This is a genomic window from Brucella tritici, assembly GCF_008932285.1.
In the GTDB taxonomy this organism is placed as follows: domain Bacteria; phylum Pseudomonadota; class Alphaproteobacteria; order Rhizobiales; family Rhizobiaceae; genus Brucella; species Brucella tritici.
Genome location: NZ_WBVY01000001.1, coordinates 627,557 through 683,301, shown reverse-complemented (window position 1 = coordinate 683,301; position 55,745 = coordinate 627,557). Strand labels below are relative to the sequence as shown.

Sequence of the window (55,745 nt, the reverse complement as noted above, 5' to 3'; positions counted from 1 at the left end):
GCTCGCTTTCTCTGGACATCGCGCTGGGTGTCGGCGGCTTGCCCAAGGGACGTATTGTTGAGATTTACGGACCGGAAAGTTCCGGTAAGACGACACTCGCGCTGCATACAATCGCGGAAGCACAGAAGAAGGGTGGTATCTGTGCGTTCGTCGATGCGGAACATGCGCTTGATCCTGTCTATGCACGCAAGCTGGGTGTAGATCTGGAAAATCTGCTGATTTCGCAGCCGGATACGGGCGAACAGGCACTTGAAATCACTGACACGCTTGTGCGTTCGGGCGCTATCGACGTTCTCGTCGTTGACTCCGTCGCCGCCTTGACGCCGCGTGCAGAAATCGAAGGCGAAATGGGTGACTCCTTGCCAGGCCTTCAGGCTCGTCTCATGAGCCAGGCGCTGCGCAAGCTGACCGCATCTATCTCGCGTTCGAATTGCATGGTGATCTTCATCAACCAGATTCGTATGAAGATCGGCGTGATGTTCGGTTCGCCGGAAACAACGACCGGCGGTAACGCCCTCAAGTTCTATGCTTCGGTTCGTCTCGATATTCGCCGTATCGGTTCTATCAAGGAACGTGACGAGGTTGTTGGCAACCAGACCCGCGTGAAGGTCGTCAAGAATAAGCTTGCGCCTCCGTTCAAGCAGGTCGAATTCGACATCATGTATGGTGCTGGCGTTTCCAAGACCGGTGAGTTGGTTGATCTTGGCGTGAAAGCCGGTGTCGTCGAGAAGTCCGGTGCATGGTTCTCGTATAATTCCCAGCGACTGGGGCAGGGCCGTGAAAACGCCAAGCAATATCTCAAGGACAATCCTGAAGTGGCCCGTGAGATCGAGACGACGCTTCGTCAGAATGCCGGTCTGATTGCCGAACAGTTCCTCGAAGATGGCGGACCGGAAGATGACGCAGGCGACGCTGCCGAAATGTAAGATAGACAGCATCGAATGAATTAACAAAGCCCTGTGCAATTGCACGGGGCTTTTGTTTTTGCGACGAGATGTTTTTGCGGACGGGCAGAGCTGATTTTCTGCCTGCATTTATCGTCATTCGGCAGAAATTGCTTTTATGGCGCAGCGTACTTATCTGGACAGAAAAGCAAGGCACCGTTAAAAGCGGTCAACCGAAAACTCCACTTCACGTCCTAGCAGTGCGGGAGAGCCTCGGGCTTTCGACGACGGTTGGCGGCTGTGGGAGTTTGAACAGGATAATTGATGCAGCTTTCTGCAAAGCTGTATCCGTGCAGGGCAAAAAGCCCAAGGGTGACTTATGGCTGGCGTCAACGAGATTAGGTCCACATTCCTCGATTATTTCCGCAAGAACGGGCATGAGGTCGTTTCATCGAGCCCGCTCGTTCCGCGTAACGATCCGACGCTGATGTTCACCAATGCGGGCATGGTGCAGTTCAAGAATGTTTTTACAGGTCTTGAGCATCGTTCCTATAATCGTGCGACCACCTCGCAGAAATGCGTTCGCGCCGGTGGCAAGCACAACGATCTGGACAATGTCGGCTATACCGCCCGTCACCACACTTTCTTTGAAATGCTCGGCAATTTCTCGTTTGGCGACTATTTCAAGGAAGATGCCATCAGCTTCGCCTGGAACCTGATCACGAAGGAATTCGGCCTGCCGAAGGACAAGCTGCTCGTCACCGTTTATCATACGGACGATGATGCCGCGAATTACTGGAAGAAGATCGCCGGTCTTTCCGATGACCGCATTATCCGCATCGCTACCAGCGATAATTTCTGGGCTATGGGCGATACCGGCCCCTGCGGTCCGTGCTCTGAAATCTTCTTCGACCACGGCGATCATATCTGGGGCGGACCTCCCGGATCGGCTGACGAAGATGGTGACCGTTTTATCGAAATCTGGAACCTCGTTTTCATGCAGTTCGAGCAGATCACGCCTGAACAGCGCATTGACCTGCCTCGTCCATCCATCGACACGGGCATGGGGCTGGAGCGCGTGGCAGCGGTCCTGCAGGGCGTGCATGACAATTACGATATCGATCTCTTCAAGGCACTGATCCGCGCTTCCGAAGAAGCAACCGGCGTGAAGGCTGAAGGTGGGTTCCGCGCCAGCCACCGCGTCATTGCTGACCATCTGCGCGCATCGAGCTTCCTGATCGCCGACGGTGTCCTGCCGTCCAACGAAGGCCGCGGCTATGTGCTGCGTCGCATCATGCGCCGTGCAATGCGTCATGCCCAGCTTTTGGGTGCGAAAGAGCCATTGATGTGGCGTCTGTTGCCAGCTCTGATCCGCGAAATGGGACAGGCTTATCCGGAACTGATCCGCGCTGATGCGCTGATCTCCGAAACGCTCAAGCTCGAGGAAACCCGTTTCCGCAAGACGCTGGATCGCGGTCTTGGTCTTCTGTCGGATGCGACGGAAAACCTTGTTGAAGGTGATCGTCTCGACGGCGAAACCGCTTTCAAGCTTTACGACACCTATGGCTTCCCGCTCGATTTGACACAGGATGCTCTTCGTCAGCGCGGCATTGCCGTCGATACGGATGGCTTCAGTGCCGCCATGGAGCGCCAGAAGGCCGAGGCCCGTGCCAATTGGGCTGGTTCCGGCGAAGCTGCAACCGAAACGATCTGGTTCGGTATCAAGGATAAGGTCGGAGCGACTGAATTCCTTGGATACGAGACCGAGACTGCCGAAGGCGTTATCACCGCTTTGGTGCGCGACGGTGCGGAAGTGCAGTCGGCTTCCGAAGGCGAGACCGTGGCGGTCGTCGTCAACCAGACCCCGTTCTATGGAGAATCCGGTGGCCAGCAGGGCGACACCGGCACGATCTCTGGTGAAGGTTTTGCTATTGCAGTCAAGGATACGCAGAAGAAAGGCGAGGGCGTCTTCGTTCACATCGGCGAAGTCACCAAGGGGACGGCGAAGACCAGCGATGCTGTCGAACTGAAAGTGGATTCGGTGCGCCGCACGCGCATCCGTTCCAACCATTCGGCGACACACCTTCTGCATGAGGCACTGCGTGAAACGCTTGGTAGCCATGTCGCACAGAAGGGCTCGCTCGTTGCACCGGATCGTCTGCGTTTCGACTTTTCGCATCCGAAGCCAATTTCGGCTGAAGAACTGACGCAGGTGGAAAGCCTCGCCAATGAAATCATTCTGCAGAATGCTCCCGTCAGCACCCGTCTGATGGCTGTTGACGATGCGATTGCCGAGGGTGCCATGGCGCTGTTCGGTGAAAAATATGGCGATGAAGTGCGCGTCGTTTCCATGGGCACCGCCAAGCATGGTTCGAAGGAAGGCAAGGCCTATTCAGTCGAGCTTTGCGGCGGCACGCATGTGCGCCAGACCGGAGACATCGGCCTCGTCCGCATCGTTTCGGAAGGCGCGGTTGCCGCTGGCGTTCGGCGTATGGAAGCGCTGACGGGTGAGGCGGCACGTCTTTACCTCGAAGAGCAGGACGAACGCGTAAAGGCCATTGCCGGTGCCCTGAAGACGACACCGTCCGAAGCGCTGGAACGTGTCAACGCACTGCTTGATGAACGCAAGAAGCTGGAACGCGAACTTGCTGATGCCCGCAAGAAGCTTGCGCTTGGCGGCGGCTCGGCAGACGGCGGCAGTGCCGTTGAAGCCGTGAATGGCGTCAACTTCCTCGGCAAGATCGTGACTGGCGTTTCTCCACGTGATCTCAAGCCGCTTGCCGACGAAGGCAAGAAGCAGGTCGGTTCCGGTGTGGTGCTGTTCATTGGCGTCGGCGAAGATAGCAAGGCCAGCGCGGTGGCTGCGGTGACAGAAGATATGGTCGGCCGCTTCAGCGCGGTCGATCTGGTTCGTGCTGCTTCTGCGGCCCTTGGTGGCGCAGGTGGCGGCGGCCGCCCGGACATGGCACAGGCTGGCGGGCCGGATGGCGATAAGGCTGATGCTGCGATTGCAGCGGTCAAGGCACTTATCATCTAATGCGATAAAAGGCCGGGTTATCCCGGCCTTTTTTGTTGACGGAATTAGGTCGCATGAACCGTGCGGCTATCGTCCGGCGCCTCGCTTCGCTCATCCAGGCCGTAGTCGCGCATGACGCTGGCTACACGCAAACGGTAGTTTTCAAAAACGCCATTGCGTCCCTTTCCCTGTGCTACCCGATGAGACGGCAGGTTGCGCCATTCGCGTACAGCATCTTCGTCGCGCCAAAACGAGAGCGAAAGCAATTTGTCGGGATCGGCCAGGCTCTGAAAACGCTCGATCGACAGGAAGCCGTCAATCCTGGAAAGATCTTCGCGCAGGCCTGCAGCAATATCGAGATACTGTTCGCGTCTGTCGCCATCGGCAGGCCAGACTTCGAATATGACGGCAATCATGGCTTGATGAACTCCCCATGCGGTGCGGATTGGAGTTTAAGGAAGATGCGGTCCTCGGATCGAATGAATTGTTCTCGGCGTGCAAATTCATAATTCTCGCGTCCCAGCGGATCGGCGGCAAGCCGTGCGCGATATGCTTCATACGCCGCAAGGCTTTCGATTGAATAGACGCCGTAGGCCGTGGTTGAAGAACCTTCATGCGGCCCGAAATAGCCGATGAGATCAACGCCGCAGCGCGGGATGGCCTTTCCCCAATTGCGCGCATATTCTGCAAAGGCATCCGCTTTGAACGGGTCGATCTGATAGCGGATGAAACAGGTAATCATGCGTGTCTCCTTCAAATGCATGTCTTCGATGCTGACAATGTAGCAATTGAAATGCCTTCATAGTTCGGTTAGCATCGAAGTATGAAAGATGGCCCGATCATAGCTTCCGTTGCAGCACTCCTCGGTGATCCGGCTCGTGCAAACATGCTCACGGCACTGATGGATGGACGCGCGCTGACTGTCAGTGAACTTGCATCAGCCGCAGGTGTGACGCTGCAAACCGCCAGCGGACATCTTGCAAAGCTCGATGCGGCCAATTTGCTGGTTGCGGAAAAGCAGGGGCGGCACCGCTATTTTCGGCTTTCTGGAACAGATGTGGCGCAGGTCCTCGAGGGGCTTATGGGCCTCGCGCAACGCACTGGCGCTGTGCGGGTGCGGACCGGCCCGAAAGATCAGGCGCTGCGCAAGGCACGCATCTGCTATGACCATCTGGCCGGTGAGCGCGGCGTGGAAATGCTCGATGCCTCGCATCGGCTTGGGCTGATTGTTGATGACAACGAGCCGGTGCTGACAGAAAAGGGCAAGTCGTTTTTCAGTTGCCTTGGCGTTGATGTGACCACTCTGGAGCAGGGCAAGCGCCCGGTCTGTCGTCACTGCCTCGACTGGAGTGAACGTCGCAACCATCTGGGCGGAGCGCTCGGTGCAGCGCTGTTGAATCATTTCATTTCAAAGGGCTGGGCACGCCGCGAAGCGGGGCGTGTCATCGCGTTCTCGCCAAAAGGTGCGCAGGCATTCTCACGCACGTTTGAGCTGGCTGGCCAGATTACGTGACCTGAACAGCCAGCATTATGTTGTTAATGCTGTATGGCTGCGGCCGCTGCTTCGTCCAGTTCAGTGGCGCGCTTCATGGCGGGGCGATCTTTTAGTCGGTCCCAATAGGCGACGAACGCTCCTCGGGCCGGCAATGTGCCGAAGCGTAGGCCCCAGCCGATGTGCGAGCCGACATAAACGTCAGCCGCTGTGAAGCGATCGCCGGTGATGTATGGATGGTGCGAAACCGCTTTCTCCAATGTGTTGACCACCGTGTCGTAATTGCCGTAGCCGACCATTCCCTGCTTGTCTGCGGGGATTTCAAAGCCGAGTGCATGGTTGGACAAGGCGGCTTCCACAGGACCTGACGTAAAGAACAGCCAGCGGAAGAAATCCGCGCGCTCATTGGGGTGAGGCGCCAGGCCCGCTTCCGGAAACGTCATTGCCAGATAAGCGCAGATTGCAGCCACTTCCGTCACCACCGCATCGCCGTGGCGGAGGGCTGGAACTTTGCCCATCGGATTGATTGTGCAGTAGTCAGGCCCCTTCATCGGCGGGCCGAAATCCAGAATTTCCACATCATAGGGTTTGCCGATCTCTTCCAGCATCCAGCGCGCAATACGTCCGCGCGACATCGGGTTGGTATAGAGCTTCAACTCAGCCATTTCATCCTCCCTGTAAGCGGTGGCAGGATGCGCTTTTTCCTTTGAAAAGGAAATGAAAAAACCCGGCAGCGGTGCTGCCGGGTTTTCCATGTCGACAATAAAAGTCGAAGATTTTATCAGGCGGCCATGGCCTTCTGGAGGTTCTCGTCGATCTTGTCGAGGAACCCGGTGGTCGAAAGCCAAGGCTGATCCGGACCGATGAGCAGGGCCAGATCCTTGGTCATGAAGCCGCTTTCGACGGTGTCCACGCAGACCTTTTCCAGCGTATCGGCAAAACGCTTCAGTTCGGCATTGTCGTCGAGCTTTGCGCGATGCGCCAGACCGCGGGTCCATGCGAAGATCGAAGCGATCGAGTTGGTCGAGGTTTCCTCGCCCTTCTGATGCTGGCGGTAGTGACGGGTCACGGTGCCGTGTGCGGCTTCAGCTTCAACCGTCTTGCCATCCGGCGTCATCAGAACCGAGGTCATCAGGCCGAGAGAGCCGAAGCCCTGAGCCACGATGTCCGACTGCACGTCGCCGTCGTAGTTCTTGCAAGCCCAAACATAGCCGCCGGACCACTTGAGAGCCGAAGCCACCATGTCGTCGATGAGGCGGTGTTCGTACCAGATCTTTGCAGCCTTGAACTTGTCTGCGAATTCGGTCTGGTAGACTTCTTCGAAGATGTCCTTGAAGCGACCGTCATAGGCTTTCAGGATGGTGTTCTTGGTCGAGAGATAGACCGGGTAGTTGCGCTGCAAGCCGTAATTCAGCGAAGCGCGTGCAAATTCGCGGATCGATTCGTCGAGATTGTACATGGCCATTGCCACGCCAGCCGCCGGAGCCTGATAGACTTCGTGTTCGATGGTCTCGCCATCTTCACCGACGAACTTGATCGAAAGCGTGCCCTTGCCGGGGAACTTGAAATCGGTCGCGCGGTACTGGTCGCCGAAAGCATGACGGCCAACGATGATCGGCTGGGTCCAGCCCGGCACGAGACGCGGAACGTTCTTGCAGATGATCGGCTCGCGGAAGATCACGCCGCCGAGAATGTTGCGGATGGTGCCGTTAGGCGACTTCCACATCTTCTTGAGCTTGAACTCTTCAACGCGCGCTTCGTCAGGGGTGATGGTCGCGCACTTTACGCCGACGCCATATTCCTTGATGGCGTTGGCTGCATCGATGGTGACCTGGTCATTGGTCGCATCGCGGTTTTCAACCGACAGATCGTAATATTTCAGATCGACGTCGAGATAGGGATGGATCAGCTTGTCCTTGATGAACTGCCAGATAATGCGGGTCATCTCGTCGCCGTCGAGTTCAACGACTGGGTTCGCAACCTTGATTTTTGCCATGGATGAAGCCTCTTTTTCAATACGTCGCGCCCGTATAGCACTCGCGGCGAATAAGGCAAAGCGTAAGAGGCTTATTCTTTGGCCTATAAAGCGTTTAGGTGGTCAAAATTTCGGGAGAGATTTGCGAAAGGTGTGGAACGGCTTTCAGATGACGCAGATCATGCGGCGTGGTTGTTAATGTGAGATTTTTCCCATGACGATTGCCGCTCGCGATAGTTTTCCTGTTCCCTGACCAAAATTGTTTCCGCATCCAGTGTGGAGATGGCGGTTGACTTGTCGGTGGGAACAAGGCCGTTCAACTGTAGCGAAAGATAGCGTCCGCAGCAAACCCGCAGGAATGACGCAAAATTATCGAGGTCGTGCCCTTCATTGCGTGATTCATCGTAAAGTTTGCCGATCAGGCGGCTGACCGTGAGATCATCGCGTGCCGCGATGTCTTCCAGAGCCCACCAGAAAAAATTCTCAAGCCGGACGCTCGTTACGACGCCGTCGATACGCAACGAACGTGTCACGCTCAACCAGAGCTCAGGATCGGCACCGATGAACAGCCTGCACATGATTTCCTCCGGATCATTCTCCCAACCTTACTGTCGCGCAGTTTCGCCCCACCTGCAACCTTGTTGGGAAACAGGCAGGGCGGCGTTGCGATCAGCTATGGGTGATCCTGGTGCCGAGCACAGTAAGGAACTGTGACAGCCATGCCGGATGGGCGGGCCATGCGGGCGACGTGACAAGATTGCCATCCGTGACAGCCTGATCGACTGGAATGTCGGCATAGGTGCCACCGGCCAGCTCGACTTCCGGGCGGCAGGCTGGATAGGCAGAGCAGGTGCGACCTTCCAGAACGCGCGCTGCAGCCAGCAATTGCGCGCCGTGGCAGACTGCCGCAACAGGCTTGTTTGCTTCGAAGAAGTGCTTCACCACAGCGATAACCTTGTCATCGAGGCGCAGATATTCCGGTGCCCGGCCTCCGGGAATGACCAGTGCGTCATAGCTCTCCGGTTTCACCTCGGCGAAGGTCGCGTTCAGCGTGAAGTTATGACCCGGCTTTTCCGTATAGGTCTGATGGCCCTCAAAGTCGTGAATGGCTGTCGCGATATGATCGCCAGCCTTCTTGCCGGGGCAGACCGCATGAACCGTGTGGCCAACCGTCAAAAGTGTCTGGAACGGGACCATGGTTTCATAGTCCTCACCAAAGTCGCCGCAAAGCATGAGTATCTTCTTACTGGACATGGTTTCCTCCCTTGAACGTGTATCTGATGGCAGCAGTCTGGCACGAGTGGGCAGCAAATAGGTGTTATCGGGCTACTACACAGGCTTTTCCGTAAAACCCGTAAGGGGAATCTTTGCGATTCTGCGTCAATTATGTAAGGGAAACGCCACGATACGATAGCAAATGCGGAAGAGATCATGGCAGGAACAGATAAACAGCGCCCCTTTATCGCGGAAGGACCGGCAATTGTGCTGGTGGAGCCGCAATTGCCGGAAAATATCGGCATGGTGGCGCGCGCCATGGCGAATTTTGGTCTGGCTGAACTGCGTCTCGTTAATCCGCGCGAGGAGTTTCCAAGCGAAAAGGCGAGGGCAGCAGCCAGCAAGGCCGATCATGTGATCGACAATGCGGTGGTCTATGACGACCTGCCGTCGGCTATTGCCGATCTCAATTTCGTCTATGCGACGACGGCACGCGAGCGCGATGGCTTCAAACAGGTTCGCAGCGCCGTGGAAGCAGGTGGCGAATTGCGCCGTCGTTTCAGGACTGGCGAGAAGACCGGCATCCTGTTTGGTCGCGAACGCTTCGGTCTCAGTAATGAGGAAGTCGGGCTGGCGGACGAGCTGGTGACGTTTCCGGTCAATCCTGCCTTTGCATCGCTGAATATCGCCCAGGCCGTTTTGCTGATGTCCTATGAATGGATGAAGTCGGGTCTTGAGACGGAAACGGAAACCGTGTTCCGTGGACCAGAGCTTGAGATGGCGCCGAAGCAGGAGTTGCAGGGACTCTTCAATCATCTCGAAGAAGCCCTTGATGTCAGAGGGTATTTCCGCCCGGAAGCCCGCAAGGAAATCATGGTCAACAATCTGCGTGCAGTGCTGACGCGCGCCGGCTTCGCATCCGCAGAACTCAAATTGCTGCGCGGTGTTATCACGTCTCTTGACGTGTTCACACCGAAGAAGCCGCGTGGCTCGGGTGCCCCGGAAGGACGTGCGCGCAAGCCTGCGAGCGAAGCTCCGGCAATGAAGGACAAGGACGAATGAAAAACGCACCCGCAGTGAGCTTTTCCGCCATGCCTTCCGCCGACGCCGAAAGACCCATTCTGGTTTTCGACAGCGGTATCGGAGGGCTGACGGTTTTGCGCGAAGCGCGGGTGCTTATGCCGGATCGTCGCTTCGTCTACGTTGCCGACGATGCCGGGTTTCCCTATGGCGGATGGGAAGAGGATGCGTTGAGGGAGCGGATTGTCGAATTGTTCGGCAAGCTCATCGCCGCCTATGATCCCGAAATCGCGGTCATTGCCTGCAATACGGCCTCCACGCTGGTGCTGGATGACTTACGGCAAGCCTATCCTTCGGTGCCGTTTGTCGGCACGGTGCCGGCAATCAAGCCCGCCGCCGAAAGAACATCGTCCGGGCTTGTTTCCGTGCTGGCGACCCCCGGTACTGTCAGGCGTGCTTATACGCGTGATCTCATTCAATCTTTCGCGTCCCAGTGCCATGTTCGTCTCGTCGGTGCCGATCAGCTTGCGGCGGTAGCGGAAGCGCATATTCGTGGCGAGAAGATTGATGAGGCGCTGGTCGTGGACCAGATCGCCCCGTGCTTCATTGAGCAAGATGACAGCCGGACCGACATTGTCGTTCTGGCCTGCACGCACTATCCGTTCCTTGCGAATGTATTTCGCCGTCTGGCGCCATGGCCGGTTGACTGGCTTGACCCTGCGGAAGCGATCGCCCGGCGTACTGTCTCTCTGCTGAAACCACGCCGTCCCGATGAAGAACTGCATCATCACAACGATCTGGCGGTCGTCACATCCCAGAATCCGGACTATGCAATCCGCAGGCTTATGCAGGGCTTCGGTCTGCATTTTGCTTGAGCCCACGTTCTTAAAGCCTTGAATTTTCCAGCTATGTAGCGAACATGTCGATGATCGTTTCATAGGGGAAGATGCAATGACCGGAACCATACCACAAATCACCCTGCCTTCGGGCCAGACGGTTCCAGCGCTCGGGCAAGGCACCTGGTATATGGGTGAGGACAACACACAACGCCGCTATGAAATCGAAGCACTGAGAAGCGGTATCGATCTCGGGATGGCGCTGATCGATACCGCAGAAATGTACGCTGATGGTGAGGCGGAAGATGTTGTCGGCGAAGCCATCACGGGCCGTCGTGACGACGTGTTTATCGTCAGCAAGGTATTGCCGTTCAATGCGTCGCGGAAGGGAACAATCGAGGCCTGCGAGAGAAGTCTGGAGCGCCTTCGCACTGATCGTATAGATCTGTATCTGCTGCACTGGCGTGGGCGATACCCGATTGAAGAGACTATCGCGGCATTTGAAGAACTGCAGCATGCCGGAAAAATCGGCGGCTGGGGCGTCAGCAATTTCGATACGGATGATATGAAAGAACTGATCGGTATAACGGGCGGCAAGGCCGTTGCCACGAACCAGATACTTTATAATCTGACGCGACGCGGCCCGGAATTCGACCTGATGCCATGGTGTGCCGAGCGCAAAATTCCGCTGATGGCTTATTCGCCTATTGAGCAAGGTCGATTGCTGGGCAGTCCCGTACTGGCAGAAATTGCAAGCGAGACGGGAGGAACGGCGGCCTCTGTCGCGCTCGCCTGGACGATGCGGGACGGCAATGTCATCGCAATTCCAAAATCATCCAACCTGCATCATGTGCGAGACAATAGAAAAGCCGCAGAGTTGCGGCTTTCCGAGGACCAATTGGAACGTCTCGATCAAGCTTTCGCACCGCCGTCCCGAAAGACGGCGTTGGAAATGCTGTAATCATTCTTTTCCACGCATGTCTTGCTCCCAAAACCGGTTTTTCTTTTGGGAGACACGCTCAACCCGCTTCCTTCTGACGAGTATCCTTCTTTGCCTGAGCGACGCTGGCGGCCTTCCGGAGCCGTCCACGTTCTGCCGGACGGACAAGGCTGTCATATTTTTCGTTCGGGATGTTGCGCATGCCGTTCAGCGCATGGCGCGTGTTGAAATCCTTGCCCTTCTTTTCGTTGGCTTCTTTGGTCGCAAGCGCTTTTCGGGCATTGGCGATCAGTTCGGCGCTTGCCGACATGCGGCGTCTGCGTTCAACTTCGGTGTTGATGCGACGCACCGCCATAGCCAGAACGGAAACTTTCAGATGCGAACCTTCGTCCGCCTTGGACGGAGACGCGCCGCGAGCGGCTCCCTTTCCGCGCATTTCGCGTCTGCGCTGGTGAGCCTGATCTTTCGCCTTCTTGCGGCGTTCGCGGATCAGTTTCGCCAGATGGGAAAGCTCCTCGTCGGGAACGTTCTGCAAAAAGGGGTGGTGTGATTTTTCCACCAGCTCTTTTTCGTCGGCATTGAGAGCGCGGGCTTCCTGCTTCTTGGTGACGGCCATGGGACATCCTTTCTGCTAACGATGAAATTTCTCCCGTAGAGATATAGGCCTGAGCAGCAATCCGGGAAGATGGCCTTCTTACTCTGGATTGTTGGTCGAGGCTTTTTCGCTTTGTGCTTCAAGGTGCTTCAAAATCGCCTTCAGTTTGTCGAGCGGCAGATGTTCCGCACCAATCGTCTCGCTGCTGGTTGTTGAGACGATGTTCAGAATTTCATCGAGTTTTGCCTGTGTCGCGCTCGCTTCACGATTCTGTGCGTTCTGGATCAGAAACACCATCAGGAAGGTGACGATGGTAGTCGATGTATTCACCACTAACTGCCACGTGTCGGAGAAACTGAATAAAGGCCCGCTGATACCCCATATGAGGATGAACAAGGTTGCCAGTACGAATGCCAGATAATGGCCTGCAAGTTCGGCAGCCTTTTCGCTGAGCTTTGTGAAAAACTGTGACATCGCAACCTCCCAACGACAGGCGGGAAACGTTTGATGGGGGCGTGGGGTTCCGTAATTGCATAGACATGCGGAACTTTCAGGCGCTGGTCGACGTTTGATCTGCATAGAAAACGCGGAGGTTAAGCGATGGAAATTGTCGAAACCCGCATCAGTTCTGTCGGGGGATTCAAGCTCTACACGGTGGAGTTCGTCACCGAGGGTGACGAAAAGATCACCGTCAAGGTTGAGAACGAGACGGAAGCGGAACTGACGCGCGATGAAGTGTTACGCCGCGCTGCGATCAAACTCGGCGAAGCGCTGGGCGTTGCTTGTATGGAATGCGGCATTCAGCCTGAAAGCCTGCTGGCGCGCCCAAGTGCACGCCGTGCCGGCGATCGGGCAGAACTTGAACGCCAGCTTGACGAAGGGTTGGAGGATACGTTTCCAGCCAGTGATCCAGTATCCGTTACAGGCTCGACGATTGCCGGCTTCGCCGGGCCGAAAAACTGAACGACGGTTTTGAGCAAGAAGCCGGGCTATTCACCCGGCTTCTGAAGTTGTTCAGAAAATGAGTCCTGTAAAGGATATATCCATCTGATAATACTACAGATTACGACGCTTGCCTTCCATCAGGTCCAACACGGCGCGGGCACAGTCGAGCACATTCGAACCTGGTCCGAAGACCGCTGCCACACCGTGGTCGAACAGATACTGATAATCCTGACGAGGGACGACGCCACCGCAGACCACGATGATGTTCTCGGCGCCCTTCTTGCGGAGCGTGTCCACAAGCTGGGGCAATAGTGTCTTGTGACCGGCTGCCAGCGACGAGACCCCGAGGACGTGTACCTTGGACTTGATCGCCATATCGGCGGCTTCATACGGCGTCTGGAACAGCGGTCCAGCCAATACGTCGAAGCCAATATCGCCAAATGCTGAAGCAATGATCTTGGCTCCGCGATCATGGCCGTCCTGGCCAAGCTTTGCCACCATCACTTTCGGCGTTTCACCGATCTGTTTCTTGAAATCACCGAGCCGGTCAACCAGCGTCTGATATTCCGGCTCGTCCTTGTAGGCTGCGCCGTAAACCTTCTTGACGACCTTCGGAACAGCAGCATGATCGCCGAATGCGCGGCGCATGGCGTCGGAAATTTCACCGACGCTGGCGCGGGCGCGGGAGGCTTCAACGGCGGCGGCGAGAAGGTTGCCTTCACCGGTCCTGGCGATCTTTTCCAATTCCGCTAGTGCCGCTTCGACTTTTGCCTTGTTGCGCGTTTCCTTGATGCGGTTGAGACGTGCAATCTGTGACTGGCGAACGGCACTATTGTCGATTTCGAGAATGTCGATTTCGTCTTCCTGTTCGAGGCGGAACTTGTTGACACCGACAATGACTTCTTCGCCCTTGTCGACTGCTGCCTGCCGTTTGGTGGCTGCTTCTTCGATGAGCCGCTTCGGAAGGCCGCTTTCGACAGCCTTTGTCATGCCGCCGAGTTTCTCGACTTCCTCGATCAACGCCCATGCCTTTTCGGCTAGCTCGTTGGTGAGGTTTTCGATGTAATAGGACCCCGCCAGTGGATCGACCACTTTGGTAACGCCGGTTTCGTTCTGGAGGATGAGCTGTGTATTGCGGGCGATGCGAGCCGAAAATTCCGTTGGCAAAGCAATGGCTTCATCGAAGGAATTGGTGTGCAGCGATTGCGTGCCGCCAAGAGCCGCGGACATGGCTTCAAATGCGGTGCGGACGATATTGTTGTAAGGGTCCTGCTCTTGCAAAGAGACGCCTGAGGTCTGGCAATGCGTACGTAGCATCAGCGAGCCGGGCTTCTTGGGATCGAATTCCTTCATGATGCGTGACCAGAGCAGCCGCGCAGCGCGCAGCTTGGCGATCTCCATGAAGAAATTCATGCCGATGGCGAAGAAGAACGACAGGCGCCCCGCAAATTCATCGACATTCAGGCCCTTGTTCAAGGCAGCGCGTACATATTCGCGCCCATCCGCAAGAGTGAAGGCCAGTTCCTGAACCAGCGTCGCGCCCGCTTCCTGCATATGGTAGCCGGAAATCGAAATCGAGTTGAACTTCGGCATTTCAGCTGCGGTATAGGCGATGATATCCGCAATGATCCGCATGGAGGGTTCCGGCGGATAGATATAGGTATTGCGGACCATGAACTCCTTGAGGATGTCGTTCTGGATCGTGCCGGAAAGCTGCGCGCGCGGTACGCCCTGTTCCTCGCCCGCCACGATGAAATTGGCGAGGATCGGGATCACCGCGCCGTTCATGGTCATGGAAACGGAGATTTTTTCAAGCGGGATGCCGTCGAAAAGGATCTTCATATCCTCGACAGAATCGATGGCAACGCCAGCCTTGCCCACGTCGCCTTCAACACGTGGATGGTCGCTATCATAACCGCGATGCGTGGGAAGATCGAAAGCAACCGAAACACCCTGCTGACCGGCGGCGAGAGCCTTGCGGTAGAAGGCATTCGATTCTTCGGCCGTCGAAAATCCCGCATATTGCCGGATCGTCCATGGACGACCCGCATACATGGTCGCACGAGGGCCGCGCAGAAAGGGCTCGAAACCGGGCAGGGTGCCAAGATGGCCAATGCCCTGCAGGTCGTCTTCCGTGTAGAGCGGCTTGACGTCAATGCCTTCCGGCGTATGCCAGGTGAGGCTGTCGACTGGCCGTTTCAGTTCCTTCTCGGCCAAGGTTTCCCAGTCTGCTCGGGTGGTGGGGCGCTCGCTCATATCGACCTCACTCAAATTCCATAATCAGTTCATCCACGGTGAGACTTGCACCTGCTTCCGCCGTAATGCGCTTTACGGTAGCACGGCGTTCCGCTCGCAGCACGTTTTCCATCTTCATGGCTTCCACGGTGGCCAGAGGCTGACCAGCCTCGACAGTTTCACCATCCTTGACAAGGATCAATGTGATGACGCCCGGCATCGGGCAGAGCAGCATCTTCGATGTATCTGGAGGCAGCTTTACCGGCATAAGTTGCGCGAGTTCTGCGATACGCGGCTTGCGCACATGGGCGACCACATCCATCCCCCGCCAGCGCAAACGCCAGCCAGTGCCCGAGCGCGAAACCTTGATAGCGATGGGCGTGCCGCCAACAGTAAACGAGCCCAGTTGGCTGCCCGGATGCCAGTCACTCGCAACCGGCAGGCTGCCGCCATCCACGAAATTGATCGACGTTCCACCTTCGCCTTCCGCAATACGAACTGGCAAAGTGAACCCGCCAAGTGTCGCTACCCAGTCGGTTGCCACAGATTGCTGTTCGCTGGAAATCCGCCCGGTAATCAGCATGTTGCGCTGTTCGATTGCCAGATTGATCTGGGCTGCAACTGCTGCAAGCACCCGCGCATCATCTTCGGAAACCGATACTCCGGCAAAGCCGTCCGGATATTCCTCGGCGATGAATGCGGTGGTGAGAGCACCCTCGCGGAAACGCGAATGATCCATCACAGCCGACAGGAAGGGCAGGTTATGGCCGATGCCTTCAACCTCGAATGCGTCCAGAGCATCTCCCATCGCGTCGATGGCGCTGGCGCGGTCAGGCCCCCAGGTACAGAGCTTTGCGATCATCGGATCGTAATACATCGAAATTTCGCCGCCTTCGAACACACCAGTGTCGTTGCGCACGATTGTACCATCAGAATTGCGACCTTCGGCTGGCGGACGATAACGGGTCAGCCTGCCGATAGAAGGCAGGAAGTTACGATACGGGTCTTCCGCGTAGAGGCGGCTTTCCATTGCCCAACCGTTCAGCTTCACGTCGCTCTGGCCGAAACGGAGCTTTTCACCGGATGCAACGCGGATCATTTCTTCCACAAGGTCGATGCCGGTGATGAGCTCCGTCACTGGATGCTCGACCTGCAAACGCGTATTCATTTCAAGGAAGTAGAATTGACGCGCGCCATCAACGATGAATTCCACCGTGCCGGCTGAAAAATAGCCGACGGCCTTTGCAAGAGCTACAGCCTGCTCGCCCATGGCCTTGCGGGTCGCTTCATCAAGGAATGGCGAAGGTGCTTCTTCGATGACCTTCTGGTTACGGCGCTGGATCGAGCATTCGCGTTCGCCAAGATAGACAACGTTGCCGTGCTGGTCGCCCAGGACCTGAATTTCGATATGGCGCGGCTGTGTGACGAATTTTTCGATGAAGATGCGGTCGTCGCCGAAAGAGGACTTTGCCTCGTTGCGCGATAGCTGGAAACCTTCGCGAGCTTCGTCGTCGTTCCATGCGATGCGCATGCCTTTACCGCCGCCGCCAGCAGAAGCCTTGATCATCACAGGATAGCCGATGGATGTGGAAATGCGAACTGCTTCGTCGGCGTCCTCGATCAAGCCCATATGACCGGGCACAGTGGAAACACCGGCTTCGGAGGCAAGCTTCTTTGAGGTAATCTTGTCGCCCATGGCGTCAATTGCGTTCACCGGCGGCCCGATGAAGGTGACGTTGGCGGCCTTCAGTGCTTCAGCGAAACGCGGATTTTCCGACAGAAAGCCATAGCCCGGATGCACGGCATCCGCGCCGGTTTCCTTGATCGCCGCGAGAATCTTGTCGATGACGATATAGGACTGATTGGAGGGCGCTGGTCCGATGTGGACCGCTTCGTCGGCCATTTTGACATGCAGGGCATTGCGGTCGACATCGGAATAGACCGCTACCGTTGCGATGCCCATTTTCTTCGCCGTCTTGATAACCCGGCATGCGATTTCGCCGCGATTGGCAATGAGAATTTTCTTGATCATGTGCTTTTACTCAAATGAACCGGATCATTGCCACGGCATGATCCCGAAAAGTGGGAACCGGTTTTCTGATAAGATCATGCGAAACTAAAGCGGAATGGTGTCGTGCTTCTTCCACGGCGTGCTTTGCTGCTTATTGCGCAGGCTGGCAAAAGCGCGGGCAATGCGGCGACGCGAGGAATGCGGCATGATGACCTCGTCGATGAAACCGCGTTCAGCGGCCACGAACGGATTGGCAAAACGCTCCTCATATTCCTTCGTGCGCGCGGCGATTTTTTCGACATCGCCCAGTTCGGAACGATAGAGGATTTCCGTTGCACCCTTGGCGCCCATGACCGCGATTTCCGCCGTCGGCCAAGCATAGTTGATGTCAGCACCGATATGTTTCGAGGCCATCACGTCATAGGCACCGCCATAGGCCTTGCGCGTGATGAGCGTGACCATGGGGACGGTGGCTTGCGAATAGGCGAAGAGCAGCTTTGCGCCGTGCTTGATGACGCCGCCATATTCCTGTGCTGTGCCCGGCAGGAAGCCCGGAACGTCTACAAGAGTGAGGATCGGGATATTGAAGGCATCGCAAAAGCGAACGAACCGGGCTGCCTTGCGCGATGAATCGATATCAAGACAACCGGCAAGCACCATGGGCTGGTTTGCGACGACACCGATGGTTTGACCGTCCATGCGAATGAAGCCGGTAATGATGTTCTTTGCAAAAGATTCCTGAATTTCGAAGAAATCGCTTTCGTCGGCCAGCGCGTGGATAAGCTCCTTCATGTCGTAGGGCTTGGTGGCGCTATCCGGAATCAATGTGTCGAGCCGCATTTCGAGCCGTGCCGGATCGTCGAATACCGAACGTACGGGCGGCTTCTCGCGATTGTTGAGCGGCAGGAAGTCGAACAGAATGCGGACCTGTTCCAGCGCTTCGATATCGTTTTCATAAGCGCCGTCGGCGACGGATGACTTTCTGGTGTGGGTTGAGGCACCGCCCAGTTCCTCCGCCGTGACAATTTCGTTGGTCACGGTTTTCACCACGTCGGGGCCTGTCACGAACATATAGGAACTGTCACGTACCATGAAGATGAAGTCGGTCATGGCAGGCGAATAGACCGCGCCGCCAGCGCAAGGGCCCATGATGACGGAGATCTGCGGCACCACACCGGATGCATCCACATTGCGCTTGAACACGTCGGCATAACCCGCGAGCGACGCAACGCCTTCCTGAATGCGGGCGCCACCGGAATCGTTGAGCCCGATGACCGGCGCGCCGTTCTTCATGGCCATATCCATGATTTTGCAGATTTTCTGCGCATGGGTTTCGGACAATGAGCCGCCCAGAACTGTAAAATCCTGGCTGAACACATAGACCTGCCGACCGTTGATCGTGCCCCAGCCTGTCACTACGCCGTCGCCGGCAACCTTCTGCTTTTCCATGCCGAAGTCGGTGCAGCGATGGGTGACATACATGTCGAACTCCTCAAACGATCCTTCGTCGAGAAGTACTTCGATCCTTTCGCGGGCCGTGAGCTTGCCTTTGCCATGCTGGGCATCGATGCGGCGCTGACCGCCGCCAAGGCGAGCTTCGGCGCGACGGGATTCGAGCTGTTCCAGAAGTTCCTGCATAAAGTCCCCACTTTTGGGCGGCCTTGGAAAGGCGAGTTATGAAGCTGAAAAGATAGTCTTTTTCTCCTTCATGCTTAAAATCTGAAGGTGCTCTGGAAAAGCTTGAAAAGGTGCGATTGTGTAAGATATAAATTTGCAAATAGCGAAATGCGAATTTGCAAAAATGGCACCGAGAAAACTTTATATCGGCAGAAAGATACGAGAAATACGCGAGCAACATAAGGCAACCCAATCGGGCTTTGCCGAACGGCTCGGTATTTCAACGAGTTACCTCAACCAGATCGAGAATAATCAGCGGCCTGTTTCCGCTGCGGTCCTTCTGGCGCTAGCTGAAAACTACCAGATCGATATAGGTGCGATTTCACTGGGTGATGACGACCGATTGCTTTCGGCGGTTTCCGAAGCGCTGGCCGATCCCGTTTTCGATAACTACAAGCCGAACTTACAGGAACTGAAGCTTATTACGCAAAATGCGCCGGGGCTGGCGCATGCGCTGATTGCTTGCCATCAAGCCTATCGTCGTAACAGCGAGCAACTCGCAAGTCTGGATAATCAGCTTGGTCGCGCTCCTTCCACTGCCGAGCCTGCGCCTTATGAGGAAGTTCGCGACTTTTTCCACTTTATCGACAATTACGTACATGAGATTGATATTGCGGCAGAAAAGCTTGCTACAGAGCTAAATATTCCGGGCCGGGACATTGGCGTGGCCTTGCCGCAATATATGGAGGAGCGCCACCGGGTGCATATTGCGCGGGCCGGGCCGGAAGAAGCGGTGCTGCGTCGGTTCGATCCTGCAGCACGGGTGCTTTATCTCAATCCCTATTCTCCCGCCTCAACCCGCAATTTCCAGATCGCGTTCCAGATCGCCGAACTGGAAATGGAAGAACTGGTGAGCACGATTGCCAGACGAGCGGATTTTCGCTCTGCCGAGGCTGTTGAAATTTGCAAGATCGGCTTGCGCAACTATTTTGCCGGGGCGCTGATGCTGCCCTATCAGATATTCCTCTCGGCAGCGAAAGAGCTGCGCCATGACCTGGAACTGTTGGCGTCGCGTTTTGGGGCAAGTCTGGAGCAGGTCGCACATCGGCTCAGCACCTTGCAGCGTTCCGGCCATCGGGGCGTGCCGGTGTTCTTTGCGCGTATAGACCGGGCCGGAAATATCACGAAACGACACAGTGCCGCCAAGTTGCAGTTTGCACGCTATGGTGCTGCGTGCCCGCTGTGGAATGTGCATCAGGCGTTTGAGACACCGGGGCGGATCATCCGCCAACTGGCCGAAACACCGGATGGCGCGCGTTATCTTTGCATTGCGACAGAACTGACCAAGAGCGAGGGCGGCTTCAACGCACCCCAGCGGCGTTACGCTATCGCCCTTGGCTGCGAGGTGGCCTATGCGCAGGATTTCGTTTATGCGGACGGGCTCGATATCGCTGTCCGCTCTGCCTTCGATCCGATTGGTGTTTCCTGCCGTATTTGCGAGCGTGCTGAATGCGTGCAGCGGGCCGTTCCACCGCTAAAAAGCAGATTGGCGGTCGATCACGACCGCCGAGGAATATTGCCTTATCGTTTGCTCTGAATGTCAGAAGCCGGCATGTTCCTTGAGGAACTCGGCTTCCTCATGGGTTGTATCGCGGCCAAGCACCTTGTTGCGATGGGGAAAGCGTCCAAAGCGTTCGATGATATCGTGATGCTGACGGGCAAAGCCGAGCGAGAACTCGTCGCCGAGCCGTTCGTAGAGATCGACGCAACGCTTCTGATCGCTCAGATGTTCGCTATGCATGAACGGCAGATAGAAGAACTGGCGTTGTTCTGGTGACAGTTTCCGGTCAAAATCATGATCGAGCGCCTGTGCCGCCACATCACGGGCTAATCCGTCGCTCTCGAAAGAGCGGGGTGAACCACGGAACATGTTGCGCGGAAACTGGTCGAACAGAATGGTAAGCGCAAGTGCGCTTTCCGGCTGCTGTTTCCAGTGTTCCAGCTTGTCGGCGCGCGCATCTCCGTAAGCCGTCAGAAATTTCTCACGAATTTCTGTGTCGATCTCGTCACTTTTGCTGAACCAGTTTTCCCGCATCTTGGGTGAAAACCAGAAATCGAGAACGTCCTTGTGTTCGATAGCCACGACGGGCCTCCTCTCAAGTTTTATTGTGCCTTCTGGTTTGTGCTGTCAGGTTGCGGGCAGGGTGGTTCGCCCTTGAAATTGCGCGACATGCAGGCGAATCGGTCAAAGCTCTTGCCTGTGTCCATGGCGGCCTTGCCTGCTCCTCCACATCCTGCAAGAACAGCCAGAGAAATCAGAATGGCGAAGTTTTTCATGGGGGTCCTTTCAGGGGCCATGTGGTCTGTTCGTATAATAGGGATCGCAATCTTCAGCCGCAACTGCGGCACCGATCAACTAGCCTCTTCCACGATAGTTGGGCACGCCTTGTTCCGGTATCCAGACGTTCTGCGGAGCCTCTCCGGTTTGGAAGAAGACGTCGATGGGAATACCACCACGTGGATACCAATAGCCGCCGATCCTGAGCCATTCCGGCTCCAGAAGTTCCACGAGGCGCTTACCGATGGTCACGGTGCAATCTTCGTGGAACGCGCCGTGATTGCGGAAGGAGAAAAGAAACAGTTTCAGGGATTTGCTTTCCACCAGCCATTGCCCCGGAACATAGTCGATCACCAGATGTGCGAAATCAGGCTGGCCTGTCATTGGGCAGAGCGAGGTGAACTCAGGCGCGGTGAAGCGAACACAATAAGGTGTACCAGCTTGCGGATTTGCCACCCGTTCCAGGATGGCTTCCTCTGGAGATTGCGGTATCGAAGCGTTTGAGCCGAGCTGCTTTAGATCGGAATATATTGTCTTTTCAGACATTTGCGTGCCTTTGTTTCAAGCCACGTCGCAGTCTTGTCGCGCATGATTGCGCTTGTCCTTGTTTTGACCGGGTAGGCTGCGACCGGTGGCAAATTGCCAATGACGGGGGAGCTAGCAGACCACAACGATCCCGTAAAGAGCGCAAACAAAAGCCCGCGCATGGAGCGCGGGCTAAACATCAGACTGTTCTTGCTGTTCAGCGGCGATCGGAAATGGCACATCCAATGGCAACGCCGATGAGAATGCCGATAATTCCGGCAGTTCCGAAAAGTGTCGTGGCTGTGCCCGGATTTTCTCGAACCGTCTCGGCAACCACTTGTCCGCGTTCACGCACGGCTTGCGCGGCATGACGGAAACGACCGGACGCATCATCCATGGCGTCTTCCGCGCGTTCTCTCAGCTCGCCAGAATGTGACGCCAGTGACTTTGAAAGGCGCTTCAGTTCATTGCGCATATCGGCGATTTGCTTTTCGAGAGCCTGCTGGATGTCGTTCGTGATCTTTTCGTCGGCCATTTGAAGTCTCCGTTGAATTGATGACGATAAAACGAGTGAAAACGCGTTCGGTTCCATGCTGCGGCAATGCGGTTAACAAACATGGTAAACCGCTCGTAAACCATTTTAATTTAATCTTTTCGAATACAAGAACGATCTGGAGCGGGGCCAGAATGTATATCGAAAAAGATGCGCTTGTTGGCAGTTGCGAGCCGGTAGCTGCGCGTGTTGTCCGTGCTGCTCGTTTGGCCCGACAGTGTGTTGACCAGCTTCAGCCAGACCATGTTCGTGCCCAGGCTGAAGCGGCTTTGACGCTTCTGCTTGATGATCCTTCGCCGAAAGTGCGCATGGCTATGGCAGATGTACTTTCGACCAGTGTGCACTCGCCCCTGCATATTGTGACGGCGCTTGCCGCCGACCAGCCCGAGGTTGCGGGTTACATCCTAGCACGCTCGACACTCCTCAGCGACGCAGATCTGATTGATCGTGTGGCCTATGGTGCGCCCTCAATGCAGGTTTTGGTTGCTGCGCGCCCGCATGTTTCATTTGCAGTCGCGGCGGCAATCGCCGAAGTTGGAAACAACGAGGCAGTTGCTGAAATGCTGTTTAACAGCTGTGCCCGTATCGCTCCGGTTTCATTCCGGCGCATAAGCGAACGCTGTGGTCATGATGCCCTCGTGCGCGAGGCTTTGCTGGCCCATCCGCGTCTTCCTGCGGAATGCCGTCATCTTCTGGCTGTGAAAGTCGGGGAGGTTTTGCAATCTCTTCCGCTGGTGAAATTGCTTCTGGGTGAACGCCGCGCCGATAAGGTTGTGGGTGATGCAACGGCTCGCGCATCCATGCAACTGGCGGAAACTTGTTCGCAGGAAGAACTTCCCGCGCTGGTCGAGCATCTGCGTCTGCGCGGTGAAATCACGACAAGTTTTGTTATCCGTGCCGTTGCCGGAGGCCGTATAGATTTCTTCGCGAGCTTGCTGGCCGCTCTTTCCGATCTCGATGACGCACGGATTTGTGCGATTATTTCCGGCGGTCGTCCGGCGGCACTTGCCGCACTACTTCGCTCTGCGGGGTTGAGCGATGCGACGCATGCGCCCCTGATTGTCGCAATCGAAGCCTGGCGGGCGGTTGCTGCCGGACGGATGCGGATGGGCGCCGCTGAAATATCGGCTTTGATGTGCGAGGCCGCAGGGGGCAGCCGGTTTGCTGCCGCCAATGACGATCTGGCTGCATTGCTGCGCTCGATCCATCTGGAGTTCATGCGTGAATCGGCGCGGGACAGGCTGCAGGCTATTCCAGCAGCCTGATCAGCTTTCCTGTCGAAAAGGCCGGATAAGGCTGAGGCCGTAACCGACCGCAATGCCGACTATGGCTCCGGCGGCTTTGAACACAAAGTCGATGAACTCGCCATGACGTCCGGGCGCGAGGCGCTGCATCAGTTCAAAAAGTGCAGCGCAGCCGACGGTCAGCAAAAGAACGCCCATCCAGTGGCGAGGGTAGGCGAGGGCAAATAAGGCGCCGACCAGAAAGAAAGCCGCAAACCGTTCAAGGTCTACGGGCTCACCTGTTACGGGGCGGAATTTTATTGGGCTGATTGTCACTGCGAGGATGGCCAGAAGTATCATCCAGGCGCCAATGCGCAAAAATCGCTTCATAAGGAGCGCCTTTATTCATCTGTATGATCGCCGGGTGGCTCATCCTGCTTCGGGTCGCCACAACGTTGGTACATTCGATCGGTTATTGATTTTTTCAATGCGTTACCGAATGGTAACTCATAATGGGAAATGACATCGACGCCCATACACCATTTAACGTCATGAGGCGACAGGCCATAATTGGTTTCGAGAAAACCAAGCGCATAATTCATGCCTTCGTCGCATTGCTCTGTCTGGCAGAAGTTGCCGTCTCTGGCGAGCTGACGAATCGAGCCCTCGCCAATCTTCACCACGATTGGTTCGACGGCAAAAGGAGCCGCGCCGATCACCGCGATGACGACAAGTCCGATCAAAGTAAATTTTATAGAGCGCCGCATGAATCGCCGTTTGTAACTGGTTTTCGCAAGTTCATAACGCATGAGCGGCAATATGATGGCAAGTCGCAATCAACTGGAAATCAAAGGAATCGCGGCATTTTCCAGACGATGCGCCTCATGAACGCGTTGAACGTTCACGTTGATACGTTGAATTGATCATTCCGATTTCAGACCAAATTGTAGCTAGCGGTATTTTAGTTTGCATCGGTTTAATGTTGACTTTTACGTAAATGCAGGAGCACAACTTACGCTCTAAATCCGATTTGGTTTAGAGCCTGGTCCGCTTGATATAAGGCAGGAATGTTGTGGTGCGCGAATATTATACGATCACGGAGTTGACGCGCGAGTTCGGTATTTCAACCCGTACTTTGCGCTTCTATGAAGATGAAGGCTTGATTGCTCCCGTGAGGCGCGGTCGCACGCGACTGTTTCGTCCCGCTGATCGTCATCTCCTGAAGCAGATTTTGCGTGGCAAGCGGCTCGGCTTTTCCATTGCCGAAATTCACGAGATCATTCAGATGTATCGCGAGCCGCCCGGCGAAACCGGGCAGCTGAAGCTGCTTATGAAGCGCGTCGAGGAAAAACGTGCTGATCTTCGGCAGAAGCGTCGTGATATTGAGGAAACGCTGGGCGAACTCGACCAGATTGAGGAATCCTGCATCGAGCGTCTTGCCGAGCTGGGGGTCAATACCTGATCAGTTTTATTGGGTGTCGGGCACCGGAGAGCACATTTGTGCGATATCCTGAACCGCGCTGTTGTTTTCTTGATCGATCTTGCCGCTGAAGACATCATCGAACAGTTTCGCCTTGTCCAGTTCCGTCACAACGCAGCCGCAGAACTGCTGGCATAGCTGTTCGCTACCGTTTTGCAGGCATGCAGCCACGCAGGATTGCGTGAAGGCTTCACGCGGTGTCGACTGCGCGGGAGGCATCAGTTGCGAGAATACATAAACCAGTCCAATCAGTACCGGCTGATGAATGAGATAAAACGCCAGGCTATGCCTGCCGATGAATGTTAGTGGCTTTTCAAGAAACTGAGGTTTGATCCCGCCAGCCAATAGCTGGAGCCAGCCGAAACGTTGAAACATGCGAGCGGCAGCTATACCGAGGAGAACCGCTCCGAACCACGGAAACAGCGGTACGTAGTCATTAGAGCGCGGCGTCACGGTCGAAAGTCCGACCCAACTCAGTGCAGGATTATTGAAAATATCGGCGCGTGCATAAAGCGGGGCGCTGATGACCAACGCGGCAAATATCAATGTTGCAATGGCAGGCAAACGCAGGAACAGAAGGCCGAGCACACTTGCCAGAGCGATCTGGTGAAGGATGCCGAAGAAGATAAAACTGTCCGGCGACATGTACCATGTGACGGCTGAAATCGCGGCTGCGGCAACAGCGATCTGCACCAGGCGTTTCGCCATAGGCTTCCAGCGAATTCCATTGCCATGTGCCAGAACAAGGCTGAAGCCGACCAGAAACAAAAAGCTCGATGCAATACAGCGGGCGAAAAGCTTCCATCCGCCGTGAGCGGTCGTGGCAGGGGCCATATAGCCAAAAAACTCAAGATCCCAGCCAAAGTGATAGATCGCCATGGCGATCAGCGCGATCCCGCGTGCAATATCGATGCGCCCGAGGCGAATACGGGACGAAGTTACGGTATCTTGAAGCGCTATGTTAGACATGGTTCCTTCCGACTGGATAGCAATGTCTAGAGCGGTCCAGTTAAAACAGGGTCGTTGGAGCCGCTCTAAATATTAGTTTTATCGCATTATCCTACGCAAAACCGCTTCGCACTTCTGGCACGAAAATGCTCAGTTGTTTTTCGATTCCCGGCAAATCTCTAACACAGCCTTTTGCAACACTATAGTATGCGGGCGCACACGGATTCGTGCTGGCATTGGCGCACGCAAAGGGCCTGATATTGGAGGGTTTGGTTGTTTTATAGTCTTTCGAAGATTTTCTGGCTGTTCTTTCAACCTGTTACGATAATCCTCGTTCTTGTTCTGATTGCCTTTCTGGCCATGTGGCGCGGCTTCCGGCGGTTCGGGTTGGGCGCGCTGGGGCTGTCGATTGTCATTTTATTTCTTGCCGCTTTCACGACACTGGGTTCCGTTCTGCTTGCCCCACTGGAAGATCGTTTTGCGAAGCCCGATGACATGCCACAACACGTGGAGGGGATCGTCGTCCTTGGCGGCTATATGAACGGCGACATTAATGCCGGGCGCAAAGGTTTCGAGTTGAATAGTGCGGCTGATCGCATTTTCGAGGCAATGCGGTTGGCGAGACTATATCCAGACGCCAAGGTCATTGTTTCCGGAGGAGACGGCGCCTTTTTCGAAGAATCTGCAAAAGAGGCGGATAGCACCCGACAGATGCTGATAGATCTCGGCTTTTCCGGTGAACGCTACATCTATGAAAACAAGTCCCGGAACACGGTTGAGAATGCGATTTTCTCAAAGGAACTGGCCCAGCCCAAGCCCGGCAAAACGTGGCTTCTGGTGACTTCCGCATATCATATGCCGCGATCCGTTGGTTGTTTTCGCAAGGCGGATTTCGACGTTGTCGCCTGGCCGGTAGACTACAAGACGCGCGCCAGCGAGCGCTTCGCACTCTATCTCGAATCCCCGAATGAAGCGCTTTCGCGCTTCAGCGTGGCCATGCGCGAGTGGGTAGGGCTTGCCGCTTACTGGATGGCGGGCAAGACAGATATGCTTCTGCCTCAACCCTGATGCCGCAATTCTGTCGCCACTTTAAAGCTTTTGTTAAGGTTATCTGTTGGTAACTGATTGATACAAAAAGAATTTTTGAATCGCATATGCGGTGCTGGAAACCTGCTGCCGTAATTCAGCCGTTTTTCGTCGTTGCGTTCCGTTGATCACGAAGCTATATGATTGGTAACAGCGTTGTGAAGGACGCTGTGTAAAAGTGTTGCACAACAAGGTTGCCAAAATCTCCATGGACGAAACCGTTCAAAAATCCTGCTGGGGCGTCACGCTCTGGGCAGTCATTGGTCTCGCTGCTGTCATTCTCATGGCCTACCTGTTCTCCGTCTAGAAGTCAGGCGGCGTTACGTATTCCGGAAATTTGATGCCGCATTTCGGCATTCCGTTTGCGTTGATCCTTTCCTACACTATCTGATAGAGTTACGCGGTTTTCGCGTTAGCGACTTTTTGCCGGTTTTTGTCTAAAATGGACGATCAGGTAAATCGCAAGCGACGCTGCGATCAGGAATCAATCAGCCACATGATGGCTGTAGAAGGTGTGGAATGTTTCTGTCGGTTTTCGATCTTTACAAGATTGGCATTGGGCCTTCCAGTTCGCATACGATGGGCCCAATGACGGCTGCGCGCATGTTTCTCAACGAGGTAATCGGCGGAAACTGGCCACGGCCTGCGCATTCGAAAATCCACCGGTTGAAAGCGAGTCTGCACGGCTCTTTGGCCTATACAGGCGTCGGGCACGCAACGGATCGAGCCGTCATTCTGGGGCTTTGCGGTTATTTGCCGGATACGATTGATCCCGACATTATGGACGTAGAGGTTGAGAAGGTGTTCGCCGAGAAGAAGGTGAAACCCGAAGGGCATCCGGCCTATCATTTTGATCCAAAGGTCGATCTCGTTCTGGATCGGAAGACACCTCTGCCGGGACATGCCAATGGCATGGCTTTCTCTGCATACGACGCTGATGACAATCTCCTGTTACGTCGCGCTTATTTTTCCATCGGTGGCGGCTTTGTCGTGACGGAAGAAGAACTGAGCCGTGTGCAGCGCAGTGGTGCGAAGCAGGACGACAAGGCTGATGTGCCGTTTCCGTTCCGTAGCGCCGCTGAGATGCTTGAGATGGCCCATGACAGCGGGCTGTCGATTGCTGAAATGAAACGAGCCAATGAAGAAAAGCATATGGCTCGTGGTGATCTGGATAATGGTCTCGACCGTATTTGGGGAGCCATGCGCGGCTGTATCGAGCGCGGACTGAGCCGGGACGGTGTCATGCCTGGCGGTTTGAATGTCCGCCGGCGTGCGCGACAGCTTCACGACAAACTGCAGGACGACTGGCGCAATAACCGCAGCAATCCGCTTCTGGCAAATGACTGGCTGTCGGTTTACGCGATGGCGGTCAATGAGGAAAACGCGTCCGGCGGTCGGGTAGTGACTGCACCGACAAATGGCGCCGCAGGCGTCGTACCAGCAGTTCTGCGCTATTACCTGCATTTTCATGACGATGCTGATGAGAAAGGCATCCGCGATTTTCTCCTGACGTCTGCCGCAATTGGCGGTGTCATCAAGCACAACGCATCGATTTCTGGCGCGGAAGTTGGTTGTCAGGGCGAAGTAGGATCAGCATCGGCAATGGCGGCAGCGGGTCTTGCCGCTGTGCTTGGCGGATCGCCTGAGCAAATTGAAAATGCTGCTGAAATTGCGCTCGAACACCATCTTGGCATGACCTGCGACCCGGTTGCCGGGCTTGTGCAGGTACCGTGCATAGAACGCAACGCGCTTGGTGCGGTGAAGGCCGTGACCGCAGCCTCCCTTGCTGTAAAGGGCGACGGCAAGCATTTTGTGCCGCTCGACGCCTGTATCGAGACGATGCGCCAGACCGGTCACGATATGAGCGAACGTTACAAGGAAACCAGTCAGGGCGGCCTTGCCGTGAATGTGGTCGCCTGTTGATTCGCAATTCTCGATAGAATGCGACGCTTCAGGCTTGAAGCGCGCATTCGTCTTGGCTAAATCACCTCTATGGCTCTCAATCTCGTCAAACTTTGCGTCGGCTGCGACAGTATCGAAGATCTCGCGGCTTGGATCGATTTCCGTCTTGCGGAACAGCGCGCTGCCGGTTTGGTGCCGGAACAGTTTCATACGACCAGAATGGTACCCAAGCGGATCGACGAACTGCTGGAAGGTGGTTCGCTCTACTGGGTTATCAAGGGCAATGTCCAATGTCGCCAGCGATTGCTTGACGTGCGTCCGTTCACGGACGAGCAGGGCATTAATCGTTGCCACCTTGTTCTCGAACCCAAGGTCATCCCGACCGAGTGGCAGCCGCGCCGCGCCTTTCAGGGATGGCGCTATCTGGCAGAAAATGAAGTCCCGCGCGATGAAGCCGCCGGTAAAGCGGGCAGGGCTGCCTTGCCCGCAGAGCTGCGGCAGGAGTTGGCGGCTCTGGGATTGCTCTAAAGCCAACCTATTCATGAAAAAGGACCTGCCGGTTTATCGACAGGTCCTTTTTCATTCCATCTGTGATTAATCAGTTTTCTATCGTCAGGCGGACTGAAACCCGGTCGAAATTCACCGGCAAGGTCATCCGCATGGACGCCCGTGGTTGAACTAGTCGCTTGTTACGTGCCGCATGGCAGACAAGCAGCCCGACCAGATCTTTGGTCTGAAAGCCGGTACCGCGACGGACATCGGCAATTCGCAGTGCAGCCTGCTTGAGACCTTGCACCGAGAACAGTGCGCCCAACGCTGAAGTCTTACCTTCATCCTGTGTCCAGTCGGCTGTTTTGAACGGCGGCTGGCCGAAAGTTTCTCTCATATTTGACATCTCGAAACCCTCTACGCACTACAAATTCGGGTTTGAAGCTGGCAACGAGGGGGCAAGACCCCTCGCAATCGATTAGTTCGCGACTGCATAGCAGCCGAAGTTTTTCTTCTTCAGCGAGGCGCATGCATCCCACGCGGCCTGCTTGGAGGAGAAGCCGACGAAACGTGCGCGGTAGAAAGTTGCACTACCCTTGCTGAAGGTCTCGGTATAGGGCGATGCGGCGCGCAATGTACCGCCTGCCGTCGCCGAAGCCTTTGCCAGCATGTCACGCGCCTGGCCTTCGCTCGGCAGGGAGCCAATCTGGATAGCCCACCCACCGGCAGCGGGGGCCGAGGCGGTGGTAACCGGATCGACATCCTGCGGCTGTGCAGATGGGACTGCGGCCTTCGGCATTGGACGAACAGCCGCTTGAGCCGCCAGTGCTGCCGGACGCGCAGTTGGAGCTGCAAGTGCCAGAACTTGTGGCTGGTCGCTGTCGCCTTCGCCGCTTTCATTGTTGATGACATCTTCCACGGCAGCGGCCTGACGCGTTACTGGAACAGGGGCATTCCGGGCCTTGGGAAGATCGACTGAAGCAACCACCTGCGGTGCATCGTTGCGCATTGCGACGAGCGGCGCAGCGTTGCGGCTACGCGTTGCCATAGGAAGATATTTGCGAATGAGCTGAGCCATGTGGGCGTCACGGCTTGCACCGGTATTTCCACCCATCACGACAGCTACCAGTCTACGACCATCCAGGCTGACCGAGGAGGCCAGATTGTAGCCCGATGCATTGGTGTAGCCGGTCTTGATGCCATCCACGCCTTCAACGCGGCCGAGCAAACGGTTGTGGCCATTGATGGTCTGGCCGCGGAAAACGAAGCTGCGACGCGAGAAATAGGAAAATTCATTCGGGAAGTGCTGACGGAGCGCGATGCTGAGAATCGCCATGTCGCGTGCGGTCGTATGCTGCGCCATGTTCGGCAGACCCGATGCGTTACGGAAGGTTGTGTTACGCATGCCAAGACGACGCGCTTTCGCGGTCATCATCTGGGCAAATCGTTCTTCAGAGCCTCCGAGATATTCGCCGACAGCAGTTGCTACGTCGTTGGCCGATTTCGTAATCATGGCCAGCGCCGCATCTTCAGCACGAATGCTCTGTCCCGAACGGAATCCGATTTTCGTAGGCGGACGTGCGGCTGCATAAGCGGACACGGGGATACGTGTATCCTTGTTCATGCGACCGGCCTGCATTGCCTCGAACAACATGTACAGGGTCATCATTTTCGTGAGAGACGCGGGATAACGCTGGGCATCCGCATTTGAAGCGAAAAGCGTTTTGCCGGTATTCGCATCGATTACGATAGCTGCATATCTATCGCTCGCCGCTATTGCCGGTATCGTTGTCGAAGCTGTTGAGCACCCCGTTACAACTGCAAGAAGAAGGGTGGCTTGCGCCGCTCTTTTCAAGGCATATGCGACTTTACTAAATGCGGTACGCACGATGATGACCTACCTGTATCCCGGATTTTTTGAACTGCGGCACAAAAGGCACACAGCGTCTAATTCGGTGATCCTACTGCCATCAGCGTTACCAATCCGTTTATGGTAACCGCGTTGTTCATAAATTTCGGAAAAAAATCGAGACGGTTGTCGCGTCCGTGGCCAATCGATACCCGAAAAACATCGCTCACTCACGCATATGTGTTTTCAGGAGGCTGCTCCTGCTTCACGAGGGTGGAAACTGTTTCCGATAACAAAAAAACTCGCTTGCGCGAGTTTAGTTTTGCTGCTGTCCTGACTAGGTAGGAGAGAAGGGCAGCTCTTTGAAACGGATGCGTTTTAAAAATATCTGATCTTACCTTATCCAAAATACATGAATTAATTTTTAGGTTATGTGAGGAATTTAGTATTTTTTTCGCGTTCGCTAAACGGCAATATGTTCCCCCCTTGCTATAGGGGCCGCTTTTTTGTGGTCAATTATTTGCGTCTATATTTGTGGGCTCACGATCAATCCAGCTATTTACATAGGGCTGTTTGGCCAAGGCCTATCGTTCGGACGATGCCATATAACTGTGTCAAGCCGCGTTATTGCAATAAGTCCCGGTTGCAAGTGCCAATGAAGGGCTTAAAATCACCACATGACGACCTACATAATAGGGCAAGTTGGGTCAGGCAGATGGGCATCCGGGTAATAGGTTTCATGAGGCATCTCGATATAGTCATGCAAAGCAAGACCGACGGCGGAAATGGTCCGGAAAACGGCACCGTTGTGGTTACGCGTACACAGCCGAAAACCAAGAAGCCCAGTCTCTATCGTGTCCTGCTCCTCAACGACGACTACACACCCATGGAGTTCGTCGTTCATGTCCTGCAGCGGTTTTTCCAGAAGAACCAGGATGATGCCACGCGCATCATGCTGCATGTTCACAATCATGGGGTCGGCGAGTGCGGCGTATTTACATACGAAGTCGCCGAAACCAAAGTCAGTCAGGTCATGGATTTCGCCCGCCAAAACCAGCATCCGCTGCAATGCGTGATGGAGAAAAAGTGAGGTCATATGCCATCGTTCTCCCCAAGCCTTGAAAGGGCCCTGCATCAAGCCCTCACAATAGCAAACGAGCGGCATCACGAATATGCGACGCTCGAACATCTTTTGCTTGCCTTGATCGACGATCAGGATGCGGGCGCAGTGATGCGTGCCTGCAGCGTCGACCTTGAGCATCTCAAACGTATCGTTACTGATTATATTGATCGCGAACTTGATAATCTCGTCACAGGTTATGACGAAGATTCGAAGCCAACTGCCGCTTTCCAGCGCGTTATTCAGCGCGCGGTCATCCATGTGCAGTCCTCGAACCGCGAGGAAGTAACCGGTGCCAATGTGCTCGTTGCTATTTTCGCGGAGCGGGAAAGCCATGCTGCCTATTTCCTCCAGGAGCAGCAGATGACCCGTTACGATGCCGTGAACTATATCTCGCACGGTATCTCAAAACGGCCGCAGAGCAACGAAACCCGTCCCCCGCGCGGCGCGGAAAGTGCCAGCGAAGAACGCACCAGTACGGAACAGGAAGAAAGCGCCAAGAAGAAGCAGGATGCGCTTTCCGCTTATTGCGTCAATCTGAATGAAAAGGCCAAGGCCGGGCGCATTGATCCGCTGATCGGGCGTGATAGTGAAATCAACCGCACTATTCAGGTGCTTTGCCGCCGTTCGAAGAACAACCCGCTTTATGTGGGTGATCCAGGCGTCGGCAAGACTGCGATTGCCGAAGGTCTTGCCAAGCGGATCGTTGAAGGACAGGTGCCGGAAGCACTTGCCGACGCGACGATTTTCTCGCTCGACATGGGGACGCTTCTGGCTGGCACGCGCTATCGCGGTGACTTCGAAGAACGTCTGAAGCAGGTCGTCAAGGAACTCGAAGAGTATCCGGGCGCGGTTCTGTTCATCGATGAGATTCATACGGTCATCGGCGCTGGTGCCACGTCTGGCGGTGCCATGGACGCATCGAACCTGTTGAAGCCGGCGCTTTCATCTGGTGCGATCCGCTGTATCGGATCGACGACCTATAAGGAATATCGTCAGTTCTTCGAGAAGGACCGTGCCTTGGTGCGTCGTTTCCAGAAGATCGATGTCAACGAGCCTTCGATCCCGGATGCGATTGAAATCATGAAGGGGCTGAAGCCCTATTTCGAGGACTTCCATAAGGTCAAGTACACGGTCGATGCTATCAAGACGGCGGTGGAATTGTCTGCGCGTTATATTTCGGATCGCAAATTGCCAGACAAGGCAATCGATGTGATCGACGAAACAGGCGCCAGCCAGATGCTTTTGCCTGAAAACAAGCGCAAGAAGACCATCGGCGTGAAGGAAATCGAAGCGACAATCGCGACGATGGCTCGCATCCCGCCGAAGTCGGTATCGAAGGATGACGAACAGGTTCTGTCGCATCTGGATGCTGAGCTGAAGCGTGTCGTCTATGGTCAGGATCTGGCGATCGAAGCGCTGTCGGCCTCGATCAAACTCGCTCGTGCGGGATTGCGCGAACCGGACAAGCCGATTGGCTCCTACCTGTTCTCAGGCCCGACCGGCGTTGGCAAGACGGAAGTCGCCAAGCAGCTGGCAAGTTCGCTTGGTGTGGAGCTCCTGCGTTTCGACATGTCGGAATATATGGAACGTCACACCGTCTCACGGCTTATCGGTGCGCCTCCCGGCTATGTCGGCTTCGATCAGGGTGGTCTCCTGACAGATGGCGTCGATCAGCATCCGCATTGCGTGTTGCTGCTCGATGAAATCGAGAAGGCGCATCCGGATCTGTTCAACATCCTGTTGCAAGTAATGGATCATGGCTCGCTGACCGATCACAACGGCAAGAAGATCGACTTCCGCAATGTGATCCTGATCATGACCACCAATGCCGGTGCGTCGGATATGGCGAAGGCCGCAATCGGCTTCGGTTCCACGCGACGCGAAGGCGATGACATGGAAGCGATCAACCGCTTGTTCACGCCTGAGTTCCGTAACCGACTGGATGCGATCATTCCGTTCGGTCCGTTGCCGGTTCCGGTCATTCATCAGGTCGTGCAGAAGTTCGTGCTTCAGCTTGAGGCACAGCTTGCCGAGCGTGGCGTGACTTTCGAACTGACCGAAGGCGCGATCGCCTGGCTGGCTGACAAGGGTTACGACGAACGCATGGGCGCACGTCCGCTTGCGCGGGTTATCCAGGAACACATCAAGAAGCCGTTGGCTGATGAAGTGCTGTTCGGAAAACTCAAGCATGGTGGAACGGTCCGTGTGGATGTCGTGACGAAACCGGACGGAAAGACCGATTTGTCGCTGGAAAGCGTGGCTGATAAGCCGGTAAGTCCGAAGAAGGATATCCCTGCTGAAAAGAAGCAGCTGCAACGCAAGAAGGCTGTTCCGAAGAAGGCAGAGAAGGAAAAAGTACTGGCGGGCAAGGACGAGCCAGCGCCGAAATCCTCGTCGAAGGCTTCGGCAGCTAAATCTTCGGTGCCGAAAGTGCCACGTAAGAAGTAACAAGCAATCGAAACGGCCCTCTCTGAGGGCCGTTTTGTTTTGAGCACGAGACGAGCCCGAACGAAAACTGAGGTTTTCCGATCTGAGCGGCAGAAACCGCGTGCAACTGCGTCGATGCTTGCTCTAACGTGGCTCTATGCCACCGATTCATTCCGATCATCCCGAGCAAAGTTCAGAAGATCATCGTCATCTGCGATGGTTCTTGCGCGGCTGCACGCGCATTTGCAGCATTCCAGCTCTATTATTAATGAGTTCGTTTATCGGTTTTGCGGGACTGGCAATTGAAAGCGGCATCACCGTTGTTCAAGCCGTCTTTATGACGCTGACTATATGGGCGCTTCCGGCAAAGGTTGTTCTGATTGGTGCGATCAGCGCAGGTGTGGCTTTACCTGCTACGGCTCTCGCCGTGGGACTTTCGTCCGTGCGTTTGATGCCGATGGTGGTCGCACTACTTCCCGAGTTGCAGGGACCTAAAACGCGGAAGCTGACATTGATGGCCCTTTGTCATTTCGTTGCCGTCACCGCTTGGGTCATGGCCATGGAAGAGCTGCGCAAAATCCCGCGTGATATGCGAACCAGTTATTTTGCCGGAATCGGTATGGTTCTGGTGGGAACCAATGCAATTGTCGTGGCTATCGTCTATTCGTTATCGACGTCTTTTCCGCCTATCGTTTTCGCTGCACTTTTCATGCTGACGCCGATGTATTTTCTGACGTCGCTCTGGCGTTCGGCGAGAGAACGGGCAGGGCAGGTCGCAATGATTTCCGGGATCGTTCTGTTTCCCATATTTCATCATGTGACACCGGGCTATGACCTGTTGATTACGGGTGTTCTCGGTGGGCTGATAGCCTTCGGCTTTCATCTGATGCGCCGCATATCGGTAGGAGCCGCCAAATGAACTGGGACAGTTTTTCGACCTGGTGGTGGCCGTTTTTGTTTATTCTGCTGGCTGGCGCACTTCCAACCTATCTGTTCCGCGTGATGGGCGTGCTGGTTGGCGGGCGCGTGCGGGAGGATTCTGAGGCACTTGTTCTGGTTCGCTGCGTCGCAACAGCCCTGGTTGCCGGTGTTATCGCGCAGCTTATTCTTTATCCCAATGGAGAATTGGCCAACTCGCCGCTCTGGCTCCGCGCAGGTTCCGCCGTTGCAGGATTTGCCGCCTTTCTCATTACCGGCAAGCGATTGCTTGTCGGTGTGCTGGTTGCGGAAATCCTGCTGGTAATCGGCCTGCTTACACTTTGAAAGTGTGAGTCATATCAAAGCGCTGCACGAATCTTTTCAGCGTTTGCAGAAAGAACGGCTGCGTCTTCCATCTGTCCGGTATGGGGCTTGAGCGCCACGCCTTCAAAGCGCGGGATCACGTGGAAATGCAGGTGATAGACGGTCTGACCAGATGCCGGTTCGTTGAACTGCATGACTGTTACGCCATCGGCATTGAATGCCTTCTTCACGGCCTGTGCGATTCTCTGCACGACTTGAACGACGCTCGCAAGAGTTTCCGGCTTGGCATCAAGCAGATTGCGGGACGGTGCTTTTGGCACAACCAGCGTGTGGCCCGTGCCTTGCGGCATTACATCCATAAAGGCAATGACGTCGTCGGTTTCGTAAACACGGGTGGACGGGATTTCGCCGCGCAGGATTTTGGCAAAGATATTGTTGTCGTCATAGGTGGCGGACATGCGTTTCTCTCCAATGCGAAATTTTTGACGGGATCAGATCGCATCAAGTCCCGTCAGGCAAGGTGGATGGGTTCAACCACCCCTGAATGGTGAATGCTCTTCCAAAGCATTTTGAATTTGTTCGACTTCGCGACGTTCATGATCGAGATAGTCGCGCACAGCGTTTCGAAAGCCTTCATGGACGATGTAATGTGCCGAATGGGTCGTGACCGGCATATAGCCACGGGCGATTTTATGCTCGCCCTGTGCTCCAGCTTCCACGACGCTGAGCTGTCGATCAATCGCAAAATCGATTGCCTGATGATAGCAAACCTCGAAATGCAGGTATGGGTGATCTTCGATGCAGCCCCAATGACGGCCGAAAAGTGTATCGCCACCAATGAAGTTGATCGCACCGGCAATGTAATGTCCATTACGTTTGGCCATGACGAGCAGAATGTCTTCCGCCATGCTTTCGCCGATCAGTGAATAGAATTGCCTGTTCAAATAGGGCCGTCCCCATTTGCGGCTGCCGGTATCCATATAAAACGCGAAGAAATCATCCCAGACGGCTTCTGTGAGATCGCTACCGGTTAGCCAATCGATTTCGATGCCATCCGACAGGGCTTCGCGCCGCTCTTTTTTCAACGCTTTGCGTTTTCGCGATACCAGCTCATTCAGAAAATCATCGTAGCTTTTAAAGCCGTTGTTTTTAAAGTGAAACTGCTGATCCATGCGATGGAGAAATCCTGCACGCTCCAGCGCGTTGATCTCATCGGGCAGCGCAAAGGTGACATGAGCAGACGAGACCCCGGACTGATCAGCCAGCTCCCGCAATCCGCCGGCCAGCGCCAGTCGAACGGTTTCACTTTCATAGGCGATATGATTGAGGAGACGCGGACCGGTAGCTGGTGTGAAAGGCACTGCGGCTTGAAATTTTGGATAGTATCGTCCACCGGCGCGTTCGAAAGCGTCAGCCCACCCATGGTCAAAGACATATTCTCCCTGACTATGTCCCTTGAGATAGTTCGGCACAGCACCGATGAGGCGGCCCTGATTATCTTCAAGGCGCAAATGGCGCGGAAGCCAGCCCGCTTTCTGCGAAACCGAGCCTGATTCTTCCAGAGCAAGCAGGAAATTGCGGGTAATGAATGGATTATAATGCGCGTCCTGCCGGGAGGTCCCGACAAGACTGTTCCATTCATCTGCCGTGAATTCGCTGATATTCTCAACGACACGGAGAACAAAACTTTGCTCATTCTGCGGATCTTCGTCGTTCACCGCTATTCCTTTGCCGTTATCGCGCATATTTTGCGGCGCTCGGCGTGTTGTCGTCAAGCTAGGAGGGCGCGTGGATCAAAGCCTTCGAACGTGATCTGGTCGACATTGAGATCGCTATGCTTCTGCACTTCGCGATCTCGCACCGTCCAGCTGATCACCGGCATTTGCAACTTCTCCCGAACGAAGGTGACGAACGGGTTCGGCAGGTGATGAACATTATAGGAGACAAAGGAGATGCCATGCGCCAGCATGGAGAAATGCCTCTCGAAATCTTCCACGCGCGTACCTTCAGCGGTAAGACCCCCGGGAATTCCCGGAGCGTCCGTCGAAAACCGGCGGATCAGATGGTGGTCGAAAGACATGATCGCAGCTTCGCCCTTATAGGACGCCAGTTCTTTGGCGACAGCGGCAACCAGACCGTCGTCTTTGCCTTCGATACCCTTCAGCTCGATGACGAGAGGAACACGACCATCGACCAGATCAAGCATCTGGCGAAGCGTTGGCACATGATCTGCGGTGCCGCCGATCTTCAGTGCGGTGGCTTCGGCAAGCGTCAAATCGCTGATGTAGCCTTCATAACCAGCAAGGCGTTTCAGTTCATCGTCGTGAAAGACGACAGCACCGCCGTCACGGGTAAGATGCACATCGCATTCGATAGCAAACCCCGCTTTGGCTGCTGCCTCGAACGCTGAAAGGGTGTTTTCCCAGCGCTCTTTATTGAGATCGTGCAACCCGCGATGGGCAACGGGACGTTTCCTGATCCAGTCGATAGAAGTCATGTCAGGCAACCTCGATGATCGCTTCTATTTCGACAGGTGCATTGAGGGGCAGGCTCGCAACGCCAACAGCCGAGCGGGCGTGTTTTCCAGCATCGCCGAGAACCGCCACGAGGAGATCGGAAGCGCCATTGGCCACAAGGTGCTGTTCCACGAAATCGGGCGTGGAGGCCACGAAGGCAGTAATCTTCACAATGCGCTTGATGCGGCCAAGGTCACCGAGAGCGGCCTTTGCCTGGGCAAGGATATTGACAGCGCAGGCCCGCGCCGCAGCTTGTCCATGCGCAACCGTCAGCTCATCACCGATCTGACCCGTATGCACAAGCTTGCCGCCTTCCAGCGGGAGCTGGCCAGATGTGAGAAGCAGCGAACCGCTTTGCGCAAAAGGAACGTAGTTGGCAGCGGGGGCCGCTGCTTCCGGAATGGATATACCCAGATTTTTAAGGCGGCTGTCGATTGTGTCGGTCATTGCATTAATCCTTGCTTGCAAAGGTACTTCGCGATCTACCTATAGGCAGAATCGGTGAAGCTTTTGGGAAGGGTGCGTTTTTTGCCTCGCTTCCGCCACGAGTTTTTTTATCATGCTCGTCAACTCATCGGGAGATTCATGTATGCGTTTTTTCAAGAGTGCGGTTGCGGCGAGTGGAACGGCTGCTTGTGTATGGGCCGGATTTGCTGGTGTCGCTCATGCGGCCTCGACGGTAACGTTGGTTCCACATCGCGCAGTCTATGATCTGACTCTGGATCGCGCCGATGAAAAGTCGGGAATCAGTGGTTTGACCGGCCGTATGGTCTACGAGTTCAATGGATCTGCATGTGAAGGCTACACTACCAATTTCCGTTTCGTGACGCGGATCGATATGGAAGAACAGCCGCAGCGCGTGACCGACCAGCAGACGACGACTTTCGAAGGTGCAGACGGAAAGAACTTCCGTTTCGTCAACAAGACCTTCGTGGACAAGGAACTGGTCAAGGAAGTGCGCGGTGACGCCAAGCTCGAGGGTGGCAAGACAGTCGTTGAATTGAGCAAGCCGAAAGAAAACAAGCTTGACCTCAAGGGGACGCAATTTCCGACTGGACATATGGAAGAACTGATCGGCAAGGCGGAGGCCGGGCAGAAATTCTACCAGACGTCGCTTTTCGATGCTTCCGAAGATGCTGACAGGGTGGTTGCTACTACGGTTGTTGTTGGCAAGGAGCAGTCTCTGCCGGACGAGGAGACCAAGGTCATGGGCAAATTTTCCAAGGATCAGGTCTGGCCGGTGACGATTGCCTATTTCGATGACAAGGAAAAGCAGGACGGCTTGCCAATCTACCGTATCAATTTCAAGCTTTATCGCAATGGTATTACCCGCGACCTCACTATGGATTATGGAGATTTCTCCATGCGCGGAAAGCTTGTGAAGCTTGATGTGTATGATGCGGCAAAGCAGGCTGCGACGTGCAAATAAGCACGCTGGCTGGCGTGTTTGTTCGTCTGTTCGATGCTATATTGTGTAGACGACTTGCAATTTACGGCGCGATCAGTTAACAGCGCGCCTATTCCACACACGGGATTGGGCTTTTGTCGGGAGAAATCCGGCAAAAACCTCCGGTGGCGAGAAATCGCCTCAGCCCGTGGAGGTTAAACCGGAAAAGGAAAATAAAGATGGCATTGCCTGATTTCAGCATGCGCCAGCTTCTGGAAGCTGGTGTTCACTTCGGCCACCAGACCCATCGCTGGAACCCGAAAATGGCGCCATACATCTATGGTGACCGTAACAACATCCACATTCTCGATCTGTCCCAGACCGTTCCTCTGCTGCACAATGCGCTGAAGATCGTTTCGGATACGGTTGCTCGCGGCGGTCGCGTTCTGTTCGTCGGCACGAAGCGTCAGGCTTCGGACATCATCGCCGATGCTGCCAATCGTTCGGCACAGTACTACGTCAATGCACGCTGGCTCGGCGGCATGATGACCAACTGGAAGACGATCTCCAATTCGATCCAGCGTCTGCGCAAGCTCGACGAACTTCTGGCTGGCGAAGCTCAGGGCTTCACCAAGAAGGAACGTCTGAACCTTGAGCGCGAGCGTGAAAAGCTTGACCGTGCCCTCGGCGGTATCAAGGACATGGGTTCGGTTCCGGACCTGATGTTCATCATCGACACCAACAAGGAAGCGATTGCTATTCAGGAAGCCAAGCGTCTTGGTATTCCGGTTGTCGCAGTGATCGACTCGAACTGCGATCCAGACCAGATCGACTACCCGATTCCGGGCAACGACGACGCCGCACGCGCTATCGCTCTCTATTGCGATCTGATTGCTCGTGCTGCTCTCGACGGTATTGCTCGCCAGCAGGGTGCAATGGGCATCGACGTCGGTGCGCAAGCTGAAGCTCCGGTTGAGCCAGCCCTCGAAGCTCCGGCTGAAGGCGCTTAATCGGCGTATGATTTCATCCATCCGTCATATCTGTGATAGGGCGGGTGGATAATCTCGTTTCATCCCGGTGCGGGATTGTGATTCCTGAAGTGCAATGCTCGGTCCAATCGCGATCCAGAAACCAAGCGCCGGTTAAAAGTTGGCACACCCATCCGGTGTGCCTTCGCTTTCATGAAAGGCGATATCATGAGCATTTCCGCATCTCTCGTCAAAGAACTCCGCGACCTCACCGGCGCCGGCATGATGGACTGCAAGACAGCACTTGCTGAAACCAATGGCGATATTGAAGCTGCCGTTGACTGGCTGCGCGCCAAGGGTATTGCAAAGGCTGACAAGAAGGCTGGCCGTACGGCTGCCGAAGGTCTGGTTGGCGTTGCAGCTTCCGGCAACAAGGCTGTTGTCGTTGAAGTCAACTCCGAAACCGACTTCGTTGCCCGCAACGATGCTTTCCAGGATCTGGTCCGCAAGATCGCTCAGGCCGCTCTGTCGACCGACGGTTCGACCGAAGCAGTTGCTAATGCCAACGTTGACGGTAAGACCGTTACCGAAACGGCAAAGGACGCTGTTGCCACCATCGGTGAAAACATTGGCTTCCGCCGTTCGGCTGCGCTGACCGTCTCGCAGGGCGTTGTCGCGACCTACATCCACAATGGTGTTGCTGATGGCCTCGGCAAACTCGGCGTTCTCGTTGCAATCGAAACCGCTGGCGATGCAGAAGCTGCAAATGCATTTGGCCGCCAGGTTGCCATGCACGTTGCTGCAATCAACCCGCTGGCTCTGACCGCTGAAGACGTTGACCCGGCTGCTGCCGAGCGCGAAAAGGCGATCTTCATCGAGCAGGCCCGTGAATCCGGCAAGCCGGACAATATCATCGAAAAGATGATCGAAGGCCGTATGCGCAAGTTCTACGAAGAAGTTGTTCTTCTTTCGCAGGCTTTCGTCATCAATCCTGATCTGACGGTTGCTGCTGCCCTCAAGGAAGCTGAAAAAACCATCGGTGCACCGGCCAAGATCACCGGCTTTGTCCGTGTTGCTCTCGGCGAAGGCATCGAGAAGGAAGAAACCGATTTTGCTGCTGAAGTAGCTGCTGCCGCTAAGGGCTAATCGGTTATTGCCTGAAAAGGCTTTTGATTATGTAGGGCATCGCGTGACAACGCGGTGCCCTTCGTGTATCGGAACCCGAACACAACCACTTGATCACAATCTGCGGAGAGCATCCAATGTCCGGTAAGCCCGCCTACAAACGCGTCCTTTTGAAAGCCTCTGGCGAGGCATTAATGGGCAGTCAGGGCTTTGGCATAGATGTTTCAGTAGCAGACCGTATTGCGAACGATATCAAGCAGGCTCGGTCGCTTGGTGTGGAAGTTGGCGTCGTGATCGGCGGCGGTAATATTTTTCGTGGCGTTGCTGTAGCCTCCAAGGGCGGAGATCGCGTTACAGGCGATCACATGGGCATGTTGGGCACGGTCATCAACTCGCTGGCGCTACGCACCTCCCTTCACAAGATTGGTGTCGATTCTGTCGTGCTTTCGGCCATAGCCATGCCTGAAATTTGTGAGAGCTTCTCGCAGAGACAGGCGACGGCTTATATGGATGAGGGCAAGGTCGTGATCTTTGCTGGCGGCACCGGAAATCCATTCTTTACGACGGATTCGGCTGCAGCTCTTCGCGCCGCAGAAATTGAAGCGGATGCGTTGTTGAAGGGCACGCAGGTTGACGGAATCTATTCCGCCGACCCGAAGAAGGACCCGAACGCAACGCGTTTTGACAGTCTGACGCACAAAGAAGTTCTCGATCGCGGGCTTGCAGTCATGGATACAGCCGCTGTTGCCCTTGCGCGTGAGAACAACATTCCGATAATAGTCTATTCCATCCATGAAAACGGCGGCTTGGCCGAAATTCTGCAAGGCAAGGGGCGCTGCACGATCGTTTCCGATAATTGATCGACCTTTGCTGCGTATCGAAGGAGAAAATGCATGAGTGATGCTTTCGACATCAACGACCTGAAACGCCGCATGGAAGGCGCCATCAACTCTTTGAAGCATGACCTTAACGGTCTGCGCACGGGCCGTGCTTCTGCAAGCTTGCTGGAGCCGATCGTGATCGAAGCCTATGGCTCGACAATGCCGATCAATCAGGTTGCCAATATCACTGTTCCCGAATCGCGTATGCTTTCGGTTTCCGTATGGGACAAGAGCATGGTGGGGGCTGTGGAACGCGCAATTCGCGATTCCGGTCTTGGTCTCAATCCTATCACTGATGGCACGACGCTGCGCATTCCACTGCCGGAATTGAACGAACAGCGCCGCAAGGAATTGGTCAAGATTGCACATCAATATGCTGAGCAGGGCCGTATTGCTGCTCGCCATGTTCGTCGCGACGGCATGGACACACTGAAAAAACTGGAGAAGGACAGCCTCATCAGTCAGGATGATGGTCGCGTCCTGTCCGAAAAGGTGCAGAAGCTGACCGACGAAACCATCGCTGAGATGGATAAGGTCGTCGCTGTGAAAGAAGGGGAGATCATGCAGGTCTAGGACTTGCATGGTTTTCATTGAGGGAGAGCTTCGCCATGTCCGATCCGCGCCACATCGCCATTATCATGGATGGCAATGGCCGTTGGGCGAAGGCACGCAATTTGCCACGCAGCGCCGGACACCGGGCGGGCGTGGAAGCTCTTCGTGAGACTGTACGGGCAGCCGGGGACCGTGGCCTCGGCTACCTTACATTGTTTGCGTTCTCTTCAGAAAACTGGTCCCGCCCGAGCGGTGAGGTAAATGACCTTCTGGGCCTGCTGAAGATTTTCATCCGTCGTGATCTCGCCGAATTGCACCGCAATAATGTGCGGGTCAGCATTATCGGCGAACGCGAGGAACTTGCCGCGGATATCCGTGCGCTGTTGGTCGAAGCGGAAACGCTTACGCTTCGCAACACGGGCCTCAATCTGATCATAGCTTTCAACTACGGTTCCCGCGATGAGATAGTCCGTGCCGTTCGGAGCCTGGCGCGCGATGTCGCTGCTGGGTTGCTTGATCCGGCTTCTATTTCCAGTGAACTGATTTCCGCAAATCTCGATACCGCCGGGATACCTGATCCGGATCTCATCATCCGTACGAGCGGGGAAATGCGCCTGTCGAATTTTCTGCTCTGGCAAGCGGCGTATTCCGAGTTTCTGTTCCTGCCAATTCATTGGCCAGATTTTCGATCCTCCGATCTAGATGCAGCCTATGAGGCATTTCGCCAGCGCGAGCGTCGATTCGGCGGTGTTGAAGTACGCGCCGGGCTGGAAGAACGTGAAGAAAAAATCGCATGCCCTTCGACCAAGGGGGCGTCTGTATAAAGTGGTTCCAGAGGGGTGGAACGACTGAGAATGCTCTAATATGGCGCAAGCCAGTCCGTCGAAAGGTCTCAATGTCCAATCTGCAAACCCGCATCATTACCGCCATTGTTCTCGGTGCAGCCGCCTTGTGGCTGACATGGGTCGGCGGTTTGGGTTTTACGCTGTTTTCGATTGCAATCGGATTGGCCATGTTCCACGAATGGACGAGCCTGACAGCGCCGAAACAGACATTGTTTTCGCAGGTGTTCGGTTGGGGCTGGCTGGTGCTTACAAGCATTTTGCTCGTTTTGGACCGGAGCGCCTTACTGACGATTGGTGTTCTGTTGGTGGGTACTCTCCTTCTTCTGGTTACACAATGGCGGACAGGGCGCGGCTGGCCGGCAGCGGGGCTTTTCTATGCGGGTTTCTCCGCAATTTCGCTTTCCCTTCTGCGCGGAGATGAGCCTTTCGGCTTTACAGCCATCGTTTTCCTCTTCGCTGTTGTCTGGTCCACCGATATCGCAGCCTATTTTAATGGCCGGGCGTTGGGCGGGCCGAAGCTGGCTCCTCGCTTCTCACCGAACAAGACGTGGTCCGGCGCCATTGGCGGTGCCGCTGCTGCTGTAGCTGGTGGCATTCTGGTCGCATCTCTTGTGGCCGCACCCGGCAGCTGGCTCGTACCGCTGCTCGCATTACTGCTGTCTATCGTTTCGCAGATCGGTGACCTTGCAGAATCATGGGTGAAGCGCCAGTTCGGCGCAAAGGACTCAGGACGTCTTTTGCCGGGACATGGCGGTGTTCTGGATCGTGTCGACGGGCTTGTTGCTGCTGCCGCACTTTTGTACCTGTTTGGTGCAATTTTTGCCGAGCCAGACGTACCGTCCGCGATATTCTTCAGTTTCTAAGGGTGAGACGGATGAGTTTATGGGATTACTCAAAACTCGTTCAGCGCTTATATCCGAGGGATGCAAATGTCGGAATCAGACCACTAGCGTTGTGTAAGGAGTAGTGATTTGCAGGAGGCATTGGCCTTTTTTCTGGGTGGCGAAAGCCTGCTTGTCGGGACCATCATTCCATTTCTCTTTGTTCTGACCGTTGTGGTTTTTGTCCATGAGATGGGCCATTATCTGGTTGCACGCTGGTGCGGCATTGGCTCACAGGCTTTTTCTATCGGATTTGGACCTGAACTGATCGGTTTCACGGACAAGCACGGAACGCGGTGGAAGATTTCCGCCATTCCATTGGGGGGCTATGTCAAGTTCATCGGAGATGAGAGCGCCACCAGTTCTCCAGTCGACGTCGATAATGCAAGCTTGAGTGCAGATGAGCAGCAAAGAGCGTTTCACACCCAGCCTGTATGGAAGCGTGCGGCGACCGTCTTTGCCGGCCCCGCTTTTAATATCATTCTGACGATTGTTATCTTCAGTGTTTTCTTCGCACTCTATGGGCGTCAGATTTCTGATCCGCTTATTGCTGGCGTCCAGCCCGGCAGTCCTGCAGCAGAGGCCGGGTTTGAGGCTGGAGATCGCTTTATCAGTGTCGACGGTGAAAAGATCACAACTTTTTCCGATGTGCAGCGTATCGTGTCTGGCCGCGCAGGAGACAAGCTGAACTTCACGGTCGAGCGTGACGGCAAGATGGTTGACCTGCAGGCCGTTCCGGCAATTGTCGAGCGAACCGACCCGCTTGGAAACAAAATCAAGCTTGGCGCCATCGGCGTGGAAACCACGGAAGCCGTCGGTAATTTCCGCCGGATTGAATATGGTCCCCTCGAATCAGTGGGACAAGCTGTCATGGAAACAGGCTATATTATCAGTCGCACGGGTGAGTTCTTCCAGCGTTTCGCCGTGGGGCGTGAGGATAAATGTCAACTCGGCGGTCCGGTGAAAATTGCTAATATGGCTGGCAAGGCGGCAAGTCAGGGTTTTGACTGGCTCATTCAGTTGATGGCGATGTTGTCTGTCGGTATTGGGCTTTTGAACCTGTTTCCGTTGCCTCCACTTGATGGCGGTCATCTGGTTTTCTATGCAGTGGAAGCCATAAAGGGTAGTCCGGTATCTGCTGCAGCGCAGGAAATTTTCTACCGGGCAGGGTTCCTACTTGTTATGGGATTCATGGGGTTCGTACTTTTCAACGACCTGTTTGCCTGCTAGATGACTCTCCGGCTGGCTCAGGTGGTGATCTTGGGGATCGGTGCAGGCTGGAGAGTTCCAGTCAGCTAACCGCTATGATGCATATCTTCTCCGGCGAGGATCGGGGAAGGTGTTAAACAGAAGTGAAAATTGGGAGTGACTGCTGGAAAAGCTAAGCGATTTGTTTACCATAACGCTTAAATCGCGTGGCGCGGATGCCACGCTGGTTGCTTAAGTAAACAGAATTTAACCGTGACGCTTGCTTGTATGGAAAAACCGGGTATGACGGTTGTATCTGTACGTGCTTTTCTGGGTTAATCGCCCCGGGGACAGAAAGAAACGAAGGTTCGGAAAGCCTATGACGGCAAGTTCTAAATTCTTTGGCGCCGCTTCTGCGCTCGCCATGTCAGTGGCTCTTGTGGCTTCGGGTACTGCTGCACTCTCGCTGGCTTCGGTCAATGTTGCCGAGGCTGCTGTCGTTAGCCGTATCGAGGTACGCGGTAATACACGCGTCGACGCACAGTCCATCCGTGACAACATCGATATTCGTCCGGGCAAGGCCTTCACCAGCGCTGATATTGATGCTGCGGTGAAGCGTCTGTTCGCGATGGGTCTGTTCTCGGATGTTCGCATCAATCAGTCCGGCAGCACGCTCGTCGTGAATGTTTCTGAGCGTTCCGTCGTCAATAACGTCCTTTTCCAGGGCAACAAGAAGATCAAGGATCCTGATCTTACTCGTGCTGTTCAGCTCAAGCCGCGTTCGCCTTACGACGCAGCGACCATGGAGGCTGACGTTGAAGCCATCAAGGGAGCCTATGCGCATATCGGGCGCAGTGATGCGACTGTAAATGCGCGCACGGTTGATCTTGGTCAGGGACGTGTAAACGTCGTCTATGAAATCAATGAAGGCTCGCGCACGAAGATCGCAAATGTCGATTTCGTCGGCAATCAGGCATTCAGTGCCCGTCGTCTGCGCGACGTGATCTCGACCAAGCGTTCGAATCCGCTTTCGTGGCTGACGCGTAACGACGTTTATGATGAAGGTCGTCTTCAGGCTGACGAGGAAACGCTCCGTCGTTTCTATTACAATCGCGGCTATGCGGATTTCCGTGTCATCTCGTCGAATGCGGTTCTTGATCCTTCCACGAACGAATACACGATCACCATCACGGTTGATGAAGGTCAGCGCTATACGTTTGGCAATGTAAGCGTCGAGAGCAACGTTGACGGTGTTGACGGGCAGGCTCTGGATCATCTGGTCAAGACCCGCTCGGGCAAGCCTTACAGCGCCAAGGAAATCGAAGATTCAGTTCTTGCTGTTACTGAAAATGTTGCCGGTAGCGGTTACGCTTTCGCCAAGGTTGAGCCACGTGGTGATCGCGATTTCGACAATCATACGATCTCGGTCGTTTATAGTGTTGACGAAGGTCCGCGCGCTTACATTCAGCGCATTGAAATCCGCGGCAACGACAAGACCCGTGACTTCGTGATTCGTCGCGAGTTCGACATGAATGAAGGCGATGCCTTCAATCAGGTTATGGTGCAGCGCGCGAAGCGACGTCTCGAAGCGCTTGACTTCTTCCAGACAGTCAATATCTCGACTGCACCGGGCTCGGAACCAGATCAGGTCATTCTGGTGGTTGATGTTGTCGAAAAGTCGACGGGTGAATTCTCGATCGGCGGCGGCTACACGACTGGCGGTGAATCTCCAGGTGCACAGGTTGAAGCTGCTATCACCGAGCGTAACTTCCTTGGACGCGGCCAGTACATCCGTATTAGTGCGGGTGCCGGTCAGGACGATATGCGCAATTACGGCCTGTCGTTCACCGAGCCATATTTCCTCGGATACCGTCTCTCGGCTGGTTTCGATGTGTTCCGCCGTTCGTACCGTGTGAACGACGATTATGATGTTGAACAGACCGGTGGCACGATTCGTTTTGGTCTGCCAATTACGGACAATTTCTCGGCCGGTATCGCGTATAATCTGGTTCAGGAAAAGTATGATCTGTTCCGTCCGGACAGAGAGAGCTACTATGCGCCAGCGCTGTTGGAGGCGGCTGAAAATAGCCCGTGGATTCGTTCTTCGATCAGCTATTCGCTGACCTACAACTCCATTGATGACATGAAGAATCCGCATGACGGTCTTTATGGCAAGTTCACGCAGGAGTTTGCCGGTCTGGGTGGTGATGCGAAGTACATCAAGACGACCGCCAAGGCTAACTACTACAAGACGCTTTCTCAGGAAGCCGATATCGTCGGTATGCTGGGCGTCGGTGGTGGTTATATCCATGAGTTTGGTAACGACGGTGTTCGCATCTTCGATTTGTTCAAGAACAATTCGGACATCATTCGCGGCTTCAAGTTCAACGGCATAGGTCCATATCAGGACGCTCTGGACGGAAGACGTTACTGGTTGGGCGGTACGACCTATTTCAACGGTACGGCTGAAATTCAGTTCCCGATGCCGCTCGTTCCGGAAAGCCTTGGTATCCGTGGCGCTTTGTTCGCAGATGCGGCAACGCTTTACGGTAACAATACCGATGGTGCTCTCGGCGACGACAAGAAGCTTCGCGCTTCGGCAGGTGTAAGCTTGATGTGGGCTTCTCCGTTCGGCCCGCTGCGCTTTGACTATGCGTTCCCGATCGCGAAGGCTGATACCGACAAGGTTCAGAACTTCAACTTCGGTGTTTCGACCAAGTTCTAATAGATTTGCCTTTTCCCGGGGTGTAACAACCCCGGGGAAGAAAGTGTTTTGATGGCAGATCCTGTTTTTTTCGCGCCTTCGCGTGAACTCACGATTGGCGATATAGCAGATTTTACCGGTGCAAGACTTCGTGATCCGAAGCTTGCACCGCGTTCTGTTGCGCGTCTTTCTTCTCTTAAAGATGCTGCTGATGGTTCTCTTGTTTTTGTTGAAGGCAAGAAGAACGCGGACGGTCTCTCCTCGATCAATGCTGCAGGTGTACTGTGCACGGAATCCGTGCTGGACAGTGTACCGTCGCATATAGCTGCGCTCGTTACGCGAAATCCGCAGCGAGACTTTGCGTCGGTCGGTCGGATGCTGTTTCCGGCCTCGGTCAGACCTGTCAGCTGGTTTGGAGAAACAGGCGTTTCTCCAGCAGCGATTATTCACCCGACTGCGCATATCGAAGATGGTGCAACCATTGAGGCGGGTGCGGTTATCGGCAAGGGTGTAACTGTCGGAAGTGGTACACTGATTGCCTCAACGGCGGTTATTGGCGAAGGCAGCCAGATTGGTCGTAACAGCTATATTGCACCGGGCGTGACCGTCCAGTGTGCGTTTATTGGCAACCAGGTTTCGCTTCATCCAGGTGTGCGAATTGGACAAGACGGTTTCGGCTACGTTCCAGGTCCGGCCGGTTTGGAGAAAGTTCCCCAGCTTGGCAGAGTCATTATACAGGACAATGTCGAGATTGGTGCGAATACGACGATTGACCGTGGCTCGTTGAACGATACCGTTATTGGTGAAGGTACTAAGATTGATAATCTCGTCCAGATCGCTCACAACGTGCGAATCGGTCGTTTTTGTATCGTTGCAGCTCATTGCGGCATCTCAGGTAGCTGTGTCATTGGCGACCAGACGATGCTGGGTGGACGTGTAGGACTTGCCGACCATTTGATTATCGGCTCGCGCGTGCAAATTGCCGCTGCGAGCGGTGTTATGAATGACATACCCGATGGTGAGCGCTGGGGTGGTATTCCTGCGCGGCCTATCAAGCAGTGGTTCCGTGATATTGCGAACATTCGCAGCATGGGGCAATCGAGAAAGGAGCAATCCTCTGATGAGTGATGCAAATCAGACCAAGCTGGAAGCAGCGGATATCCAGGATCTTCTGGCAGTGTTGCCGCATCGCTATCCATTTTTGCTGATCGACCGGATTGTTGATATTGACGGCGACGTCTCAGCAACCGGCATCAAGAATGTGACGATCAATGAGCCGCATTTTACAGGGCATTTCCCTGAAAAACCGATCATGCCGGGTGTATTGATCGTGGAGGCCATGGCGCAGACGGCAGGTGCTATTTCTCTGCTTCAGCGCAAGACTGGACGTCCCGGTGTTGTTTATTTCATGACTATAGATAATGCGAAATTCCGTCGCCCGGTCATACCGGGAGATAGACTTTTGCTTCACGTAAAGAAGGTCAAGCAACGCGCAAATATTTCCAAATATGAATGCATCGCCGAGGTCGACGGTGTAAAGGTTGCGGAAGCTGAAGTCGCTGCAATGATCAGCACAGCTGAAGAAAGCCAGTGAGCATATCAATGAAAGAAACATTCATTCACCCCACCGCGCTCGTAGAGCCGGGTGTGGAACTGGGGCAGGGTGTGTCTGTTGGCCCCTTCTGTCATATTCAGTCTGGCGCCGTCATCGGCGACAATTCGGAACTGATGAGCCACGTTGTTGTAACCGGCGCGACGACGCTTGGTGCCGGCGCGAAGGTTTATCCACACGCTGTTCTCGGTTGCGATCCGCAGAATAACAAGCACAAGGGCGGTCCTACCAAGCTGAACATTGGCGCAAACTGCCTGATCCGCGAAGGCGTGACCATGCACAAAGGGTCCGATAGCGCGCGGGGCTACACCTCGGTCGGCGATAACTGTTCGTTTCTGGCCTATGCACATGTGGCGCACGATTGCGACATCGGCGATCACGTTACATTCTCTAACAATGTGATGATCGGTGGTCATACGACGATCGGACATCATGCGATTCTGGGCGGTGGCGCCGCCATCCATCAGTTTGTGCGCATTGGACATCATGCATTTGTTGGCGGCATGGCTGCGGTTGTGAGCGATCTCATTCCTTACGGAATGGCGATTGGCGTGCACGCCCATCTCGGTGGACTGAACATTGTCGGCATGAAGCGTTCCGGTATGGAGCGCAAAGAGATTCATAATCTCCGTCATGCAGTCCGGATGCTGTTCGACCGTTCAAAGCCAATTCGGGACCGTGCAAAAGACGTTCTGATTGCGATACCGGATTCTCCGGCTGTCATCGACATGATCGATTTCATCAATGTCGATACCAAGCGCGCCTACTGCACACCGCCGCTTGATGCGGTGCACGGCGGAGCCGGGCATGACGGCAACGAAGATTGAGGAACAAACAGCGCGTCTCGCAGATAATGCGGGACGCGTTGCTGTCATTGCCGGTAATGGCTTGCTGCCGATCAGTGTGGCGGACGCCCTTGTGGCTGCTGGACAAAGTCCCTTCCTCGTGCCACTGCGAGGGGAAGCCGATCCGGTACTTTACAAGTATGAGCATCAGGAAATTTCCATCGTAGAGTTTGCAAAACTCGTGCGGTCGATGAAAGCTGCCGGTGTAGAGCGGGTTGTCCTTGCGGGAGGGGTGACCAGCAGACCTCATATTAACGATCTGAAGTTCGACTGGCCTACATTGCGCGCAGTTCCTTATGTGTTGCGTGCGTTGGGGCAAGGCGACGATGCGCTGCTGCGGGCATTTATCGGTCTGCTGGAATCCTTTGGTTTCAAAGTCGTAGGCGCTCACGAAGTCGTCCCGGATCTGCTTTCTCCATTACCGGCCCAAGCGCTTACCCGCACCGCGCCAGATGCCAGAGAGCGTCATAATCTTGAACTCGCGATGGAAGCTGCGCTTCGATTGGGGGATCTCGATGTCGGGCAGGGCGCAGTTGCAGTTGGCGGACGTGTCGTGACGCTGGAAGGGGCTGAAGGCACAGACCAGATGATTGAGCGTGTACGCGAGTTGCGTGCAGCTGGCCGCATACCGCGTCGTGGTGGCGTTCTGGTCAAGATGGCTAAGCCGAAGCAGGACGAAAGAGCCGATCTCCCAACTATTGGAATTTCGACAGTTGATAACGCCGCGAAGGCGGGATTATCAGGAATAGCGGTTGAGGCGGGCAGGACATTCATTCTAGGCTTTGGCGAAACCATCGCGGCAGCCAATGAGAAGGGCCTCTTCATAGAGACTGTCAGTCGCGAGCGAAAGGATATCAGGAAGTGAGCACCACCAGCCGGCCATTGAAAATAGCAATCGTGGCCGGTGAAGAATCCGGTGATCTTCTTGGTGCCGATCTGATTGATGCTCTGCGAAGCCAGACTGACCGGCTGGTTGATATCGTCGGTGTTGGCGGGGATCACCTCGCGGCTAGGGGGATGACATCTTTCTTTGACCCGCACGAGATTGCGCTTATGGGGCTCGGTGCAATTCTGAAGAACTTGCCGGGGCTAATGCGGCGTATCGGCCAGACTGCGCGGCGCATCGTTGCTGAGAAGCCGGACTGCGTTCTTCTGATTGACAGCCCCGAGTTTACCCATCGTGTTGCCCAGAAGATCAGGGCTGCCAATCCATCAATTCCTATTGTGAAATATATAGCGCCGAGCGTCTGGGCCTGGCGCCCGCAACGCGCCAGGTCGATGAAGGCTTATTTCGACCATGTGCTGACTATTCTTCCGTTTGAAGTCGAGGTTATGCAGAGGCTAAGTGGGCCGAGTGCCACTTACGTCGGGCACCGCCTTTCCAGTTATGAGCCGATATTGCAGGCGCGGGCTGAGCAAAAAGCTCTGGAAGCGCAACGAACCGATGGGTCCAGGAAGACATTGCTTGTTTTACCGGGTTCACGTCGCACTGAAATCCAGTTGCTTATGGAGCCGTTCGGACAGGCCGTCGGAGAACTTGCGGCTCGTGTTGAAAAGCTCGATGTCGTTCTGCCGACATTGCCGCGCATCGAGGAAATGGTGCGGGATCTTTCAAAGAACTGGGCTGTCAAACCGCTCATCGTCTTGGGCGATGAGGAAAAATGGAAAGCCTTTTCGAAAGCCGATGCGGCACTCGCTGCCTCTGGAACTGTGTCGCTGGAACTGGCTCTATCCCGCATTCCAAGCGTACTTTCCTATAAAGCGGACTGGTTTGCGCGCAAGTTCTTGATGCCGAAGATTACGATCTGGAGTGCGGCCCTGCCAAATATTATCGCTGACGAACCGGTCGTGCCTGAGTATTTCAATGAGTTTGTCCGTCCGGGGATGCTTGCCCGCAGTCTGGAGCGGTTGATGCGGTCCGGATCAGCACGTCAGGCCCAACTGGACGGATTTGACAAAGTTGCGTCGATCATGGCGACGGAGCGACCTTCCGGCGAGATCGGCGCGCAGGTTATTCTGGAACTGGCTGGCGATACCAGAAACTGATTTCGCCTTTTGCTTGAAATGCTCAAGACGTAAAAAAAACCCGGTTGTTTTGACAACCGGGGTTTTTTATACGTGATTGGTAGTTACTTGCGCTTTGCGAGCGGCACGTAATCGCGTTCGGCAGCGCCGGTATAGAGCTGGCGCGGACGGCCAATCTTTTGCTGCGGATCTTCGATCATTTCCTTCCACTGTGCGACCCATCCAACGGTACGGGCAAGAGCAAAGAGAACAGTGAACATTTCGGTCGGGAAGCCGAGAGCCTTCAATGTGATGCCGGAGTAGAAGTCGATATTCGGGTAAAGCTTCTTCTCAATGAAGTATTCGTCCGTCAGGGCGATCTTTTCCAGTTCCATCGCAACGTCGAGCAACGGATCGTCCTTGATACCGAGTTCGCCTAGAACTTCATGGCAGGTTTTCTGCATGATCTTGGCGCGCGGATCGTAGTTCTTGTAGACGCGGTGGCCGAAGCCCATCAGGCGGAACGGATCGTTCTTGTCCTTTGCGCGGGCAATGAATTCTGGAATGCGATCAACAGAGCCAATTTCCGCCAGCATGTTGAGTGCCGCTTCGTTTGCGCCGCCATGGGCCGGCCCCCAGAGACAGGCAACGCCGGCAGCGATACATGCAAATGGATTGGCACCTGAAGAACCGGCGAGGCGAACGGTCGAAGTCGAGGCGTTCTGCTCATGATCCGCGTGGAGGATGAAGATGCGGTCCATCGCACGAGCCAGAACAGGATTGACCTTGTAATCCTCGCACGGAACGCCAAAGCACATGTGCAGGAAGTTCGATGCGAAATCGAGGTCGTTCTTCGGATACATGAACGGCTGGCCGATATGGTATTTGTAGGCCATAGCAGCAAGCGTCGGAACCTTGGCGATCAGGCGGATGGAAGCGACCATACGCTGATGCGGGTCGGTGATGTCGGTCGAGTCATGATAGAAGGCCGACATTGCACCGACGCAACCGACCATCACAGCCATCGGATGGGCGTCACGACGGAAGCCTGTAAAGAACTTCGTCATCTGTTCGTGGATCATCGTGTGGCGCGTCACACGATAGTCGAAGTCAGACTTCTGAGTTGCGGTCGGCAATTCGCCGTAGAGAAGCAGATAGCAGGTTTCCAGGAAATCACCATGTTCGGCGAGCTGATCGATCGGGTAACCGCGATAGAGCAGGGTGCCTTCATCGCCATCGATGTAGGTGATCTTGGATTCGCACGATGCCGTGGACGTGAAGCCCGGATCGTAGGTGAACATTTGGGAATTCTTGTAGAGTGGACCGATATCAACGACGTCTGGTCCGACAGTGCCTTGTCGCACAGGCAGGTCGAATGTTTTGCCTTCTAGTGTAAAGCTGGCTGTCCTATCTGACATCGTGTTTCCTTTCATGTCCACTTTGCCGCCCGCACGACGGCAGAATTGTAATCGTCGTTATAATTTGTCTTTTATCTTTTGGCATGGTCCCCGAACTGCGGGGACCATCAGCGTTTCACGCATTATCCTAACGATTTTGCCCGTCAAACTATCCCAAACCGTTCGTGATGCAATGCGTAATTTGAACTATTTACGCCGGTTTTGTCACGTCAGCGTGAATGTTTCCACCTTAACCGATTTGATCGCGAACACGTCCAAGTGACTCTTCACGTCCAAGCACGAAAAGCACGTCAAATACACCCGGAGAGGTAGCGCGACCGGTCAAGGCTGCGCGTAGGGGCTGTGCAATCTTGCCCAGTTTCAGTCCGGTTTTCTCTGCGTGAGTCCTTACGACGGCATCAAGAGATTCAGCGGTCCATTCGTCTGCTGCTTCCAGATCCGGGAGTACGGATTTGAGCACGGTACGGCCTTCCTCATTCAGGAGTGAGGCGGCTTTCTCGTCAAGGTCAAGCGGACGGGTAGCGAAGATGAATTTCGATCCGTCAGCAAGTTCCACCAAGGTTTTGGCACGATCTTTCAGACCAGGCATAGCGGCAAGCAATTGTGCGCTTCGCGTATCGTCCAGGGCAGCGGCAATTTCATTCCCGCCTTCGATTTCCGGCAAAACTGCGATGAGTGCATCATAAAGTGCCTTGTCGTCGCTGGCGCGCATATAGACGCCATTGATTGCCTCGAGCTTCTGAAAATCGAAGCGAGCCGCACCCTTGTTGATATCCTTCACGTCGAACCATTCGATCATCTGTTCAGTCGACATGATTTCGTCGTCGCCGTGGCTCCAGCCGAGACGCACAAG

Annotated in this window: 58 protein-coding genes (2 of these 58 running past the window's edge); 32 read left to right on the top strand and 26 right to left on the bottom strand. The window is 55.0% G+C overall.

Going from position 1 to position 55,745, the window contains the following annotated elements; all coding sequences use genetic code 11:
• Both recA and alaS read left to right on the top strand, forming a co-directional pair.
• Positions 1–926 carry the 3' portion of a recombinase RecA gene (gene recA, locus F9K94_RS03365; RefSeq protein ID WP_012091915.1) on the top strand. 160 nt of this gene lie to the left of the window's left edge, so only the last 926 of its 1,086 coding nucleotides appear in the window; the start codon falls outside the window, past its left edge; it ends in the stop codon at positions 924–926.
• 337 nt (positions 927–1,263) lie between these two features.
• Positions 1,264–3,921 (top strand): alanine--tRNA ligase, encoded by a 2,658-nt coding sequence (gene alaS / locus F9K94_RS03360; protein WP_151643666.1) that lies wholly within the window; start codon positions 1,264–1,266, stop codon positions 3,919–3,921.
• Positions 3,922–3,965: 44 nt separating this feature from the next.
• Here alaS and F9K94_RS03355 read toward each other — a convergent pair whose 3' ends face one another.
• The gene (locus F9K94_RS03355) at positions 3,966–4,316 is read right to left on the bottom strand and encodes an antibiotic biosynthesis monooxygenase family protein (protein ID WP_061346164.1); all 351 of its coding nucleotides are present in this window, start codon (positions 4,314–4,316) and stop codon (positions 3,966–3,968) included.
• A complete protein-coding gene (locus tag F9K94_RS03350; protein ID WP_061346165.1) occupies positions 4,313–4,642 on the bottom strand; it encodes an NIPSNAP family protein in 330 nt (109 codons plus the stop codon). The genes F9K94_RS03355 and F9K94_RS03350 overlap by 4 nt, the downstream gene beginning before the upstream one ends.
• Before the next feature lie 81 nt (positions 4,643–4,723).
• On the opposite strand from F9K94_RS03350, the gene F9K94_RS03345 reads away from it, so the two are divergent.
• Complete coding sequence (locus F9K94_RS03345; protein WP_061346166.1) at positions 4,724–5,413, top strand: ArsR/SmtB family transcription factor; 690 nt, start codon at positions 4,724–4,726, stop codon at positions 5,411–5,413.
• A gap of 23 nt (positions 5,414–5,436) precedes the next feature.
• On the opposite strand, the gene F9K94_RS03340 is transcribed toward F9K94_RS03345, so the two are convergent.
• From F9K94_RS03340 to F9K94_RS03325, 4 genes are all read right to left on the bottom strand, one after another.
• The gene (locus F9K94_RS03340) at positions 5,437–6,057 is read right to left on the bottom strand and encodes a glutathione S-transferase family protein (protein ID WP_061346482.1); all 621 of its coding nucleotides are present in this window, start codon (positions 6,055–6,057) and stop codon (positions 5,437–5,439) included.
• 116 nt (positions 6,058–6,173) lie between these two features.
• The gene (locus F9K94_RS03335; protein ID WP_151643664.1) at positions 6,174–7,388 is read right to left on the bottom strand and encodes an NADP-dependent isocitrate dehydrogenase; all 1,215 of its coding nucleotides are present in this window, start codon (positions 7,386–7,388) and stop codon (positions 6,174–6,176) included.
• Between the two features lie 158 nt (positions 7,389–7,546).
• Positions 7,547–7,945, bottom strand: a complete 399-nt coding sequence (locus F9K94_RS03330) for a ribbon-helix-helix domain-containing protein (RefSeq protein ID WP_151643662.1) — start codon at positions 7,943–7,945, stop codon at positions 7,547–7,549.
• Positions 7,946–8,036: 91 nt separating this feature from the next.
• Positions 8,037–8,621: a DJ-1/PfpI family protein gene (locus tag F9K94_RS03325; protein WP_113342563.1), complete on the bottom strand. Its 585-nt coding sequence runs from the start codon at positions 8,619–8,621 to the stop codon at positions 8,037–8,039.
• A 177-nt stretch (positions 8,622–8,798) separates the two neighbouring features.
• On the opposite strand from F9K94_RS03325, the gene F9K94_RS03320 reads away from it, so the two are divergent.
• The 3 genes from F9K94_RS03320 to F9K94_RS03310 all read left to right on the top strand — a co-directional run bounded on the left by F9K94_RS03320 (position 8,799) and on the right by F9K94_RS03310 (position 11,399).
• Complete coding sequence (locus tag F9K94_RS03320; protein WP_113342564.1) at positions 8,799–9,644, top strand: RNA methyltransferase; 846 nt, start codon at positions 8,799–8,801, stop codon at positions 9,642–9,644.
• Positions 9,641–10,477 carry a glutamate racemase gene (murI, locus tag F9K94_RS03315; protein WP_151643659.1) on the top strand — a complete coding sequence of 279 codons (837 nt, stop codon included), beginning with the start codon at positions 9,641–9,643 and terminating at the stop codon, positions 10,475–10,477. Before F9K94_RS03320 ends, murI begins: the two co-directional genes overlap by 4 nt.
• 76 nt (positions 10,478–10,553) lie before the next feature.
• Positions 10,554–11,399, top strand: coding sequence for an aldo/keto reductase (locus F9K94_RS03310; protein WP_151643657.1), 846 nt, complete (start codon positions 10,554–10,556; stop codon positions 11,397–11,399).
• Positions 11,400–11,457: 58 nt separating this feature from the next.
• Here the strand turns inward: F9K94_RS03310 and F9K94_RS03305 are convergent, their stop codons facing one another.
• Together F9K94_RS03305 and F9K94_RS03300 are read right to left on the bottom strand one after the other, a co-directional pair.
• Positions 11,458–11,994: a hypothetical protein gene (locus F9K94_RS03305; RefSeq protein ID WP_061346173.1), complete on the bottom strand. Its 537-nt coding sequence runs from the start codon at positions 11,992–11,994 to the stop codon at positions 11,458–11,460.
• Between the two features lie 78 nt (positions 11,995–12,072).
• A complete protein-coding gene (locus F9K94_RS03300) occupies positions 12,073–12,447 on the bottom strand; it encodes a low affinity iron permease family protein (protein WP_151643655.1) in 375 nt (124 codons plus the stop codon).
• A gap of 126 nt (positions 12,448–12,573) precedes the next feature.
• On the opposite strand from F9K94_RS03300, the gene F9K94_RS03295 reads away from it, so the two are divergent.
• Positions 12,574–12,936, top strand: coding sequence for a hypothetical protein (locus tag F9K94_RS03295; protein WP_151643653.1), 363 nt, complete (start codon positions 12,574–12,576; stop codon positions 12,934–12,936).
• Between the two features lie 93 nt (positions 12,937–13,029).
• On the opposite strand, the gene scpA is transcribed toward F9K94_RS03295, so the two are convergent.
• The 3 genes from scpA to F9K94_RS03280 all read right to left on the bottom strand — a co-directional run bounded on the left by scpA (position 13,030) and on the right by F9K94_RS03280 (position 18,802).
• On the bottom strand, positions 13,030–15,174 hold the full coding sequence (gene scpA / locus F9K94_RS03290; protein ID WP_151643651.1) for a methylmalonyl-CoA mutase: 2,145 nt from the start codon (positions 15,172–15,174) through the stop codon (positions 13,030–13,032).
• A gap of 7 nt (positions 15,175–15,181) precedes the next feature.
• Positions 15,182–17,185 carry an acetyl-CoA carboxylase biotin carboxylase subunit gene (locus F9K94_RS03285; RefSeq protein WP_151643649.1) on the bottom strand — a complete coding sequence of 668 codons (2,004 nt, stop codon included), beginning with the start codon at positions 17,183–17,185 and terminating at the stop codon, positions 15,182–15,184.
• Positions 17,186–17,269: 84 nt separating this feature from the next.
• Positions 17,270–18,802: an acyl-CoA carboxylase subunit beta gene (locus F9K94_RS03280; RefSeq protein WP_151643647.1), complete on the bottom strand. Its 1,533-nt coding sequence runs from the start codon at positions 18,800–18,802 to the stop codon at positions 17,270–17,272.
• A gap of 163 nt (positions 18,803–18,965) precedes the next feature.
• Between F9K94_RS03280 and F9K94_RS03275 the strand changes: the two genes are divergently transcribed.
• On the top strand, positions 18,966–20,378 hold the full coding sequence (locus F9K94_RS03275; RefSeq protein WP_061346179.1) for a helix-turn-helix domain-containing protein: 1,413 nt from the start codon (positions 18,966–18,968) through the stop codon (positions 20,376–20,378).
• Between the two features lie 3 nt (positions 20,379–20,381).
• Here F9K94_RS03275 and F9K94_RS03270 read toward each other — a convergent pair whose 3' ends face one another.
• The 4 genes from F9K94_RS03270 to F9K94_RS03260 form a co-directional block, all read right to left on the bottom strand.
• Positions 20,382–20,924, bottom strand: coding sequence for a DUF924 family protein (locus tag F9K94_RS03270; protein ID WP_151643645.1), 543 nt, complete (start codon positions 20,922–20,924; stop codon positions 20,382–20,384).
• Between the two features lie 20 nt (positions 20,925–20,944).
• Positions 20,945–21,118 carry a hypothetical protein gene (locus F9K94_RS24365; RefSeq protein ID WP_192799431.1) on the bottom strand — a complete coding sequence of 58 codons (174 nt, stop codon included), beginning with the start codon at positions 21,116–21,118 and terminating at the stop codon, positions 20,945–20,947.
• 79 nt (positions 21,119–21,197) lie between these two features.
• Complete coding sequence (gene queF, locus F9K94_RS03265) at positions 21,198–21,665, bottom strand: preQ(1) synthase (RefSeq protein WP_151643643.1); 468 nt, start codon at positions 21,663–21,665, stop codon at positions 21,198–21,200.
• A 196-nt stretch (positions 21,666–21,861) separates the two neighbouring features.
• On the bottom strand, positions 21,862–22,179 hold the full coding sequence (locus tag F9K94_RS03260; RefSeq protein ID WP_061346182.1) for a DUF883 family protein: 318 nt from the start codon (positions 22,177–22,179) through the stop codon (positions 21,862–21,864).
• 152 nt (positions 22,180–22,331) lie between these two features.
• On the opposite strand from F9K94_RS03260, the gene F9K94_RS03255 reads away from it, so the two are divergent.
• Entirely contained in the window at positions 22,332–23,462 is a 1,131-nt protein-coding gene (locus F9K94_RS03255) for a DUF2336 domain-containing protein (protein ID WP_151643641.1), read from the top strand.
• On the opposite strand, the gene F9K94_RS03250 is transcribed toward F9K94_RS03255, so the two are convergent.
• Both F9K94_RS03250 and F9K94_RS03245 read right to left on the bottom strand, forming a co-directional pair.
• Positions 23,463–23,810, bottom strand: coding sequence for a VanZ family protein (locus F9K94_RS03250; protein ID WP_061346184.1), 348 nt, complete (start codon positions 23,808–23,810; stop codon positions 23,463–23,465).
• Positions 23,811–23,821: 11 nt separating this feature from the next.
• Complete coding sequence (locus tag F9K94_RS03245) at positions 23,822–24,187, bottom strand: hypothetical protein (protein WP_151556493.1); 366 nt, start codon at positions 24,185–24,187, stop codon at positions 23,822–23,824.
• A gap of 308 nt (positions 24,188–24,495) precedes the next feature.
• Here F9K94_RS03245 and F9K94_RS03240 point away from each other — a divergent pair, with 308 nt between their 5' ends.
• On the top strand, positions 24,496–24,882 hold the full coding sequence (locus F9K94_RS03240) for a MerR family transcriptional regulator (RefSeq protein ID WP_010659960.1): 387 nt from the start codon (positions 24,496–24,498) through the stop codon (positions 24,880–24,882).
• A gap of 6 nt (positions 24,883–24,888) precedes the next feature.
• Here the strand turns inward: F9K94_RS03240 and F9K94_RS03235 are convergent, their stop codons facing one another.
• On the bottom strand, positions 24,889–25,869 hold the full coding sequence (locus F9K94_RS03235; protein ID WP_151643639.1) for a heparan-alpha-glucosaminide N-acetyltransferase: 981 nt from the start codon (positions 25,867–25,869) through the stop codon (positions 24,889–24,891).
• Positions 25,870–26,121: 252 nt separating this feature from the next.
• Between F9K94_RS03235 and F9K94_RS03230 the strand changes: the two genes are divergently transcribed.
• The 4 genes from F9K94_RS03230 (at position 26,122) to F9K94_RS03220 (ending at position 29,364) form a co-directional block, all read left to right on the top strand.
• Positions 26,122–26,916, top strand: a complete 795-nt coding sequence (locus F9K94_RS03230) for a YdcF family protein (RefSeq protein ID WP_151643637.1) — start codon at positions 26,122–26,124, stop codon at positions 26,914–26,916.
• Positions 26,917–27,112: 196 nt separating this feature from the next.
• On the top strand, positions 27,113–27,241 hold the full coding sequence (locus F9K94_RS24810) for a hypothetical protein (RefSeq protein WP_255362358.1): 129 nt from the start codon (positions 27,113–27,115) through the stop codon (positions 27,239–27,241).
• Between the two features lie 212 nt (positions 27,242–27,453).
• Positions 27,454–28,857: an L-serine ammonia-lyase gene (locus tag F9K94_RS03225; RefSeq protein WP_061346187.1), complete on the top strand. Its 1,404-nt coding sequence runs from the start codon at positions 27,454–27,456 to the stop codon at positions 28,855–28,857.
• A gap of 69 nt (positions 28,858–28,926) precedes the next feature.
• A complete protein-coding gene (locus F9K94_RS03220) occupies positions 28,927–29,364 on the top strand; it encodes a DUF1489 family protein (protein WP_010659965.1) in 438 nt (145 codons plus the stop codon).
• 70 nt (positions 29,365–29,434) lie between these two features.
• On the opposite strand, the gene F9K94_RS03215 is transcribed toward F9K94_RS03220, so the two are convergent.
• A complete protein-coding gene (locus F9K94_RS03215; protein WP_151643635.1) occupies positions 29,435–29,731 on the bottom strand; it encodes a hypothetical protein in 297 nt (98 codons plus the stop codon).
• 72 nt (positions 29,732–29,803) lie between these two features.
• On the bottom strand, positions 29,804–31,213 hold the full coding sequence (locus tag F9K94_RS03210; protein ID WP_151643634.1) for a D-alanyl-D-alanine carboxypeptidase family protein: 1,410 nt from the start codon (positions 31,211–31,213) through the stop codon (positions 29,804–29,806).
• A 721-nt stretch (positions 31,214–31,934) separates the two neighbouring features.
• Here F9K94_RS03210 and clpS point away from each other — a divergent pair.
• The 4 genes from clpS to F9K94_RS03190 all read left to right on the top strand — a co-directional run bounded on the left by clpS (position 31,935) and on the right by F9K94_RS03190 (position 35,987).
• Complete coding sequence (clpS, locus tag F9K94_RS03205) at positions 31,935–32,264, top strand: ATP-dependent Clp protease adapter ClpS (protein WP_061346484.1); 330 nt, start codon at positions 31,935–31,937, stop codon at positions 32,262–32,264.
• Between the two features lie 6 nt (positions 32,265–32,270).
• A complete protein-coding gene (gene clpA, locus F9K94_RS03200; RefSeq protein ID WP_151643632.1) occupies positions 32,271–34,745 on the top strand; it encodes an ATP-dependent Clp protease ATP-binding subunit ClpA in 2,475 nt (824 codons plus the stop codon).
• A 136-nt stretch (positions 34,746–34,881) separates the two neighbouring features.
• A complete protein-coding gene (locus tag F9K94_RS03195) occupies positions 34,882–35,643 on the top strand; it encodes an AzlC family ABC transporter permease (RefSeq protein WP_151643630.1) in 762 nt (253 codons plus the stop codon).
• Positions 35,640–35,987, top strand: a complete 348-nt coding sequence (locus tag F9K94_RS03190; protein WP_151556448.1) for an AzlD domain-containing protein — start codon at positions 35,640–35,642, stop codon at positions 35,985–35,987. Before F9K94_RS03195 ends, F9K94_RS03190 begins: the two co-directional genes overlap by 4 nt.
• 14 nt (positions 35,988–36,001) lie before the next feature.
• Here the strand turns inward: F9K94_RS03190 and F9K94_RS03185 are convergent, their stop codons facing one another.
• The 4 genes from F9K94_RS03185 to F9K94_RS03170 form a co-directional block, all read right to left on the bottom strand.
• On the bottom strand, positions 36,002–36,424 hold the full coding sequence (locus F9K94_RS03185) for an HIT family protein (protein ID WP_151556449.1): 423 nt from the start codon (positions 36,422–36,424) through the stop codon (positions 36,002–36,004).
• A 72-nt stretch (positions 36,425–36,496) separates the two neighbouring features.
• Positions 36,497–37,684, bottom strand: a complete 1,188-nt coding sequence (locus tag F9K94_RS03180) for a GNAT family N-acetyltransferase (RefSeq protein ID WP_151643628.1) — start codon at positions 37,682–37,684, stop codon at positions 36,497–36,499.
• 53 nt (positions 37,685–37,737) lie between these two features.
• Positions 37,738–38,463: a glycerophosphodiester phosphodiesterase gene (locus tag F9K94_RS03175; protein WP_151643626.1), complete on the bottom strand. Its 726-nt coding sequence runs from the start codon at positions 38,461–38,463 to the stop codon at positions 37,738–37,740.
• A gap of 1 nt (position 38,464) precedes the next feature.
• Positions 38,465–38,929, bottom strand: a complete 465-nt coding sequence (locus F9K94_RS03170) for a RidA family protein (RefSeq protein ID WP_006471616.1) — start codon at positions 38,927–38,929, stop codon at positions 38,465–38,467.
• Between the two features lie 142 nt (positions 38,930–39,071).
• Here F9K94_RS03170 and eipB point away from each other — a divergent pair, with 142 nt between their 5' ends.
• The 14 genes from eipB (at position 39,072) to lpxB (ending at position 53,516) form a co-directional block, all read left to right on the top strand.
• Entirely contained in the window at positions 39,072–39,911 is an 840-nt protein-coding gene (gene eipB / locus F9K94_RS03165) for a cell envelope integrity protein EipB (RefSeq protein ID WP_061346197.1), read from the top strand.
• 197 nt (positions 39,912–40,108) lie between these two features.
• Positions 40,109–40,879, top strand: a complete 771-nt coding sequence (gene rpsB, locus F9K94_RS03160; RefSeq protein ID WP_010659976.1) for a 30S ribosomal protein S2 — start codon at positions 40,109–40,111, stop codon at positions 40,877–40,879.
• Between the two features lie 186 nt (positions 40,880–41,065).
• The gene (tsf, locus tag F9K94_RS03155) at positions 41,066–41,983 is read left to right on the top strand and encodes a translation elongation factor Ts (RefSeq protein ID WP_151643624.1); all 918 of its coding nucleotides are present in this window, start codon (positions 41,066–41,068) and stop codon (positions 41,981–41,983) included.
• A 116-nt stretch (positions 41,984–42,099) separates the two neighbouring features.
• Positions 42,100–42,822, top strand: a complete 723-nt coding sequence (gene pyrH / locus F9K94_RS03150) for a UMP kinase (protein WP_151556454.1) — start codon at positions 42,100–42,102, stop codon at positions 42,820–42,822.
• A 33-nt stretch (positions 42,823–42,855) separates the two neighbouring features.
• Positions 42,856–43,416: a ribosome recycling factor gene (frr, locus tag F9K94_RS03145; RefSeq protein ID WP_010659979.1), complete on the top strand. Its 561-nt coding sequence runs from the start codon at positions 42,856–42,858 to the stop codon at positions 43,414–43,416.
• A gap of 35 nt (positions 43,417–43,451) precedes the next feature.
• Complete coding sequence (locus tag F9K94_RS03140; protein ID WP_061346199.1) at positions 43,452–44,219, top strand: isoprenyl transferase; 768 nt, start codon at positions 43,452–43,454, stop codon at positions 44,217–44,219.
• A 71-nt stretch (positions 44,220–44,290) separates the two neighbouring features.
• Entirely contained in the window at positions 44,291–45,103 is an 813-nt protein-coding gene (locus F9K94_RS03135) for a phosphatidate cytidylyltransferase (RefSeq protein ID WP_151643622.1), read from the top strand.
• 108 nt (positions 45,104–45,211) lie between these two features.
• Positions 45,212–46,351 carry an RIP metalloprotease RseP gene (rseP, locus tag F9K94_RS03130; protein WP_061346201.1) on the top strand — a complete coding sequence of 380 codons (1,140 nt, stop codon included), beginning with the start codon at positions 45,212–45,214 and terminating at the stop codon, positions 46,349–46,351.
• 337 nt (positions 46,352–46,688) lie between these two features.
• Entirely contained in the window at positions 46,689–49,034 is a 2,346-nt protein-coding gene (bamA, locus tag F9K94_RS03125) for an outer membrane protein assembly factor BamA (RefSeq protein ID WP_151643620.1), read from the top strand.
• Between the two features lie 51 nt (positions 49,035–49,085).
• Positions 49,086–50,141: a UDP-3-O-(3-hydroxymyristoyl)glucosamine N-acyltransferase gene (lpxD, locus tag F9K94_RS03120; RefSeq protein ID WP_061346203.1), complete on the top strand. Its 1,056-nt coding sequence runs from the start codon at positions 49,086–49,088 to the stop codon at positions 50,139–50,141.
• Entirely contained in the window at positions 50,134–50,607 is a 474-nt protein-coding gene (fabZ, locus tag F9K94_RS03115) for a 3-hydroxyacyl-ACP dehydratase FabZ (RefSeq protein ID WP_061346204.1), read from the top strand. Before lpxD ends, fabZ begins: the two co-directional genes overlap by 8 nt.
• Positions 50,608–50,615: 8 nt before the next feature.
• Positions 50,616–51,452, top strand: coding sequence for an acyl-ACP--UDP-N-acetylglucosamine O-acyltransferase (lpxA, locus tag F9K94_RS03110; RefSeq protein WP_151643618.1), 837 nt, complete (start codon positions 50,616–50,618; stop codon positions 51,450–51,452).
• Positions 51,433–52,335, top strand: coding sequence for an LpxI family protein (locus F9K94_RS03105; protein ID WP_151643616.1), 903 nt, complete (start codon positions 51,433–51,435; stop codon positions 52,333–52,335). The genes lpxA and F9K94_RS03105 overlap by 20 nt, the downstream gene beginning before the upstream one ends.
• Positions 52,332–53,516, top strand: a complete 1,185-nt coding sequence (gene lpxB, locus F9K94_RS03100; RefSeq protein ID WP_151643614.1) for a lipid-A-disaccharide synthase — start codon at positions 52,332–52,334, stop codon at positions 53,514–53,516. Before F9K94_RS03105 ends, lpxB begins: the two co-directional genes overlap by 4 nt.
• An 83-nt stretch (positions 53,517–53,599) precedes the next feature.
• On the opposite strand, the gene gltA is transcribed toward lpxB, so the two are convergent.
• Together gltA and gltX are read right to left on the bottom strand one after the other, a co-directional pair.
• A complete protein-coding gene (gene gltA, locus F9K94_RS03095) occupies positions 53,600–54,892 on the bottom strand; it encodes a citrate synthase (RefSeq protein WP_061346486.1) in 1,293 nt (430 codons plus the stop codon).
• 229 nt (positions 54,893–55,121) lie between these two features.
• A protein-coding gene (gene gltX / locus F9K94_RS03090; protein WP_151643612.1) for a glutamate--tRNA ligase crosses the window boundary here: on the bottom strand, positions 55,122–55,745 show its final stretch. 798 nt of this gene lie beyond the right edge of the window; the window shows 624 of its 1,422 coding nt (coding positions 799–1,422); its start codon lies off the right edge, out of view — the gene reads right to left on this strand; it ends in the stop codon at positions 55,122–55,124.

What these genes read in the sequence shown, in the direction of transcription:
- F9K94_RS03220 (WP_010659965.1), top strand. Translation starts at nt 28,927, where the DNA reads ATGGCTCTCAATCTCGTCAAACTTTGCGTCGGCTGCGACAGTATCGAA.
- scpA (WP_151643651.1), bottom strand. Translation starts at nt 15,174, where the DNA reads ATGAGCGAGCGCCCCACCACCCGAGCAGACTGGGAAACCTTGGCCGAG.
- F9K94_RS03250 (WP_061346184.1), bottom strand. Translation starts at nt 23,810, where the DNA reads ATGAAGCGATTTTTGCGCATTGGCGCCTGGATGATACTTCTGGCCATC.
- F9K94_RS03355 (WP_061346164.1), bottom strand. Translation starts at nt 4,316, where the DNA reads ATGATTGCCGTCATATTCGAAGTCTGGCCTGCCGATGGCGACAGACGC.
- clpA (WP_151643632.1), top strand. Translation starts at nt 32,271, where the DNA reads ATGCCATCGTTCTCCCCAAGCCTTGAAAGGGCCCTGCATCAAGCCCTC.
- F9K94_RS03260 (WP_061346182.1), bottom strand. Translation starts at nt 22,179, where the DNA reads ATGGCCGACGAAAAGATCACGAACGACATCCAGCAGGCTCTCGAAAAG.
- F9K94_RS03195 (WP_151643630.1), top strand. Translation starts at nt 34,882, where the DNA reads ATGCCACCGATTCATTCCGATCATCCCGAGCAAAGTTCAGAAGATCAT.
- frr (WP_010659979.1), top strand. Translation starts at nt 42,856, where the DNA reads ATGAGTGATGCTTTCGACATCAACGACCTGAAACGCCGCATGGAAGGC.
- F9K94_RS03305 (WP_061346173.1), bottom strand. Translation starts at nt 11,994, where the DNA reads ATGGCCGTCACCAAGAAGCAGGAAGCCCGCGCTCTCAATGCCGACGAA.
- F9K94_RS03340 (WP_061346482.1), bottom strand. Translation starts at nt 6,057, where the DNA reads ATGGCTGAGTTGAAGCTCTATACCAACCCGATGTCGCGCGGACGTATT.
- F9K94_RS03295 (WP_151643653.1), top strand. Translation starts at nt 12,574, where the DNA reads ATGGAAATTGTCGAAACCCGCATCAGTTCTGTCGGGGGATTCAAGCTC.
- F9K94_RS03215 (WP_151643635.1), bottom strand. Translation starts at nt 29,731, where the DNA reads ATGTCAAATATGAGAGAAACTTTCGGCCAGCCGCCGTTCAAAACAGCC.
- F9K94_RS03185 (WP_151556449.1), bottom strand. Translation starts at nt 36,424, where the DNA reads ATGTCCGCCACCTATGACGACAACAATATCTTTGCCAAAATCCTGCGC.
- pyrH (WP_151556454.1), top strand. Translation starts at nt 42,100, where the DNA reads ATGTCCGGTAAGCCCGCCTACAAACGCGTCCTTTTGAAAGCCTCTGGC.
- F9K94_RS03225 (WP_061346187.1), top strand. Translation starts at nt 27,454, where the DNA reads ATGTTTCTGTCGGTTTTCGATCTTTACAAGATTGGCATTGGGCCTTCC.
- F9K94_RS03320 (WP_113342564.1), top strand. Translation starts at nt 8,799, where the DNA reads ATGGCAGGAACAGATAAACAGCGCCCCTTTATCGCGGAAGGACCGGCA.
- lpxA (WP_151643618.1), top strand. Translation starts at nt 50,616, where the DNA reads ATGAAAGAAACATTCATTCACCCCACCGCGCTCGTAGAGCCGGGTGTG.
- murI (WP_151643659.1), top strand. Translation starts at nt 9,641, where the DNA reads ATGAAAAACGCACCCGCAGTGAGCTTTTCCGCCATGCCTTCCGCCGAC.
- F9K94_RS03175 (WP_151643626.1), bottom strand. Translation starts at nt 38,463, where the DNA reads ATGACTTCTATCGACTGGATCAGGAAACGTCCCGTTGCCCATCGCGGG.
- gltA (WP_061346486.1), bottom strand. Translation starts at nt 54,892, where the DNA reads ATGTCAGATAGGACAGCCAGCTTTACACTAGAAGGCAAAACATTCGAC.
- F9K94_RS03190 (WP_151556448.1), top strand. Translation starts at nt 35,640, where the DNA reads ATGAACTGGGACAGTTTTTCGACCTGGTGGTGGCCGTTTTTGTTTATT.
- F9K94_RS03105 (WP_151643616.1), top strand. Translation starts at nt 51,433, where the DNA reads ATGACGGCAACGAAGATTGAGGAACAAACAGCGCGTCTCGCAGATAAT.
- F9K94_RS03335 (WP_151643664.1), bottom strand. Translation starts at nt 7,388, where the DNA reads ATGGCAAAAATCAAGGTTGCGAACCCAGTCGTTGAACTCGACGGCGAC.
- F9K94_RS03255 (WP_151643641.1), top strand. Translation starts at nt 22,332, where the DNA reads ATGTATATCGAAAAAGATGCGCTTGTTGGCAGTTGCGAGCCGGTAGCT.
- F9K94_RS03330 (WP_151643662.1), bottom strand. Translation starts at nt 7,945, where the DNA reads ATGTGCAGGCTGTTCATCGGTGCCGATCCTGAGCTCTGGTTGAGCGTG.
- F9K94_RS24365 (WP_192799431.1), bottom strand. Translation starts at nt 21,118, where the DNA reads ATGAAAAACTTCGCCATTCTGATTTCTCTGGCTGTTCTTGCAGGATGT.
- F9K94_RS03245 (WP_151556493.1), bottom strand. Translation starts at nt 24,187, where the DNA reads ATGCGGCGCTCTATAAAATTTACTTTGATCGGACTTGTCGTCATCGCG.
- F9K94_RS03140 (WP_061346199.1), top strand. Translation starts at nt 43,452, where the DNA reads ATGTCCGATCCGCGCCACATCGCCATTATCATGGATGGCAATGGCCGT.
- F9K94_RS03235 (WP_151643639.1), bottom strand. Translation starts at nt 25,869, where the DNA reads ATGTCTAACATAGCGCTTCAAGATACCGTAACTTCGTCCCGTATTCGC.
- rpsB (WP_010659976.1), top strand. Translation starts at nt 40,109, where the DNA reads ATGGCATTGCCTGATTTCAGCATGCGCCAGCTTCTGGAAGCTGGTGTT.
- bamA (WP_151643620.1), top strand. Translation starts at nt 46,689, where the DNA reads ATGACGGCAAGTTCTAAATTCTTTGGCGCCGCTTCTGCGCTCGCCATG.
- tsf (WP_151643624.1), top strand. Translation starts at nt 41,066, where the DNA reads ATGAGCATTTCCGCATCTCTCGTCAAAGAACTCCGCGACCTCACCGGC.
- F9K94_RS03350 (WP_061346165.1), bottom strand. Translation starts at nt 4,642, where the DNA reads ATGATTACCTGTTTCATCCGCTATCAGATCGACCCGTTCAAAGCGGAT.
- fabZ (WP_061346204.1), top strand. Translation starts at nt 50,134, where the DNA reads ATGAGTGATGCAAATCAGACCAAGCTGGAAGCAGCGGATATCCAGGAT.
- lpxD (WP_061346203.1), top strand. Translation starts at nt 49,086, where the DNA reads ATGGCAGATCCTGTTTTTTTCGCGCCTTCGCGTGAACTCACGATTGGC.
- clpS (WP_061346484.1), top strand. Translation starts at nt 31,935, where the DNA reads ATGCAAAGCAAGACCGACGGCGGAAATGGTCCGGAAAACGGCACCGTT.
- F9K94_RS03300 (WP_151643655.1), bottom strand. Translation starts at nt 12,447, where the DNA reads ATGTCACAGTTTTTCACAAAGCTCAGCGAAAAGGCTGCCGAACTTGCA.
- F9K94_RS03280 (WP_151643647.1), bottom strand. Translation starts at nt 18,802, where the DNA reads ATGCAGGAACTTCTGGAACAGCTCGAATCCCGTCGCGCCGAAGCTCGC.
- eipB (WP_061346197.1), top strand. Translation starts at nt 39,072, where the DNA reads ATGCGTTTTTTCAAGAGTGCGGTTGCGGCGAGTGGAACGGCTGCTTGT.
- F9K94_RS03325 (WP_113342563.1), bottom strand. Translation starts at nt 8,621, where the DNA reads ATGTCCAGTAAGAAGATACTCATGCTTTGCGGCGACTTTGGTGAGGAC.
- F9K94_RS03170 (WP_006471616.1), bottom strand. Translation starts at nt 38,929, where the DNA reads ATGACCGACACAATCGACAGCCGCCTTAAAAATCTGGGTATATCCATT.
- F9K94_RS03285 (WP_151643649.1), bottom strand. Translation starts at nt 17,185, where the DNA reads ATGATCAAGAAAATTCTCATTGCCAATCGCGGCGAAATCGCATGCCGG.
- queF (WP_151643643.1), bottom strand. Translation starts at nt 21,665, where the DNA reads ATGTCTGAAAAGACAATATATTCCGATCTAAAGCAGCTCGGCTCAAAC.
- alaS (WP_151643666.1), top strand. Translation starts at nt 1,264, where the DNA reads ATGGCTGGCGTCAACGAGATTAGGTCCACATTCCTCGATTATTTCCGC.
- F9K94_RS03345 (WP_061346166.1), top strand. Translation starts at nt 4,724, where the DNA reads ATGAAAGATGGCCCGATCATAGCTTCCGTTGCAGCACTCCTCGGTGAT.
- F9K94_RS03275 (WP_061346179.1), top strand. Translation starts at nt 18,966, where the DNA reads ATGGCACCGAGAAAACTTTATATCGGCAGAAAGATACGAGAAATACGC.
- F9K94_RS03310 (WP_151643657.1), top strand. Translation starts at nt 10,554, where the DNA reads ATGACCGGAACCATACCACAAATCACCCTGCCTTCGGGCCAGACGGTT.
- F9K94_RS03135 (WP_151643622.1), top strand. Translation starts at nt 44,291, where the DNA reads ATGTCCAATCTGCAAACCCGCATCATTACCGCCATTGTTCTCGGTGCA.